Origin of the sequence: Streptomyces sp. NPDC046939, assembly GCF_040644575.1 — a bacterium.
Lineage (GTDB): Bacteria > Actinomycetota > Actinomycetes > Streptomycetales > Streptomycetaceae > Streptomyces.
Map to the genome: position 1 here is coordinate 1 of NZ_JBEYWV010000007.1, position 54996 is coordinate 54996.

General features: G+C 71.6%; 57 protein-coding genes and 2 pseudogenes (1 of these 59 only partly in view). 26 read left to right on the forward strand and 33 right to left on the reverse strand.

From position 1 onward, the window contains the following. The first annotated feature begins 152 nt into the window (after positions 1–152). Both ABZ877_RS09405 and ABZ877_RS09410 read left to right on the forward strand, forming a co-directional pair. On the forward strand, positions 153–1253 hold the full coding sequence (locus ABZ877_RS09405; protein ID WP_361066937.1) for an alkene reductase: 1101 nt from the start codon (positions 153–155) through the stop codon (positions 1251–1253). Continuing rightward, complete coding sequence (locus tag ABZ877_RS09410; protein ID WP_361066940.1) at positions 1250–1729, forward strand: MarR family transcriptional regulator; 480 nt, start codon at positions 1250–1252, stop codon at positions 1727–1729. Before ABZ877_RS09405 ends, ABZ877_RS09410 begins: the two co-directional genes overlap by 4 nt. A 70-nt stretch (positions 1730–1799) precedes the next feature. Here ABZ877_RS09410 and ABZ877_RS09415 read toward each other — a convergent pair whose 3' ends face one another. Together ABZ877_RS09415 and ABZ877_RS09420 are read right to left on the reverse strand one after the other, a co-directional pair. Then, positions 1800–3230 (reverse strand): non-reducing end alpha-L-arabinofuranosidase family hydrolase, encoded by a 1431-nt coding sequence (locus ABZ877_RS09415; RefSeq protein WP_361066943.1) that lies wholly within the window; start codon positions 3228–3230, stop codon positions 1800–1802. Positions 3231–3568: 338 nt separating this feature from the next. Beyond that, positions 3569–3967: a VOC family protein gene (locus ABZ877_RS09420; RefSeq protein WP_361066946.1), complete on the reverse strand. Its 399-nt coding sequence runs from the start codon at positions 3965–3967 to the stop codon at positions 3569–3571. A gap of 94 nt (positions 3968–4061) precedes the next feature. On the opposite strand from ABZ877_RS09420, the gene ABZ877_RS09425 reads away from it, so the two are divergent. Next, positions 4062–5051: a YafY family protein gene (locus ABZ877_RS09425; protein WP_361066949.1), complete on the forward strand. Its 990-nt coding sequence runs from the start codon at positions 4062–4064 to the stop codon at positions 5049–5051. Between the two features lie 24 nt (positions 5052–5075). Here ABZ877_RS09425 and ABZ877_RS09430 read toward each other — a convergent pair whose 3' ends face one another. Continuing rightward, positions 5076–5432, reverse strand: a complete 357-nt coding sequence (locus ABZ877_RS09430; RefSeq protein ID WP_361066952.1) for a helix-turn-helix domain-containing protein — start codon at positions 5430–5432, stop codon at positions 5076–5078. 145 nt (positions 5433–5577) lie between these two features. Here ABZ877_RS09430 and ABZ877_RS09435 point away from each other — a divergent pair, with 145 nt between their 5' ends. After that, a complete protein-coding gene (locus ABZ877_RS09435) occupies positions 5578–6609 on the forward strand; it encodes a zinc-binding alcohol dehydrogenase family protein (protein ID WP_361066955.1) in 1032 nt (343 codons plus the stop codon). Between the two features lie 18 nt (positions 6610–6627). Here the strand turns inward: ABZ877_RS09435 and ABZ877_RS09440 are convergent, their stop codons facing one another. The 5 genes from ABZ877_RS09440 to ABZ877_RS09460 form a co-directional block, all read right to left on the reverse strand. Next, positions 6628–7545 carry a hypothetical protein gene (locus ABZ877_RS09440; protein WP_361066958.1) on the reverse strand — a complete coding sequence of 306 codons (918 nt, stop codon included), beginning with the start codon at positions 7543–7545 and terminating at the stop codon, positions 6628–6630. 105 nt (positions 7546–7650) lie between these two features. After that, positions 7651–8841 carry a S1 family peptidase gene (locus ABZ877_RS09445; RefSeq protein ID WP_361066960.1) on the reverse strand — a complete coding sequence of 397 codons (1191 nt, stop codon included), beginning with the start codon at positions 8839–8841 and terminating at the stop codon, positions 7651–7653. A 184-nt stretch (positions 8842–9025) separates the two neighbouring features. After that, positions 9026–10006 (reverse strand): SDR family NAD(P)-dependent oxidoreductase, encoded by a 981-nt coding sequence (locus tag ABZ877_RS09450; RefSeq protein WP_361066963.1) that lies wholly within the window; start codon positions 10004–10006, stop codon positions 9026–9028. A gap of 164 nt (positions 10007–10170) precedes the next feature. Beyond that, entirely contained in the window at positions 10171–10449 is a 279-nt protein-coding gene (locus ABZ877_RS09455; protein ID WP_361066966.1) for a cyclic-phosphate processing receiver domain-containing protein, read from the reverse strand. Positions 10450–10469: 20 nt separating this feature from the next. Beyond that, complete coding sequence (locus ABZ877_RS09460) at positions 10470–10934, reverse strand: MarR family transcriptional regulator (RefSeq protein WP_361066969.1); 465 nt, start codon at positions 10932–10934, stop codon at positions 10470–10472. A 63-nt stretch (positions 10935–10997) separates the two neighbouring features. Between ABZ877_RS09460 and ABZ877_RS09465 the strand changes: the two genes are divergently transcribed. After that, entirely contained in the window at positions 10998–11366 is a 369-nt protein-coding gene (locus ABZ877_RS09465) for a VOC family protein (protein WP_361066971.1), read from the forward strand. A gap of 80 nt (positions 11367–11446) precedes the next feature. Here the strand turns inward: ABZ877_RS09465 and ABZ877_RS09470 are convergent, their stop codons facing one another. After that, positions 11447–12049 (reverse strand): hypothetical protein, encoded by a 603-nt coding sequence (locus ABZ877_RS09470; protein ID WP_361066974.1) that lies wholly within the window; start codon positions 12047–12049, stop codon positions 11447–11449. A gap of 300 nt (positions 12050–12349) precedes the next feature. On the opposite strand from ABZ877_RS09470, the gene ABZ877_RS09475 reads away from it, so the two are divergent. Next, a complete protein-coding gene (locus ABZ877_RS09475) occupies positions 12350–13489 on the forward strand; it encodes a type III polyketide synthase (RefSeq protein WP_361066976.1) in 1140 nt (379 codons plus the stop codon). Between the two features lie 62 nt (positions 13490–13551). Here ABZ877_RS09475 and ABZ877_RS09480 read toward each other — a convergent pair whose 3' ends face one another. The 4 genes from ABZ877_RS09480 to ABZ877_RS09495 form a co-directional block, all read right to left on the reverse strand. Further along, positions 13552–14505: a phosphotransferase gene (locus tag ABZ877_RS09480; RefSeq protein ID WP_361066979.1), complete on the reverse strand. Its 954-nt coding sequence runs from the start codon at positions 14503–14505 to the stop codon at positions 13552–13554. Between the two features lie 75 nt (positions 14506–14580). Next, positions 14581–15285, reverse strand: coding sequence for a phosphodiesterase (locus ABZ877_RS09485; RefSeq protein ID WP_361066982.1), 705 nt, complete (start codon positions 15283–15285; stop codon positions 14581–14583). Next, positions 15282–16451, reverse strand: a complete 1170-nt coding sequence (locus ABZ877_RS09490) for a zinc-dependent alcohol dehydrogenase (protein WP_361066985.1) — start codon at positions 16449–16451, stop codon at positions 15282–15284. The genes ABZ877_RS09485 and ABZ877_RS09490 overlap by 4 nt, the downstream gene beginning before the upstream one ends. Further along, positions 16448–16918 carry a hypothetical protein gene (locus ABZ877_RS09495; protein WP_361066988.1) on the reverse strand — a complete coding sequence of 157 codons (471 nt, stop codon included), beginning with the start codon at positions 16916–16918 and terminating at the stop codon, positions 16448–16450. Before ABZ877_RS09495 ends, ABZ877_RS09490 begins: the two co-directional genes overlap by 4 nt. Positions 16919–17114: 196 nt before the next feature. Between ABZ877_RS09495 and ABZ877_RS09500 the strand changes: the two genes are divergently transcribed. Together ABZ877_RS09500 and ABZ877_RS09505 are read left to right on the forward strand one after the other, a co-directional pair. Beyond that, positions 17115–18449, forward strand: coding sequence for an MFS transporter (locus ABZ877_RS09500; RefSeq protein ID WP_361066991.1), 1335 nt, complete (start codon positions 17115–17117; stop codon positions 18447–18449). 10 nt (positions 18450–18459) lie between these two features. Continuing rightward, positions 18460–18963: an FBP domain-containing protein gene (locus ABZ877_RS09505; RefSeq protein WP_361066992.1), complete on the forward strand. Its 504-nt coding sequence runs from the start codon at positions 18460–18462 to the stop codon at positions 18961–18963. Between the two features lie 41 nt (positions 18964–19004). On the opposite strand, the gene ABZ877_RS09510 is transcribed toward ABZ877_RS09505, so the two are convergent. After that, the gene (locus ABZ877_RS09510) at positions 19005–19613 is read right to left on the reverse strand and encodes a TetR/AcrR family transcriptional regulator (RefSeq protein WP_361066995.1); all 609 of its coding nucleotides are present in this window, start codon (positions 19611–19613) and stop codon (positions 19005–19007) included. A gap of 122 nt (positions 19614–19735) precedes the next feature. Between ABZ877_RS09510 and ABZ877_RS09515 the strand changes: the two genes are divergently transcribed. Next, positions 19736–20749, forward strand: a complete 1014-nt coding sequence (locus ABZ877_RS09515) for a zinc-binding dehydrogenase (RefSeq protein ID WP_361066998.1) — start codon at positions 19736–19738, stop codon at positions 20747–20749. Here the strand turns inward: ABZ877_RS09515 and ABZ877_RS09520 are convergent, their stop codons facing one another. Continuing rightward, positions 20750–21793 (reverse strand): class 1 isoprenoid biosynthesis enzyme, encoded by a 1044-nt coding sequence (locus ABZ877_RS09520; RefSeq protein ID WP_361067000.1) that lies wholly within the window; start codon positions 21791–21793, stop codon positions 20750–20752. A 133-nt stretch (positions 21794–21926) separates the two neighbouring features. Here ABZ877_RS09520 and ABZ877_RS09525 point away from each other — a divergent pair, with 133 nt between their 5' ends. The 4 genes from ABZ877_RS09525 (at position 21927) to ABZ877_RS09540 (ending at position 26142) form a co-directional block, all read left to right on the forward strand. Continuing rightward, positions 21927–22820, forward strand: coding sequence for an SMP-30/gluconolactonase/LRE family protein (locus ABZ877_RS09525; RefSeq protein ID WP_361067003.1), 894 nt, complete (start codon positions 21927–21929; stop codon positions 22818–22820). An 82-nt stretch (positions 22821–22902) separates the two neighbouring features. Next, positions 22903–24657 (forward strand): CotH kinase family protein, encoded by a 1755-nt coding sequence (locus tag ABZ877_RS09530; protein WP_361067006.1) that lies wholly within the window; start codon positions 22903–22905, stop codon positions 24655–24657. After that, entirely contained in the window at positions 24654–25607 is a 954-nt protein-coding gene (locus ABZ877_RS09535; RefSeq protein ID WP_361067009.1) for a hypothetical protein, read from the forward strand. Before ABZ877_RS09530 ends, ABZ877_RS09535 begins: the two co-directional genes overlap by 4 nt. A gap of 49 nt (positions 25608–25656) precedes the next feature. Beyond that, a complete protein-coding gene (locus ABZ877_RS09540) occupies positions 25657–26142 on the forward strand; it encodes a 3'-5' exonuclease (RefSeq protein ID WP_361067012.1) in 486 nt (161 codons plus the stop codon). Positions 26143–26157: 15 nt separating this feature from the next. Here ABZ877_RS09540 and ABZ877_RS09545 read toward each other — a convergent pair whose 3' ends face one another. From ABZ877_RS09545 to ABZ877_RS09560, 4 genes are all read right to left on the reverse strand, one after another. Next, a complete protein-coding gene (locus ABZ877_RS09545; protein WP_361067014.1) occupies positions 26158–26778 on the reverse strand; it encodes a hypothetical protein in 621 nt (206 codons plus the stop codon). An 85-nt stretch (positions 26779–26863) separates the two neighbouring features. Then, the gene (locus ABZ877_RS09550; RefSeq protein ID WP_361067017.1) at positions 26864–27679 is read right to left on the reverse strand and encodes a hypothetical protein; all 816 of its coding nucleotides are present in this window, start codon (positions 27677–27679) and stop codon (positions 26864–26866) included. After that, positions 27676–28047, reverse strand: a complete 372-nt coding sequence (locus ABZ877_RS09555) for a TraR/DksA C4-type zinc finger protein (protein ID WP_361067020.1) — start codon at positions 28045–28047, stop codon at positions 27676–27678. Before ABZ877_RS09555 ends, ABZ877_RS09550 begins: the two co-directional genes overlap by 4 nt. A 49-nt stretch (positions 28048–28096) precedes the next feature. Next, positions 28097–28423, reverse strand: coding sequence for a TraR/DksA C4-type zinc finger protein (locus tag ABZ877_RS09560; protein ID WP_361067023.1), 327 nt, complete (start codon positions 28421–28423; stop codon positions 28097–28099). A 314-nt stretch (positions 28424–28737) separates the two neighbouring features. Between ABZ877_RS09560 and ABZ877_RS09565 the strand changes: the two genes are divergently transcribed. The 4 genes from ABZ877_RS09565 to secD all read left to right on the forward strand — a co-directional run bounded on the left by ABZ877_RS09565 (position 28738) and on the right by secD (position 33408). Further along, positions 28738–29691, forward strand: a complete 954-nt coding sequence (locus ABZ877_RS09565) for a sensor histidine kinase (RefSeq protein WP_361067026.1) — start codon at positions 28738–28740, stop codon at positions 29689–29691. A gap of 284 nt (positions 29692–29975) precedes the next feature. Beyond that, on the forward strand, positions 29976–30656 hold the full coding sequence (locus ABZ877_RS09570; RefSeq protein WP_361067029.1) for a response regulator transcription factor: 681 nt from the start codon (positions 29976–29978) through the stop codon (positions 30654–30656). Between the two features lie 56 nt (positions 30657–30712). Beyond that, a complete protein-coding gene (locus ABZ877_RS09575; protein WP_361067032.1) occupies positions 30713–31114 on the forward strand; it encodes a hypothetical protein in 402 nt (133 codons plus the stop codon). Positions 31115–31188: 74 nt separating this feature from the next. After that, positions 31189–33408: a protein translocase subunit SecD gene (gene secD, locus ABZ877_RS09580; RefSeq protein WP_361067035.1), complete on the forward strand. Its 2220-nt coding sequence runs from the start codon at positions 31189–31191 to the stop codon at positions 33406–33408. A 53-nt stretch (positions 33409–33461) separates the two neighbouring features. Here the strand turns inward: secD and ABZ877_RS09585 are convergent, their stop codons facing one another. Next, positions 33462–34391 (reverse strand): aldo/keto reductase, encoded by a 930-nt coding sequence (locus tag ABZ877_RS09585; protein WP_361067038.1) that lies wholly within the window; start codon positions 34389–34391, stop codon positions 33462–33464. 154 nt (positions 34392–34545) lie between these two features. Here ABZ877_RS09585 and ABZ877_RS09590 point away from each other — a divergent pair, with 154 nt between their 5' ends. The 4 genes from ABZ877_RS09590 to ABZ877_RS09605 all read left to right on the forward strand — a co-directional run bounded on the left by ABZ877_RS09590 (position 34546) and on the right by ABZ877_RS09605 (position 39451). After that, positions 34546–37089 (forward strand): discoidin domain-containing protein, encoded by a 2544-nt coding sequence (locus tag ABZ877_RS09590; RefSeq protein ID WP_361067041.1) that lies wholly within the window; start codon positions 34546–34548, stop codon positions 37087–37089. A gap of 266 nt (positions 37090–37355) precedes the next feature. Beyond that, positions 37356–37721, forward strand: a complete 366-nt coding sequence (locus tag ABZ877_RS09595; RefSeq protein WP_361067044.1) for an STAS domain-containing protein — start codon at positions 37356–37358, stop codon at positions 37719–37721. Positions 37722–37795: 74 nt separating this feature from the next. Next, positions 37796–38173: an SRPBCC family protein gene (locus ABZ877_RS09600; protein WP_361067606.1), complete on the forward strand. Its 378-nt coding sequence runs from the start codon at positions 37796–37798 to the stop codon at positions 38171–38173. A gap of 75 nt (positions 38174–38248) precedes the next feature. Beyond that, positions 38249–39451: a metallophosphoesterase gene (locus ABZ877_RS09605; RefSeq protein WP_361067047.1), complete on the forward strand. Its 1203-nt coding sequence runs from the start codon at positions 38249–38251 to the stop codon at positions 39449–39451. Between the two features lie 51 nt (positions 39452–39502). On the opposite strand, the gene ABZ877_RS09610 is transcribed toward ABZ877_RS09605, so the two are convergent. Further along, positions 39503–40108 (reverse strand): TetR/AcrR family transcriptional regulator, encoded by a 606-nt coding sequence (locus ABZ877_RS09610; protein WP_361067050.1) that lies wholly within the window; start codon positions 40106–40108, stop codon positions 39503–39505. Positions 40109–40383: 275 nt separating this feature from the next. On the opposite strand from ABZ877_RS09610, the gene ABZ877_RS09615 reads away from it, so the two are divergent. Next, positions 40384–41559: an oxygenase MpaB family protein gene (locus ABZ877_RS09615; protein ID WP_361067053.1), complete on the forward strand. Its 1176-nt coding sequence runs from the start codon at positions 40384–40386 to the stop codon at positions 41557–41559. Here the strand turns inward: ABZ877_RS09615 and ABZ877_RS09620 are convergent. The 5 genes from ABZ877_RS09620 to ABZ877_RS09640 all read right to left on the reverse strand — a co-directional run bounded on the left by ABZ877_RS09620 (position 41556) and on the right by ABZ877_RS09640 (position 44657). Beyond that, a complete protein-coding gene (locus ABZ877_RS09620) occupies positions 41556–42059 on the reverse strand; it encodes a MarR family winged helix-turn-helix transcriptional regulator (protein WP_361067056.1) in 504 nt (167 codons plus the stop codon). The genes ABZ877_RS09615 and ABZ877_RS09620 overlap by 4 nt on opposite strands. Before the next feature lie 113 nt (positions 42060–42172). Beyond that, positions 42173–42688: a SigE family RNA polymerase sigma factor gene (locus ABZ877_RS09625; protein WP_361067059.1), complete on the reverse strand. Its 516-nt coding sequence runs from the start codon at positions 42686–42688 to the stop codon at positions 42173–42175. Between the two features lie 229 nt (positions 42689–42917). Beyond that, positions 42918–43352, reverse strand: coding sequence for a DUF4259 domain-containing protein (locus ABZ877_RS09630; RefSeq protein WP_361067609.1), 435 nt, complete (start codon positions 43350–43352; stop codon positions 42918–42920). A gap of 119 nt (positions 43353–43471) precedes the next feature. Beyond that, complete coding sequence (locus ABZ877_RS09635) at positions 43472–44050, reverse strand: dihydrofolate reductase family protein (protein ID WP_361067062.1); 579 nt, start codon at positions 44048–44050, stop codon at positions 43472–43474. 100 nt (positions 44051–44150) lie between these two features. Next, a complete protein-coding gene (locus ABZ877_RS09640; protein WP_361067065.1) occupies positions 44151–44657 on the reverse strand; it encodes a metallophosphoesterase in 507 nt (168 codons plus the stop codon). Positions 44658–44744: 87 nt separating this feature from the next. Here ABZ877_RS09640 and ABZ877_RS09645 point away from each other — a divergent pair, with 87 nt between their 5' ends. After that, positions 44745–45965: an FUSC family protein gene (locus ABZ877_RS09645; RefSeq protein ID WP_361067068.1), complete on the forward strand. Its 1221-nt coding sequence runs from the start codon at positions 44745–44747 to the stop codon at positions 45963–45965. 63 nt (positions 45966–46028) lie between these two features. Here ABZ877_RS09645 and ABZ877_RS09650 read toward each other — a convergent pair whose 3' ends face one another. Beyond that, positions 46029–46253, reverse strand: coding sequence for a hypothetical protein (locus ABZ877_RS09650; protein ID WP_361067071.1), 225 nt, complete (start codon positions 46251–46253; stop codon positions 46029–46031). A 164-nt stretch (positions 46254–46417) separates the two neighbouring features. Here ABZ877_RS09650 and ABZ877_RS09655 point away from each other — a divergent pair, with 164 nt between their 5' ends. Continuing rightward, positions 46418–47113: an alpha/beta hydrolase gene (locus tag ABZ877_RS09655; protein WP_361067074.1), complete on the forward strand. Its 696-nt coding sequence runs from the start codon at positions 46418–46420 to the stop codon at positions 47111–47113. Here ABZ877_RS09655 and ABZ877_RS09660 read toward each other — a convergent pair. From ABZ877_RS09660 to ABZ877_RS09675, 4 genes and pseudogenes are all read right to left on the reverse strand, one after another. Then, on the reverse strand, positions 47110–48159 hold the full coding sequence (locus ABZ877_RS09660; protein ID WP_361067077.1) for a glycosyltransferase family 4 protein: 1050 nt from the start codon (positions 48157–48159) through the stop codon (positions 47110–47112). The genes ABZ877_RS09655 and ABZ877_RS09660 overlap by 4 nt on opposite strands. A gap of 139 nt (positions 48160–48298) precedes the next feature. Next, positions 48299–49360 (reverse strand): DUF642 domain-containing protein, encoded by a 1062-nt coding sequence (locus tag ABZ877_RS09665; protein ID WP_361067080.1) that lies wholly within the window; start codon positions 49358–49360, stop codon positions 48299–48301. 230 nt (positions 49361–49590) lie between these two features. After that, a complete protein-coding gene (locus tag ABZ877_RS09670) occupies positions 49591–49917 on the reverse strand; it encodes a hypothetical protein (RefSeq protein WP_361067083.1) in 327 nt (108 codons plus the stop codon). A gap of 267 nt (positions 49918–50184) precedes the next feature. Continuing rightward, a pseudogene (locus ABZ877_RS09675) lies at positions 50185–51806 on the reverse strand (MFS transporter). Between ABZ877_RS09675 and ABZ877_RS09680 the strand changes: the two are divergent. After that, positions 51805–52265: pseudogene (locus ABZ877_RS09680) on the forward strand (helix-turn-helix transcriptional regulator). The pseudogenes ABZ877_RS09675 and ABZ877_RS09680 overlap by 2 nt on opposite strands. Before the next feature lie 38 nt (positions 52266–52303). Continuing rightward, complete coding sequence (locus ABZ877_RS09685; protein ID WP_361067611.1) at positions 52304–53164, forward strand: DUF72 domain-containing protein; 861 nt, start codon at positions 52304–52306, stop codon at positions 53162–53164. 15 nt (positions 53165–53179) lie between these two features. Here the strand turns inward: ABZ877_RS09685 and ABZ877_RS09690 are convergent, their stop codons facing one another. Together ABZ877_RS09690 and ABZ877_RS09695 are read right to left on the reverse strand one after the other, a co-directional pair. After that, positions 53180–54217 carry an NlpC/P60 family protein gene (locus ABZ877_RS09690; protein WP_361067086.1) on the reverse strand — a complete coding sequence of 346 codons (1038 nt, stop codon included), beginning with the start codon at positions 54215–54217 and terminating at the stop codon, positions 53180–53182. A gap of 244 nt (positions 54218–54461) precedes the next feature. Beyond that, a protein-coding gene (locus ABZ877_RS09695) for a PP2C family protein-serine/threonine phosphatase (protein WP_361067088.1) crosses the window boundary here: on the reverse strand, positions 54462–54996 show its 3' portion. 674 nt of this gene lie beyond the right edge of the window; 535 of the gene's 1209 nt are visible here — the last part of the coding sequence; its start codon lies beyond the right edge, outside the window; it ends in the stop codon at positions 54462–54464.

Sequence of the window (54996 nt, forward strand, 5' to 3'; positions counted from 1 at the left end):
GGCGCCACCCACCCCCTCACCCACGCCGCCACAGCCCAACAGGCCAGCGACGCCGGACACAGCCGCGGCAAGCTCGTCCTCACCGTCGACTGAGCGCCCCGCACCGCCGCCGTCCCGTACCCCGTCCCCATACGTCCTACAGAGGAGAACCCATGCCCGCCGACGACATCGCCGTCGACCTGAACGCCCTGTGGCAGCCCGCCCGCGCCGGGAGCATCGAGTTGCCGCACCGGCTCGCCATGGCACCGATGACCCGCAACCGGTCCACCCCGGAGGGCGTGCCGACCGAGCTGAACGCCGAGTACTACGCCCAGCGCGCCTCGCTGGCACTGATCGTCACCGAGGGCACCCAGCCCTCCCCCGACGGGCAGGGATACCTGCTCACACCCGGCATCCACTCCCCCGGGCAGGTGGCGGGATGGCGCAAGGTGACGGACGCCGTGCACGCCGCCGGCGGCCGGATCGTCGTCCAGTTGATGCACACCGGGCGGATAGCCCACCCGGACAACACCGCGCACGGACGGCAGCCGGTGGCGCCCTCCGCGGTCCGGCCCGCCGGAGTCATGTTCACCGCCGACGGACCGCGGGAGATGCCGGTGCCCCGCGCACTGTCCACCGACGAAGTCGGCGCCACCGTCGACGACTTCCGCCGCGCCGCCGCGTACGCCGTCGAGGCGGGCGCGGACGGCGTGGAGATCCACGGCGCCAACGGCTACCTCGTCCACCAGTTCCTGTCCGGCAACGCCAACGAACGCACCGACCGCTACGGCGGCTCCGTGGAGAACCGCATCCGCTTCGCCGTCGACGTGGCCACGGCGGTCGCCGACGAGATCGGCGCCGACCGCACCGGCATCCGCCTGTCCCCCGGCAACCCGTACAACGACATCCGCGAGGACGACGTCCACGAGCTGTACCCGGCGCTGGTACGCGCCCTCGCCCCGCTCGACCTGGCCTACCTGCACCTCATGCACATCGGTGACGAGGAGTTGCTGCGCACCTTGCGGTCGCTGTGGCCAGGCACGCTGCTCCTCAACCGCGCCGGTGCCGACCTCGGCGCACGGGCCGCGGACGTCGCGGAGGGCCTGGCCGATGTCGTCACCGTTGGCGCGTCCGCCCTGGCCAACCCCGACCTGGTCGACCGGATACGCTCGGGGGCGCCGCTGAACGACCCCGATCCGGCCACCTTCTACGGGGGCGGTGCGAGCGGCTACACCGACTACCCCGCCCTCCCGGGCGCGGAAGGAGCACGATGACAGACCCGGCGTCCCGGCTCCCCGGCACGGCGCGCGACGGCCGCCTCAGCTACGCCATCTTCCAGCTCGCCCGTGCCCATCGCGCCCACGCCTCCGCGATGCTCCGCGAGATGAACCTGCACCCGGGGCAGGAGCTGCTCCTCATGCAGCTCTTCGACCGCGACGGCCAGACCCAGTCCGAACTCCTGGACAGTGTGGGCCTGGACCACTCCACGGTCTCGAAGTCCCTGCGCCGCATGCAGGAGGCCGGGCTGCTCGCGCGTGAGCCGGCCGCGCACGACCGGCGGGTGATGATCGTCCACCTCACGGAGAAGGGCCGCGCGATGCGGGAGCCCATCGCGGAGATGTGGCGCAGCCTGGAGGAGATCTCGGTCCGCGATCTGACGCCGGAGCAGGCCGAGGCGTTCACCGAGACCGCGTACGCCATCGAGCGGTCGGTGAAGGACCGCGGCCGGGCCGCCCTGCCGAACGCGTAGGTCCGGCGGGGCGGCGCGACCTCCCGATGACAGCGGGAGAACCCGGCCGACGGGCGGCCGGGTTCCCGGATCAGCGTTGCAGAGTGAGCACACCCGGACGCCACGGCAGCTTGTCGTAGCTGCCGCCCGCCGACGGGGACTTGCCCTGGTAGAGGAACTGCAGGTTGCAGGGGTCGATGGTCATGGTCTGGTCGGGGTTGTTGCGGACCAGGTCACCGTGGCTGATGTCGTTGGTCCAGGTGGCACCACTGTTGGCCTTGCCCGCGAACGGGTTGCTCTCACTGGCGGCCTGGGGGGTCCATGAACCGTTCAGGCTGGAGGCCGTGAACGAGCGGAAGTAGCGCCCGTTCGCGCCCATCGCCTCGACGATCATCAGGTACTGGCTCTTGCCCTGTACCTTGTAGACCTGCACGCCCTCGAAGAGGTTGTTCGTCGTGTCGCTCATGACCGTCGTGTACGACGAGCCGAAGTTGCCCGGGAAGTTGCCGATCGGCATGCTCGCCCGGTAGATCTTGCCGTTGTCACCGGCGAAGAACAGATACATGTTCTGCCCGTCACCGATCAGGGTCTGGTCGATGGGCCCGGTGCTCGATCCGGAGATGCTGCCGGTGAACAGCGGCTGCGGCGCGGACCAGCCGTTGGGGTTGGTGGGGTCGCTCGACGTGCGGTAGATGAACGGCCACGCGCCCCACTGGTAGGCGAGGACCCAGATGTTCTTGGGCGCGAAGTAGAACAGCGTGGGCGCCACGGCTGCCTGCCCCATCCCGGTCTGCCCGGCCGAGGCCATGTCCGACCAGTTGGTGAACGGACCGAACGCCATCGAGCCGTACGAGCCCGACCCCGACACACTCGACCCGTAGACCAGGTGCTTGCCGTTGTAGACGACGTTGGTGAAGTCCTTCAGCGCGAGCCAGCCGTTCGACGGCTGCGCCAGCACACCTGTCGACGACCACCGGTAGGTGGAGGGCAGGGCACATGTGTTGTCGGGCGGGGTCGTCCCGGACAGACCGCTCCACTTCTGGTTGCTGCCGCCGTTGCACGTCCACAGCCCCACCGGTGTGCCGTTGGCCGTGGCGGCGTTCGTGACGTCCAGGCACAGCCCGGACTCCACGCCGACGATCGTGCCGTCGGAGTTCACCCGCCACCGCTGGTTCGTACCGCCGCTGCAGCCCCAGGTCTGCACGCGGGTGCCGGCCGTGGTGGCGTGGCCCGGGACGTCCAGGCACTTGTCGCCGAGCACCCTCAGTTCGCCGCTGTCCGTCAGCGTCCACTGCTGGTTGGCCTGGCCCGAGCAGTCCCAGACCTGCAGCGACGTGCCGTCGGTCCGGCTGCTGTCCGGCACGTCGAGACACCGGCCGGACCCGGCCCCGCGTAAGGCTCCGCTGCCGGCCGCCTGAGCCGGACCGCCGGTGACGAGCATCGCCGCCATCAGGGTCAGGATCCCGGCGGCCGCCGTGAGGGCGGCGGAGGTGTGCGTACGGCTGGATTGTCGTCTGCGCATGGAAACCTCGTGCTCCTTGAGTGAGGGGTGGATGACGGCGGACGGTGCGCGCGGCCGTGCCCCGATTGAGGCGGGCATGACATACCTGCCATCGCGGCACACTCACCGTCCGTTCGTCATGTCGAACAAGGGTCGACCTGCCGTGCACGCGGATCATTGAGGAGTCGGTGAGCGACGTCAATACCTCGCGCACACATCGCGTCGAACCTCGAAACTTTCGCCCGCCCGAGCACCGGAAGCGACTGGCTGAACCGGCGTCAAAGGTGACAGACCGACGCGCTCGCGGGGCCGGTCGACTCGACCGGCCCCGCGTATCTCATTGAAACTTGCGACAATCCTCAGCGGCCGAATTTCGCGCGGGCCGCCTCCGTGACAGGGGTGAAGAAGTTGACCAGGTTGCCGTCCGGGTCACGGAGCAGCAGGGACCGGTTGCCCCACGGCATCGTGGTGGGCCCGGCGACGAAGTCGGTGACGAAGCCGCTCAGGTCCTGGTGGACGCGGTCCACGTCGTCGACGAGGAACTCGGTGATCACGCTGTGGTTGTCCGCCGGGCGCGCGGAGTCCGGGGCGAACAGCGGCACGGTCCTGGTGCTCGCGACGGCGAGCGTCGCGCCCGCCGTCCGGAGTTCGGCGAAGTCGTCCGTGGCCCACTCCGCTCGCGCCCCCGTGGCCCGTTCGTAGAAGGCGACGAGGCGCGCGACGTCGCCGGTGATGACGCGGATCGAGACGAACTTCATGGGGATCTCCTTGGCCGTGCTGATGAGGTGCACTGCGGAGACTAGGAGGGATAGGGGACAGAACCGGTCCTGTATGAGCGATAGGTTTGCGCCCATGACCCGACCCACCGCCCGCGTGCTGACCCTCCTGGAGCTGTTGCAGTCGGGCGGCACGAGGACGGTGGCCGAACTGGCCGACCGGCTCGGTGTCGAAGGGCGCACCGTACGGCGGTACGTGCAACAGCTCATCGACCTGGACGTGCCGGTGGAGTCGGTGCGCGGCCGCTACGGCGGCTACCGGCTCGCTCCCGGGTACCGCCTGCCCCCGCTCATGCTCAGCGACGACGAGGCGCTGGCCGTGCTGCTCGGCCTGGTCGCCGGCGGCCGGACCGGGCTGTCGTCGGCGCAGCTCACGGCGAACGAGACGGCGTCGGCGAAGATCCGGCGCGTGCTGCCGAGGCACCTCGCACGCCGTCTCGACAGCCTCCTGGACTCCCTCGCCTTCACGGAGCGGCCCGGCGCGTTCGACGCCCCCGACACCGGGGTCCTGCTCGCGGTCGCCGACGCGGTGCGCCACCGCCGGCCGCTCGCGATCCGCTACACCGACCGCGGCGGGCGGAGCGGCGAGCGCACGCTCCACGCGTACGGGATCGTCGCGCACGGAGGCCGGTGGTACGTCACGGGCCGGGACCCCGGGATCGGTGAGGACCGCACCTTCCGGCTCGACCGCGTCGCGGACGCGCGGACCCTGCCCGGCTCGTTCGAGGCCCCCGACGATGCCGATCCGGCGCAGCGCGTGCTGTCCGGGTTCGCCACGGCCGCGTACCGGCATGAGGTGACGGTGCGGATCCACGGGACCGTCGAGCAGATCCGGGCTCGTCTGCCCGTCGCCCTCGCGAGCCTGGAGGAGGAGGATCCCGCGGCGGACCGGGATCCGGCGGCCGAGCGCTGGCTGCGCGTCGAGTTGCGGGCGGAGCGGCTCGACTGGCTGCCGCCGCTTATCGCCTCGCTCGACCGGCCGTTCGTCATCGAGCGCCCCGATGAACTGCGCGGCCTCGTCACCGCGTTCGCCGACCGCCTCGCGTCGCGCGCCCGCCGGGCCTGACCGCGCGACGCGCACCAGGGGTGCTCAGGATATTTCGTCCATGTGGTCCTCCACCCAGGTCCGCAACTGGGCCAGGGGCTGCGCCACGCTGCGGCCGAGCGGGGTCAGTTCGTACTCGACGTGCAGGGGCACAGCCGGGTAGACGGTCCTCTCCACGAAGCCGCGCTCCTCAAGTCGCCGCAGCGTGGCCGTGAGAACCTTGGGGCTGATGCCCTCAAGCCGCTTCTGCAGGGCGCCGAAGCGTTGCGGCCCCTCCTCCATGGCGCCGATGGCCAGCGCCGACCACTTGTTGGCGAGGAGGTCGAGCACGTCGCGGCAGGGGCACTGGGCGGCGTACACGTCGTGGTGGTCGTGCTGCTCGGTCGCGCAGAGCTTCGCCATGCCGCTGTCTCTTCTCCTGTGTGTGCCACTCGCCGGATCTTCATACTTCCCCGAGGGAAGTAACGGTCCTTGCAGGTTACTACCTCCCCGGAGTTACGTTACGGCCACGGCGGACAGCCGCCCGTAACGACCAGGAGGAACAGTCATGAGCCGGATCCCGCAGACCATGCCCGCCGTCGCGTACCGCAAGAGCCTGCCCGTGGACGACGCGGAGAGTCTGGTGGACGTGACCCTGCCGGTGCCGCAGCCAGGACGGCGCGACCTGCTGGTCCAGGTCGAGGCCGTCGCGGTCAACCCGGTCGACTACAAGGTCCGCCAGAACAACGACCCGGGCGGCGAGCCCAAGGTGCTCGGCTGGGACGCGGCGGGCACCGTCGTCGCCGTCGGCGACGAGGTCACCTCGTTCCAGGTGGGCGACGAGGTCTTCTACGCCGGTGCCCTCGACCGGCCCGGCGCCAACTCCCGCTACCACGCCGTGGACGAGCGCCTCGTCGGCCACAAGCCCGCCTCCCTCTCCTTCGCGGAGGCGGCGGCCCTGCCCCTGACCTCGCTCACCGCCTGGGAAGGTCTCTTCGAACACCTCGGCCTGCACACCGGCGCGCTCCAGCAGTCGGGCACGCTGCTCGTCACCGCCGCCGCGGGCGGCGTCGGCGCCATGGTCTCCCAACTGGCCCGCGCCCTGACCAGCCTCACGGTCATCGGCACGGCGTCCCGTCCGGAGACCGTCGAGTTCGCCCGGCGCATGGGCGCCGCGCACCTCGTGGACCACCGCAAGCCGCTCGCCCCGCAGGTGCGCGAGGTGGCCCCGGACGGCATCGACTTCGTCTTCGGCACCACCGCGACCGACAGCAACCTCCCCGCCTACGCCGACCTCGTCAAGCCCTTCGGGCAGATCGTGGCCATCGACGACTTCGGTTCCGTCGAGATCGGCCTGCTGAAGTCCAAGAGCATCGCCTTCCACTGGGAGTTCATGTTCACCCGCTCCCTGCACCAGACCGCCGACCAGGCAGAACAGGGCCGCATCCTCGACCAGGTCGCCCGGCTCACCGACGCCGGGATCCTCACCACCACCGCCACCACCGACCTCGGCACCGTCAACGCCGAACACCTGCGCGAGGCGCACCGGATCCTGGAGTCCGGCAAGGCCATCGGCAAGATCACCATGACCGGTTTCTGACGGACGCGCTTCCCCGGCTCACTCCCACTCCCATTCGAGCCCGTACACCCCGGGCGGGCACTTGGCGGGGATCAGGTGGGCGGAGTGGGAGGCGTCCAGTTCCACCCGGTGGCGCCGGCGCGGTTCGACGCCGAGTCGCTCGCGGTACGAGTAGTGGCAGCGCGCCGGAAGCGCCAGCGGGTGGAACCGCACATGCAGGAAGTAGGTTCTGAGCGGGTCCCGGATGCGGCGTTCGTGGGAGCGTGAGACGGCGGAGGTGGGGCCGGTCCTCAGGGTGTACTCGACGACCGCCGTCTCATTGCGGGCCAGCGGCCGGCCGAAGGAGATGTCAGCCACGACACTGCGCAGGTCCGGCAGGATCTTCCGGCCGGTCATCTCCCCGTTGCGGACGGCGATGTCCACGTCGTCGGCCGGGAGCGCGTCGAGGAAGTGCACGACGGTGACGTGCCGGGCCCCGTCCGTGACGGCCCGCACGACACTGGTCACGGCGGTCTCCCGGATGGAGCGCCGCGCGTCCAGGGTGACCGTCTCGTGGCTCATGAGGAGCTGCGTGTCCATGTTGAAGTGCGCGAAGGCGTCACCGAGTGCCTGCTCGACGTCCGACTGCTCACCGTAGACGCCGCGGGCGGCGGCCGGGTCGAGGGGCAGGGTGCGGCCCCGGGGCCGGTGCGGTCCCAGCAGCGACCGCAAGGTGCCGGGCCGGAGGCCGAGCAGCGGCTCCAGGGCGTCGACGGCCCGCAGCGACTTCAGGCGCTCGGGCTGGCTGCGTCCGCGCTGCCAATGGCTGAGCGTGGCCACACTCACGGTGATCCCCTGCTCCTGCAAGCGGCCGCATATCCGCTCCAGGGGCAGCCCGCGTCGGCGCAGCGCGTCCCGGAGGGTCACGGCGAAGTCGCTCTCCGGCCCACTGTGTACGTGGCTCACATCGCTCGGCATGGCTTCTTTTCTACGGGAACCCTGAATCATGAGGCATGGCCGTTCCACATGCCGGAGGGACCGCCCACCCCGGTCGGTGAACGGTCCCTGTGTGGGGGGCCGGAATCAGTTGGTGTTCAGCGTCAGGCCGTAGTAGCTGAGCGCGTCGTCGAGCGGCTGGAAGTAGGAGGAGCCGCGCGAGTTCACACCGCCGGTGCAGGACTGCCCCGTGGGGCCGCCGGAGGTCATGCCCTGGGCCTGGTTGCCGGAGATGTAGGCGCCTCCGCTGTCCCCGCCCTCGGTGCAGACCGTGGAGCTGCCGAGGCCGGTGACGACGGTGTCGGGGCCGCCGTTCTGGTCGGTGTACGTCACGCTGACGTTGTAGGAGCTGACCTTGCCGCAGGTCCAGCCGGTCGTCTGGCCGGACTTGCAGAGCGCCGCCCCCGAGGCGGCGCGCTGGCTGCCCCGGACGGCGACCGGGCTGCTGTTGCCCCACGTGCCCACGCTGGTGGCGATGGAGTTGCCCGCGTCGATGGCGGCGACGCCCATGTCCACACTGCGGGAGCCCAGCGCGAACCGCGTGTGGGTGGCCTTGGCGAAGCGCACGTTGTCGTACGAAAGGACGGGCAGGTCCTCCACGCAGTGACCGGCGGTGACCAGGTACTGCTTGCCGTTCCTGTCGTGGGCGCCGTAGCCGACGGAACAGATGTACCCGTTGAACGTCATCCGGCTGCCCGGGTAGATCACCGCCTGCGGGACGAGTTCCTCCTGCGCGCGGACGACCTTGACCGCGGAGCCGAACTTCCCGGCCTGGGCGAGGAACGCCTTGGCGGCGGCCCCGCTGCCGTTGTCGACCTTGACCGTCACGGTGTCCGACGCGAGGTCGACGCCCCACGAGGTCACACCGCTCGGCACCCGCTTCGTCGCGACCGCGTCGAGCTTCGCCTTGATCGCGTCCAGTTCGGCCTGACCGCGCTCGGGAACACGCGCGTCAAGGCCCGCCTTTTCCACCTTCTTCGCCTCTGCGGCGTTGTGCGCATTCACCGTCAATTTCCCGGCAGAGGTGAAGAAAGCGCCGTCGGTGGATATTCCGCCCTTGGCCAGTCCGGCCAGTCTGTCCTGCTGCGCCGCCTGCGCGTCCAGACGCCGTACGGCGGATTCCTCACTGACCCCGAGCGAGTCGGCGAGCGCCCGCACCATCGCGGGCTGATAACGCGGAGAAGCATCGCTGTCCTGCGCCTGCGCCCCGCTCACTGCGGAGACTGAGAGAAGAACACCGGCGGTGGCCACGAGGGCATACTTACGCGAAATGCGCACACTGATTCCTTCCAGTAGCAGGCAAGCCCACACGCCAAAAGAAAGGGGCCGCTTGCCTGGCGGCGAAAGTTGGGGGGTGTTCGCCACGCCCCGACTTTGACCGACGCCCTGTGAAGTCATCAAGGCCCAGGCCGACGACAGTTTTTTACAGAGAAACGCCGGAACTGTATAGGCGTGCCTCGTGTCACTTCCGGCTTGCGGCGATCGGTGCGGCGCCGGTCGCGGCCAGGGACACGTCCCACAGGCGCGCCGCCTCCTCGGGATCGACGGCGTACGCGCGGACGCCTCCGTCGTCCATGGGGGTGTCGTGCGACGAGAGGCGGGCGACATCGCAGTCCTCGAGGTAGAGACCGCCGCGCCCTTCGAGCAGCGTGGACGTGGCGGCCCACAGACCGGTGGCGGCTCCCTGGGAGGCGGTCTTGAAGTCCGCGCCGATGACGTTGCCGCGCTCGTCCACCCAGCCTCGGTCGATCTGTTCCTGGGCTGTCATCTCCCGCTGGAGCCCGGTGATGATCTTGCCGGGGTGGAGGGCGAAGGCACGGACTCCGTCGTCCTGCCCGAGGGTGTCGAGGTGCACGCTGAACAGCGCGTTGGCGGTCTTGGACTGGCCGTAGGCCAGCCACTTGTCGTAACCCGTGCGGAAGTGCGGGTCGTGCCATCGCATGGCGGTCAGCGTGTGTCCGGCGGAGCTGTTGACGACGACGCGTGCGCCGCCCGCTGCGGCCAACAGCGGGTAGAGCTCGCAGGTGAGGGTGAAGTGACCGAAGTGGTTGGCGACGAGCTGACTTTCCCAGTTCGGCCCGATGCGCCACTCCGGGACGGCCATGACTCCGGCGACGGCCATCAGGAGGTCGATGCGGCCGAGGGCGTCCTTCATGTGCGCGGCGGCCGAGCGGACACTGTCGAGGTCGGTCAGGTCCATGGGGACGACCTCGCAGTCCTCGACGTCGCGCAGCGCGGCGCGGGCGACGTCCGGGCGGCGGGCGGGCACGATCACCCGGGCACCCGCGGCCGTCAGGGCCCGGGTCGTCTCCAGGCCGAGCCCGGAGTAGCCCCCGGTGACAACGGCGGTCTTTCCGGAGAGGTCATGGCCGGCGACGACGTCCTCGGCGGTGGTGGCGGCGGAGAAGGGCGTGCCGAGCGGCTGTTGAGCGGTTGCAGTCATGCCGTCGAAGCTACGAGTTGGAGTGCGGTCCAAGGCAAGTCCCGCGCGTGTAGGACGACCCCGGGTGAGGCCGTGCCGTCGCTGGGCATCGGTGACGTGGCAGAGCGGATGGTTGCTGATCTGCGCCGAGCTGCGGGCATCCGGCAGCCCCGGCTCGCATCGCTCTACGTGGCCGTGGCCCGGCGGACGCGGTAGCCCCAGTGGGTCAGTGAGCCCTCCTCCAGGAGGGTCACCACGGGCATGATGCTCTCGTCCCCGCCGAGGTCGTGGTCGAGCCACAGTTCGGCGATGGGGACGTCGCGGTGTGCTTGGAAGAGGCGGACTCCCTCGCGGCTCGTGCGGGCGAGCTGTGTCGCGTGGGGCAGGGCTCTGAGGTCGTCGACGGCGAGGACGACCGGGGTCGGGACCGGGCCGGGTGCGCGCGTCGGGGGTTCGTTCCGCATGCGCCTGCTCCTTCTGCTTCCTACCGTTGCGCCCTGGCGTCATCCCCGCGCAAGGAACGGATCATGCTGCGCAGGGTGCGGAGCGCCACGGCCTGTTCGGCCTCGGTCATGCCCGTCAGCATTCTCTCCTCGACGGACCGCACCGCCACGGTCGCCTTCTCCAGGCTCCGCCGGCCGCGCGGGGTGAGCCGCGCGGGGAGCGCCTTGCCCACGGGCGGCGCCTCGGGCCGGGTCACGTAGCCGTCCCGTTCGAGGTTCTGGAGCAGGACGTTCATCGTCTGCCGTGTCACGAACGCGCCGCGCGCGAGCTCGGAGTTGGACAGGCCCGGCCGTTGTGCCAACAGCTCCAGGCAGGAGTAGTGCGTCACGCTCATCCCGAGCGGCCGCAGCACCTCCTCCATGGCTGTGCGCAAGGCGCTCGAAGCCTCTTTCAGCAGGTAGCCCAGGGACGTGTCCAGGTCGATGCCGGCACCGCGTTGACTCATGTCAGGATTCTGACATACCTTGCCTCGTGTCAGTAAACTGACACGTAAAGAAGGAGCAGCATCATGCCCGCGACCGGCCCCGACTTCATCTCGCTGCAAGTACGTGACCTCGACGCCTCGCAGGCGTTCTACGAGCGGTACCTCGGCCTCGTCCGCTCACCGGCGGGACCGCCGCACGCCGTGGTCTTCGACACGAAGCCGATCGCGTTCGCGCTCCGCGACATCGTCCCCGGCACCGATCTCGCCTCCGTCCCCCGGCCCGGGACCGGCGTCGCGATCTGGCTGCACGCCACCGACGTCCAGGCCATGCACGACGCGCTGGCCGCCGACGGTCACACGATCGTCTCCGCGCCGGTCGACGGCCCCTTCGGGCGGACGTTCACCTTCGCGGATCCCGACGGCTATCACGTCACGCTCCACGACCGCGCCTGACCCGCCCCGCGTCCATATCAGCCAGAACGCACCGGTGCGCGGCGCTCATCGCGCCGCGCACCGGGGCCGACAGCTGACCGTCAGCTCAGCTTGTTCACCGCGGTGACCGTCGTCTTCTTGAAGGCGGCGACCGGCGCGTCGGCGAAGCCACCCATCTGGCCCCACTGGACGACGGTGACGACGTTGCCCTTGCGCCCGACGGAGAACAGGTTGATGTCGGTGGCGCCCCACGTGGTCCTGGTGTTGATCCCGTAGACGTCGGCGCCGTCGCCGACGGACACCTTGCCGTAGGACTTCTCGGTGGCGCTCACGTCGGGGTCCTCGGCCAGCTCGCGCGGGCAGTCGGTCAGGTGCCGGCGCAGCAGCGCCGCGAAGTCCTTGGCGCGCTGGTCGCTGCGCTCGACCACGGTCACCTGCAGCGCCGCCGTGTCGTAGTCGGTGTGGAAGGCGCGGTACGAGGACGTCGACGGCAGGGCGTCGCCCACGCACATCGGCAGCGGGTCCGGCTGCCCGGCGGTGACCGGGCCCGCGAACCAGGCGGAGTCCGGGTGCGGCGGCAGTTCGGACGGTGCGAGGAAGCGCGGCTCGGTGGCCGCCGACGCCGGTGTCGTCGCCGCGACGGCGCCCGCCACGGCCGCCATCGCGGCCAGCGCCATCGTTCCCTTGCGTACAGATGCGTTCATGGTGGTGTTCCCCCGTGTCGGTCGGTACTCGCCGTAGGTCGGTCGGTACTCACCCCATATGACACTCGTCCCCCCGCGCCCGTTGCCCTCGTCCGTGTCACAGGACTGTCACCGTAAGAGATCGTCCTTCTTGCGCTGAGTGGCGCACCGCCGTCACTCGTTGCAGTAGAGAAGCCCGCCGTGTCACTCGGCCCGGAGCGTCCGCAGGAAAGAGATCCTGCGCGGGTGGGCCGCCCCGGGCGCGTGTCCCCGCCGCACGGCCATGGACCGCACGCCCGGACAAGGAGCGGAGGGTAAGCGATGGGGGTACGTATGCCGCACTCCACCACGCACACCGAGCAGGGGCGCAGGCCGCCGCCGCGAGGTCCTTCGCCCGCTCCGCGCATCACCGCGCTGCGGACGGCGTTCCCGCCGTACCACTATCCGCAGCACGAGATCATGTCCACGCTGGCGCCCACCTTGATGAGTTCCGCCAGGGGCAAGCTGATGTTGCGGAAGATCGAGGCGACGGCCGGGGTGGCCGCCCGTCATCTGGCGCTGCCGCTGGACAAGCTCGTCGAACTCGCCGTTCTCGACGACTTCACCGAGACGAATCAGGTGTGGCTGCGCACCGCCCTGGACCTGGGCGAAGAGGCGCTGACCAAGGCCCTGGACGCCGCCGGGATCGATCCCACCGAGGTCGACGCGATCATCAGTACCACCGTGACGGGGCTGGCCGTGCCGTCCCTCGAAGCCCGGCTGGCACACCGGGTGGGGCTGCGATCCGACGTCAGGCGTGTCCCGCTGTTCGGGCACGGCTGCGCCGGAGGGGCCGCGGGTCTCGCCCTGCTCCGCGACTACCTCTGCGCCCACCCCGACCAGATCGCCGTCCTGCTGGCGGTGGAGCTCTGCACGCTCGCCTATCAGCCGAACGACGGATCCATGGCGAACATCGTCGCCAGCAGTCTGTTCGGCGACGGCTCCGCGGCGGTCGTGGCCGTCGGCGCCCACCGGGCGGACAGCGGGCGGGGACCGGAACTCGTCGACAGCGCGAGCTGCCTGGTCCCCGACAGTGCGGACGCGCTCGGCTGGGAGATCGGCTCCTACGGCTTCCGCATCCGCCTGGCGGCCGAGGTGCCCGTACTCACCGAGGAACACCTCCCCCGTGCCGTGCGGTCCTTCCTCGCCCGGCACTCCCTGACCACCGACGAGGTCGGCAACTGGATCATCCACGGCGGCGGCCCGAAGGTGCTCGCCGCCGTGGAACGGGCCCTGGCCCTCCCCCCGGACGCCACCGTCCTCACCCGGGACTCCATGTCGCAGCGGGGCAACCTGTCGTCCGTGTCCGTCCTCCACGTACTGGACACCCTGATGGACACTCCCCCGCCGGCCGCCACGCCCGCTCTCGCCGTCGCCATGGGCCCGGGGTTTGCCGTCGAACTCGTGCTGCTCCGCTGGTGACCGGGGCCGGGCCAAGGCGGCGGCGACCAGGGGAACGGGCGGAGGCGACCGGTCGCCCCGGCTCAGCGCCACCTGTCCAGCAGAGCGGTGACATAGGCGTCCAGCCGCTCCGCGACGACGCGTGTCGTCAGCTCCGGTCTCCCGGCCTCCCGCCAGACCCGCGACACCTCCCGCACCTCCTCCGAGGAGGCCAACGCGTCCCGGACCAGCCAGTACAGCCGCTCACTCGCGGATGCCGCCAGGATTCCGCCCGCGTGCTCGTACGCCTCGGGGAACTTCAGGCCCCACTCCGGGCCGTGCAACAGCGCGAGGGTGACGGCGCAGTGCGCCACGTCGAGATCGGCGGGCCCCCAGGACGTCACCGCCCAGTCGACGACCCCGGTGATCCGGGCGTCCGCCGGCCCGGACGGCGGGACGTCGAACAGTACGTTGCCGGGCTGGAAGTCCCGGTGCAGGAAGCGGCCTTCGAAGGGCGGGGCGGGCGCGCGGATGACGTCGGTCGCCGCTTCCCATGTACGTGCGTCGGCGCCCGGCGGGGTCACGACACTGTCGGCGGTCGTCAACGCCACGTAGGGCGCGGGGAGTTGCGCGGGGCGCAGGGCGTGGATGGCCACGAGTTGCCGGGCCATCAGAGCGACACGTGTCTCCACTCCCTCGTCGGCGAACACCGTACGGCCCGGCAGATGTGTCATGAGAAGCGACGGATACTCGCAGTGCGCCGCGCCCGGATCGGCCGCGACCAGCTCGGGGGCGGGAACACCGGTCCCCGGCAGGAAAGCGAGGGCGGCGGCCTCCCTGTCCACCCAGTCCTCGGCATACTCCCCGCCGACGAGGGTCCGCAGCACCAGGGCACGGGTGCCGCCGTCCGGCCGACCGATCGTGAGCCTGCGCATCTCGGCGGTGATGCCGCCGTGCAACGTGTGCGCACCGACGATGCGTTCACCCACATCCAAATACCGGCTCACCCACGCATGTGTCAACGGCCGCACATCTGCCGCTCCCTCACCAGTGACCATGGGGCCACGCCATCACCCGGGCGGTGGCGCGCGCAAACGCATTTTCCCGTCAGGCAGCCGTGGAGGTCGTGCAGGCTAGGACGAGGCGCGGCCGCCGCGTGAACCGCTGTACGCCGCCTCGCGCAGGGCGCTCAGGCGGGGGGTGGGGTGGAAGTGCGGGAGGCGGTTGAGGTACGGGTCGTAGGAGAGGGTCGTCCGGGGCGGGGTCGGGGTCGCGGAGTCGAGGGTCAGGGTGGCGAACGGGGTCCAGGGCTCGTCCGGGGCGGCGGCGCACAGGGTGAAGCGGACGGGGGCCTGTGCGAGGGCGCGGCGCAGGGACGGCAGGGTGACGCCGACCGTGCCGTGCGCGTCGCGCGCGGGGAAGGCCGCCAGGACGCGGTCGCGGGCGCCGGTGCGGTAGGAGACGAGGGTGGAGTACGGGCCGGAGAGGGCGTCGGTGCGGGGCAGGGGCACATGGCGGACGTAGCGGCCCGGCAGGCTGGAGGTGAGGAGGAGGTCGAGGGGGAGATCCGGTCCTCCGGCGTCCGTGACGCGCAGGGCGAGGCCCAGGCCGTCCGGGAGGGGCGCGGGCAGGCCGAGCGCCCGTGACCAGCGGGCGGTCACCGGGTAGGAGGCGGGGCGGTCGAGCCAGGGGACGTCCCAGCGGCGGTCGCCCGCCGTCCCGAGCACGGTCAGCTCGCCCCGGCACAGCACGCCGTGCGGGTGCAGTGCGGGGGCGGACCGCAGCCGTGCCGTGCGCCGGGCGAGCGCGTGGACGGTGCCGAGTGGTGTTCCGGTCACGGGCGGATGACCGTACGGACGCAGCCGTCCGTCTTGTGCTTGAACATGTCGTACGCCTTCGGGGCCTCGTCGAGGGGGACGGTGTGCGTGGCGAGGTGGGACGTGGAGATGTCGCCCGCCGCGAGACGGTCCAGGAGCATCGGGATGTAGCGGTGGCCGTGCACCTGGGCGCCGCGGACGGTGAGCCCCTTGTTGATGACGGCGCCGAGCGGGAACTTGTCGACGGCGCCCGCGAAGACGCCCAGGACGAAGACCGTGCCCGCCTTGCCGCAGGCGTGGATGGCCTGGCGTACGGCGGTGGGCCGGTCGGTCTGCAGGCGGAGCTGTTGCTTGGCCTGGTCGTAGAGGTAACCGGGACCGTCGCTGTGGGCCTCCATGCCGACGGCCTCGATGCAGACGTCGGGGCCGCGTCCGCCGGTGCGTTCGCGCAGCTCGGCCGCGACGTCGGTGGCGGTGTAGTCGATGGTCTCGGCGCCGGTGTACCGCTCGGTCATGGCCAGGCGCTCGGGGATGCGGTCGACGGAGATGACCCGTTCGGCGCCGAGCAGGACCGCTGCCCGGGCCGCCATCTGGCCGACCGCCCCGCAGCCCCACACGGCGACCACGTCGCCGGGCTTGACGCCGCCGAGGTCGGCGCCCATCCAGCCGGTGGGCACGGAGTCGGAGACGAACAGGGCGCTGGTGTCGTCGATGCCCTCCGGGATGGTGAACGCGCCGTAGTCCGCGAAGGGGACGCGCACGTACTCGGCGTGGCTGCCGCGCAGGCCGCCCATGGCGTGCGAGTACCCGAAGATGCCGCCGGTCTCGTAGCCGAAGAGGGCCTGTCCGATCCCGGGGTTGGTGTTGGTGTTGTCGCACAGGGACCACAGGTCGTGGGTGCAGTACCAGCAGCGTCCGCAGCCGACGAACGAGCTGACGACCACGCGGTCGCCCACCTTGTGCCTGCGCACGCCGGGCCCGGTCTCGACGACCTCGCCGACGAACTCGTGGCCGATCACGTCACCGGCGCGCATCGCCGGGATGTAGCCGCCGATGAGGTGCAGGTCGGAGCCGCATGTCGTGCCCGCGATCAGCCGGACGATGATGTCCTGGTCGTTGCGCAGCTCGGGGTCCGGGACGTTCTCCACGGACAGCTTGTTCACGCCTTCCCAGCACAGGGCCTTCACAGCACTCCCTCCTCGCCCGCGCGGCGGGTGAACAGTTCCATCAGCTTGCCGCCCGGCGTCGGGTGGCTGGTGGGCGGCGCGTCGGGGCGCAGCACCTCTCCGGCTTCGAGCAGGGACTTCGCGTCGCGCAGCGCACGTCGCAGCTCCTGGCGCGGGTCCTGTCCGGCCAGCCGCGCGGGCATCGAGGTGGACGCGGCGGGGACGGGCTCCTTGAAGCGGGCGGCCAGCTCGGTGCCGCGGTCGCCGGGCGCGGGCGTGATCCGTACGTCGATGCGGTCGGCGAGATCGTCCAGCGGGGGCGGCGGTTTCACCTCCGAGCCCACGTCCGCCGCCGCCCGGTTGACGGTCACGGTCAGCCAGCGGTCCCCGGCCCGGTTCTCGTTCCGGCCGGCCTGGTCCGAGCGGGATCGGCGCACGGCCACCACCCCGGCCGCGACGGCCGGGGCCGCCCACCACAGCTTCTTCATGCGAAAGCTCTCCGTTTCGCCGTTGTCGTGGCGGTGCCCGTCGTCGGCGGCCACCGTGTTCCGGCGGACCGGGTTACCAGGCCAGATGCAACGAAACGGTCCTATCAGGGCATCACCACCTTCGGCGCCGACCGGGCCCCACCAAGAACCTCACGCGCCCGGGGCGCCCCGGTCCTCGTCGCCTACATTCGCAGGCATGGCCCCGGACGATCCGCGACACCAGCCCCCTCCGCACCGAGCACGCCCTCACCCGCCGACAGCCGCGAAGGCGTCCGTCCTGACCGCTCCCGGCATACCGCACCTCCTGGTCCTTGTGGTGCTCTGCTTCTCGGGCTTCGCCCTGTTGCTGCCCGTGACGCCGCAGTGGGCCGTGCACGGGGGCGCGGACGAGTTCGGCGCCGGGCTCGTCACCGCCGTCCTGATGGCCTCCACGGTCCTGGCCCAGCTGCTCGTCAAGTCGGCGCTGCGCACGCTGGGTTGGACCCGCACCCTGGCCCTCGGCGCCCTGCTCCTCGGGCTGCCCGCGCCGGTGCAGGCGGTCAGCGACAGCCTGTGGGCGATCCTCGTCACCACCGGCCTACGAGGTCTCGGCTTCGGCATCGTCACTGTGTGCGGGTCCACCGCCGTCGCGATGCTCGCCCCGCGCGAACGCCAGGGAGCGGCCATCGGTCTGTACGGTCTCGCCGTCGCCCTCCCCCAGATGCTGCTCACCCCGGCCGCTCCCGCCCTGACCGCGGCGTTCGCACCACCCACGATCATCGCGTGCGGCGCGCTGCCCGTCCTGGCGCTGCCCTTCACGCGCCCGCTGGGCCGAGCGGTCGACGCCCGTGCCGCGGCCCCCGACCCGGAACGGGTGCCCGGCGCCGGTGCCGCGTCCTCGGCCACCGTTCTGCGCCGTATTCGGCTGCCGCTGTGCACGCTGCTCCTCGTGACCTCGGCGGGCGGCGCCGTCCTGACGTTCACGCCCCAGTTCGCCGGGCGGGCGGCTCTGGCGGCGACAGCGCTGTTCGTGTTCACGGCCACCGCAGCGGCCGCCCGTTGGGGGTGCGGCGTCCTGGCGGACCGCTTCCCGCCCCGACCCCTGAGCTGCGCGCTCCTGGTGGCCGCCTGCGCGGGCCTCGCCCTGATCGCCGTCGCCGTCCGGTCCCAGCAGCCCCTCGCCGTGGCCCTGCTGACCGGGCTCGTCCTGCTCGGGGCGGCCTACGGCGGGTTGCAGAGCATCACCCTCGTCCAGGCGCTGGACCAGGCCGGACCGGAGAACCGGCACACCACCTCGGTCGCCTGGAACATCGGCTACGACGCCGGAACCGGCCTCGGCTCCCTCCTGCTCGGCCTCGCCGCCCAGTCAGCCACGTTCTCGACCGGTTTCGCCGCGCTGTCCGGCGCGCTCGCGCTCATGGCGCTCGGGGTCCTGTCGGCCGGGAGGCGGCGTTCGAAGGGCTCCGGGCAGGCTCCGTCCGACGCGCCGCGCCGGGGCGCACGCCACCACCGCCCCAAAAAGCACATGCATGATCCAAATGGTTCTTCGTAGATTTGTCGGCATGGAACCGCTCGACGAGAAACAGATCCGCTCCTCCTTCGTGAACTGCACCAAAGGAGAGGCGTCCCGCCTGAGGCTGCCGCTCGACTTCGCCGATCTTCCCTGGCCGGACCTGGACTTCCTCGGCTGGGTCGACCCCGGGGCCCCGCTCCGCGCCCATCTCGTCCGCCCCGGGGCCGACGGGCCGCTCGGCATCACCCTGCGCGTCCCCGCGACCGGACGCACCAGCGCCGCGAAGACCAGCCTGTGCCAGATCTGCCTCACCGGGCACGCCTCCATGGGCGTCTCGCTGCTCGCCGCCCCGCTCGCCGGGCCGCGCGGCCGCGACGGCAACACGGTCGGCCTGTACGTCTGCGCCGACCTGGCCTGCTCGCTCTATCTGCGGGGCAAGCGCCGGCCCCGGCTCCGCAGCGGCCGCTACCAGGAGTCGCTGCCCCTGGAGGAGCGCATCGAGCGGGCCCTCGGCAACCTCGACGCGTTCATCGCGAAGGTCCTCGCCGCCTGACGTCCGGGCGCGGGCGGGGGCCAGGGGCGGCCCGCCGCCGGTCAGGCAGTGTCAGGGTCCGTCGCGGCCCTGGGAGTCGCCCCGGTGAGCGTCAGCGCGACCAGCCGCGCCGCGAAGTCCTCGTCGAGAGGGGCGCCGCTGATGAGGGCGCGGGTGAACAGGGCGCCGCTGATGGCCTCGATGACGAGCCCGGGGTCCGTGCCGGGGAGGAGTTCGCCGCGCGCGATGCCCCGGCGGACCATGACGGCGCCGCGTTCGAGGCGCTCGCTCCAGTAGGGCAGCCGGTGGTCCGGCAGGGTCTCGTCGCGCTCCGCGCTCAGCCGGAGCAGCGCTTCGCCCTCCGCCGTCGCGAGGAGCCGCGCCAGGGTGCCGAAGTAGGCGGTGAGGTCGTCGTGGACGCGTCCGGTGTCGGGCACGGGCATGGCCGCGTCGAGCTGTTCGGTCAGCGCTTCCAGGATGAGGTTCTCGCGCGTTCCCCAGCGCCGGTAGACGGAGGTCTCGTGGACGCCCGCGGCGCGGGCGACCGCGCCGACGGTGGTTCCGGCGAGGCCGTGCTCCACGAGGACGTCCACGGTGGCGGCGAGGACGGCGGAGCGCATACGGGCTCCCCTGCGGCGCAGGGGCGGGGCGGTCTGGTCGGGCGGGGCCATGCCATCAGCGTAAAGCAGGTCCGCTTGCTTTGCGTGGGGGCCGGGCGTACGTTTCATCGCAAGGCGACTTGCGTTACACGGTCCACGCTTCCGGGTCGCCTTCGCGTCAAGGAGGACATGTCATGGAGCAGATGCTCGCCGCCCGGCTGCACATCCCCAGCCGCACCCTGCGGATCGAGGAAGTGGCCAAGCCCGTGCCCGGTCCCGGCCAGGTCCTGGTGGCGGTGGAGGCCGCGGGCGTCTGCCTGTCGGACGTCCACCTGATCGACGGCACGCTCACCCCGTTGCTGCTCAGCGGCGACACGGTCACCCTCGGCCACGAGGTGTCCGGCACGATCGCGCGGACGGGGCCGGGCGTCACCCGCTGGAAGCCGGGGCAGCGGGTCGTGCTGTACGCCGGTGAGGTCCGCGACGGCGTCACCTTCACCCGGGGCGTGGACTACGACGGCGGCTGGGCCGAGTTCGCGCTCTCCTCCGAGGACGCGCTCACCGAACTGCCGGACGGCATCCCCTTCGACCAGGGCGCGATCATCCCCGACGCCGTCTCGACGCCCTGGGGCGCGATCACCGTCACCGGTGCCGTGCAGCCCGCCGAGGCCGTCGGTGTCTGGGGTGTCGGAGGACTCGGCGTCCACGCCGTCCAACTGCTGCGGGCCGTCGGCGCGTGCCCCGTCGTCGCGGTGGACCCGAGCCCCGTCGCCCGCGAGCGCGCCCTCGCCCACGGCTCGGACCTCGCGCTCGACTCGGCCGACCCCGCGCTGCGGGAACGGATCGGCGAGGTGACCGGCGGCGCCGGGCTCGCCGCCGCCTTCGACTTCGCGGGTGTCCCGGCCGTCCGGGAGCAGGCGCTCTCGGTGCTCGCGCCCAAGGGCCGGCTGGTCCTCGTCGGCCTGACGGACAAGCCGCTGGCGGTCACGGACGGCACCCGGTTCAGCTATCTCCAGCAGCAGATCCTCGGCCACTACGGCTCCGACATGCCGGTGGCGCTGCCGCAGTTGCTGCGGCTGATTCAGGGCGGTCGCCTCGACTTCTCCGCGTCGATCAGCGGTGAACTCCCGTTGGCCGACGCCGCCGAGGCGGTGGAGCGCCTTGAGAACAAGACGGGTGACCCGATCCGCCTGATCCTGCGTCCGTGATCACGACGCGGACCCGCGACCGTCGTCGTACGCGGTGACGTGTGACGGCAGGTGGCGGGTCTCCGCCGCGACGCGGTCCCGCAGCGCGGCGGTGAAGGGACCTGCGGGAGCGAGCCGGTCGAGCAGGGCGTGGGCCTCCCGGCGCAACCGGGCCACGTACGCGTGGTAGGCGCTCAGGGTCGTCGGCTCGAGCATCATCGCGCGCAGCCGGTGGCGGCCGGCCGCCGAGGCCGGGGACCGCGTCAGCAGGGCACACGCCTCGCGGCGGCGGGCCTCCGGGGCGGAGTGCAGCAGATGCACCAGCAGGTACGTGGCCGTCTTGTTGCGCAGGTCCTCGCAGTCCTCGCCGCGCAGATCGTCCTCGTCGTTGCGGAACTGCGCCAGCACGCCGAGAAGATGACCGAACCGACCCCACCCCTCGATCACCGCCCGGCCCTCCGGACTCTCGTCCTGCCCGGCGGCGAGGCGGGCGGCCATGGTGCAGGCCATCGCGTAGACGGACCCGCTCTTGTCCCGGTACACGGCGAGGACCGCGTCCGGTGTCAGGGCGGACGGTTCGCCGAGGAGGTCGCCGAGTTGGCCGTTGCTCGCCGCGGTCCAGGCCGCGAGGTAGTCCCGACGGAGACCGCGGCGCAGCCGCGCGGGGGCGTCCAGCGCCGACAGGGCGCGCAGCGGCAGCGCCCAGCCGCACTCCAGAGCGGCCGTCAGGGCGACGCCGCTCGGCAGCCCGTACATGCGGGGACAGGAGTCCGTGTCCGTCACGTCGTCGAAGGTGTTGGCGGCGCGCCACCACAGCGCGTGCACGGCGGCGACCGGCACGGCGGGTTCGGCGGTCCCGGTGCGGGCGGCGTGCACGAGGAGCGGCAGCGAGAGCTCGTGCGGCGAGGGTCTGCCCCGGGTGACGAGTTGCCGCAGGGCGGAGCCCAGGGCCGCGTGGCGCGGGCGGTAGTCGCTCAGGAGTTCGTCCAGATAGGCGTGGACCTGACCACTGGCGCGGGCCACCATCGTCTCCGCCTCCGCCGAGAGCTCTGGGCTGGAATGCACGCTGCGTCCTCAAGGTACGGGGTCGGTCGTGTGTGGTACTTGCCCAGGGTGCGTCCGTGGGTACTGTCCCGCACGCCCATGTGTGGCCGGGGTGTCCTGCCCGACCTGGCCCGAGGGAACGAAGGGGAGACGTATGTCCCAGCCCACCACCGTGCTCTCAGGATTCGCCTTCACCGAGTCGCCGCGCTGGCGTGACGGCCGCCTGTGGTTCTCGGACTTCTACCAGGACCGGGTGTTCTCCGCCGCCGGGGACGGCACGGACGTACGTGTCGAGGCAGTCGTGCCCGGGCAGCCGTCGGGTCTCGGCTGGCTGCCCGACGGCCGCCTGCTCATCGTGTCCATGCGCGATGCCAGGATCCTGCGGCGCGAGCCCGGCGGTGTGCTGACGGTCCACGCCGACCTCGGCGGCCGGGTGCGCGGGTACGCGAACGACATGGTGGTCGACGCGGACGGCCGCGCCTGGGTGGGGAGCTTCGGCTTCGACCTGATGGGCGGCGCACCGCTCGCCCCCGCCACCCTCCACCGCGTCGATCCCGACGGCGCCGTCACCGAGGCCGCGACCGACCTGTGGTTCCCCAACGGCATGGTCATCACCCCCGACCGGACGCTCCTCGTCAACGAGACGTTCGGCAACCGGATCACCGCCTTCGACATCGACGGGGACGGGGACCTCGTGAACCGGCGCGTCTGGGCGCGGTTCGGGGACGTCCCGACCGAGCGCGCGTTCGCCGGGGTGCTGCCTCAGCTCGTCGTGAGCCCCGACGGGGCGTGCCTGGACGCCGAGGGTGCCCTGTGGATCGCGGACGCGACCGGGGCGCGGCTGCTGCGGGTGGTCGAGGGCGGCACGCTCACGCAGGAGATCCGTCCCGGCAGCAATGTGTACGCGTGTGCGCTCGGCGGCGCGGACGGCAGGACCCTGTTCGCGTGCACGGCTCCCGACTTCTTCGAGGAGGCGCGGCGCCGCGTCCGGGAGGCCGCGATCATGGCCGTGCCGGTCACCGTGCCCGCACCTGACGCCGGAAGCTGATCCCTGTGCCGCCCGGCCGATTCTCGGTCTGGCGGTCATGAGGCCCCGGGCGTAGAGACGGAGGTGCACCCGAGGAGGCCGTGTGGACAGGACCATGACCAAGGGCACGTTCCGGGACGCGTTCAAGAACCGGAGCGTCGCGCTCTCCGCTCTGCCGCCCGGCGCGGCCCGGGACCTCGCGGGGCGCGCCAACGCGGCGGCCGGTCCGGTCGACGCCGCGCTGCGGACGAAGGCCGAGTTCGGCGCCTTGTACGACCTGCTGATCGCCGAGCAGCGGGGCGCGCCGGGCGCCCCGGCGGACGAGAGCCTCGTATGTCTCGGTCCGGACGGCCGGCCCACCGCGACCGGGCGGATCGTCGGGGAGCTGCTCGACGCGGCGCAGGACAAAACGGAGTTCTTCGCTCAGGACATGTATCAGGTCAAGGTCACCGGGTGGCCGCCCGGCGTCCTGACGGCCGACGAGGTGATGGTGGCACCGTCCGGCGCCCGGCTGGCCCTGGCCAGGAGCGGAGCCGCGGCGGACGACACGCTGCTCGTCACGCCGTCGTTCTCCATGGTCAACAGCGGCAACATGACGGCGCGTGCGCCCAAGCGCTCCTGGAAGATCGACCTGGAGGTCGGAGAGAGCGAGGACCGGCTCTTCGGCATGGAGCGGATCAACCTCAAGGCGATGTACAACGACCCCTCGCAGATGCGCGAGGCCGTCGCCTGGCGGCTCCTTGAGCGCGCGGGCATACCCGCGGCCCGTCACACGTATGCCACGTTCTCGATCAACGACCGCTACATGGGGCTGTACTCGGTCATCGAACAGGTCGACAAGAGGTTCCTGAAGGACCACTTCGGCAAGAACGCCGAGGGCAACCTCTACAAGGCGTACTGCGGTGACGTCGGGTGCGCGACGCTGGAGCACCGCGTCGGCACGGACGGCACCGATGGCGGCCGGCAGTACTTCACCGCGAGCGCCCTGCCGGACGACCGCACGTACCGCCTCAAGACGAACGAGGACGACGCGTCCGCCAACACCTACGACGACCTCGCCACCCTTGTCCGGGCCGTCAACGGGGTCGGACTCGCGGGCGACGAGAAACGCTTCGCGACCGACACCTTCCGCGAGACCGTCGAGGAAGTCCTGAACGTACCGGCCTTCCTGCGCTGGGCGGGCGCCAACGTCCTCCTGGGCAGCTGGGACAACTACTTCGCGACGCCGTCGAACTACTACCTCTACAACTCCGGCCGGCTCGGCGACGCGGCCGGGTTCATGTCCCGCCCGTACTTCACGTTCATCCCCTGGGACTACGACAACAGCTCGGGCATCGACTTCTTCTCGACACCCTGGCAGTACACGGACCTGCTCGACTGGCCCGCGATGACCCGCTCCTACTGCCGGATCACCCACGCGCCGCACGAGGTCTCCCACGTGCCGCTGCTCACCAACCTGCTGCGGCACCACGACTTCTGCCAGTACTACCTCGACCACCTGGAGTACCTCCTCGACACGGAGTTCGCGCCCGAGAAGGTCGCCGCGCTGCTCGGCGCGGAGGGCTCCGGGCGGGCCGACGGGCTGTGGCAGCTCGTCGCGTCCGCCGCGTACGGCGAGTCCGTCAGCCCACACGGCCAGCCGTACACGGGGCGGCAGTTCACCAACGACGAGGTGTACCGCGCCGGGTACCGCCAGTGGGAGCTGAGCCGCGGCTCGCAGCACACGTACGGGATCTACCACTACACCCGCATGCGCTACGACCGCGCACGCGAGCAGCTCGCCGAGCTGCGCAAGACCTACCCCGACGGGGCCTCCGGCGCCCTCTTCCCGACCGCGATGGAGGCACTGCCCTCATGACCGCGACCGCCGCCAAGAAGGCCGCGCGCGAGCTGCGCCTGGTCAAAGAGGCCAAGATCAAGGACCTGATCGGGGACATCGCGGGCGACCGGCTGGAGGCGAGCGGGGTCGTCTACCGCGACGGTGTCTTCCTCATCGTCTGCGACAACCTCCCGTTCCTCATCCGGGTCAGCAGCGAGCTGTCGCCGAAGGCACCGGAGAACGGCGTCATCGGCGCGGGCAGGAAGGGCGGGCCCCCGAAGAAGTCCGCGGCGAAGAAGTCGGCCGTGAAGAAGTCCGCGGCCGCGACGACCAACCCCGGCTACGAGGACATCGCCCACGACACCCACCAGGACCACCTGTTCACGCTGAGCGAGGCCGAACCGTTCAAGCCCAGGAAGTTCCGGGCCCGCGTGCAGGAGTTCGACGCGAAGCTGCGTCCGCTCGGCTCCACGCCCCTCGACTTCGACCTGACGACCGCCAACAAGGGCATGGAGGGCCTGGAGTGGGTCGAGAGCTCCGGCAACGGCTACCTCCTCGCGCTGTGCGAGGGCAACCAGTGCGCGGGCGGCAAGAAGGGCCGGACGCCGGGCGGCGGTCGCATCCAGGTGTTCCGGCGCGGCGGCAAGCGCTGGATCAACACCGCGACGATCCGGCTGCCGAAGTCGCTGCCGTTCGAGGACTACAGCAGCGTGTCCGTGCGGGGCGACCGGATCGCCGTCCTCTCCCAGGCGTCGTCGGCGTTGTGGGTGGGCCGCCTCTCCACGCGGAAGTGGCGGGTCGACGAGGGCACCGTGTACCGCCTCCCGACCGGCCCCAAGGGGCGCAAGCTCTACGGCACCCCGGAAGGCGTGTCCTGGGTCTCCACCGACTACGTGGTGATCGTGTCGGACCGCGCGAAGAAGGGGGCCGCGAACGACCGGTTCCGGGCGAAGGACCAGTCGGTGCACCTGTTCCTGATCCCGGCCTAACGAGCCGGACCACAGAGCCGCTCCGCCGAGGTGTCCGACGGTAATTCAGGTGCTCGGCGCGGCCCTCCGTTCCCGGCACCGGATCCTGGTCCGCGCCGTCCGGTCGTCGGTCAGCGCGTTCTGCACCGAACTGACCGGGCTGACGGAGGAGGAGGTGGGGCGGGGTGTCGGCTTCGCCGAGGCGTGCCGGATGCTCGGCGCGGAGTTCGACGCCGGGCAGCGTCCGTGGGCCAGTTGGGGTGACTACGACCGGAAGCAGTTCCTGCGGCAATGCCGGGCCGGCGGAGTGGCGTACCCGTTCGGCGACCCGCCCGAGCGCACGCACACGAACGCCAAGGCCGTCTTCACCGAGGCCCATGGGCTGCGGAAGAGGCCGGGCATGGATCGCGCCCTGCAGATCGCCGGGCTGCCGCTCGAAGGCCGCCACCATCGCGGCGAGGACGACGCGTACAACATCGCCGCACTCGTCCTGGACCTGGTCGGCCGTGGGGCATGGCCGGACACGGCACCGCTCCCCCGGCACGCGTCGGGGTGATCCGCGCGCCACGGTTCAGCGGGGTGTCGTCCACTCGGGGGCGGTGCGGGCCCACGCGGCGTCCCAGCGGGCGAGGTGGTACCGCTCCAGCCTGCGGTCGACGTACGCGTAGACGGCCAGGGCGAGCAGCGGGACGGCGACGGCGGTGACGACCACGCGGCCCATGGCTCGGTCACGGATCTGCTCGGCGGTGAGGGGCGCGTCGGTGATGTCTCCTTCGGCGTCGACCCAGACGCGGACGGTGCTGCCCGCGGCGAGTGCGGGCTGGACGTCCGTCTTCGCCGTACGGACGTCGCCCTGGGGGTCGGTGTAGCGGACGGTGACCGGGAAGCGGGCTTCCTTCGCCTCGTCCGACCCGGGTTCGGGGTGCCGGGGAGCGTCGTGCACCAGTTCGGCAGGGGTGTCGTGCCCGGTGGCGGTCTGCTGCCGGGCCGTTTCGGTGAGGCGGCGCTGGACCGTGTCACCGACCAGCAGCATCGCGGCCGGGGTGGCGGCCAGGACCGTCAGGAACAGGCCGAGGGCGATCCACGCCTGCGCGAGATCCGTGCGGCGGCGCAAGGGGTTGCGCCGCCATCGCCACAGCAGGACCCTCGGGAGTTCTTCAGGAGGGTGGGCCGGTTGTATGTCGCGGTCCACTGTGTGTTTCTCCCTTCGTGTGAGTACGTGCCCGCATGTGGGTCGTGCGCGCATGTGGGTGTTCGTATGTATGGGGGCCGCGCCCTCACCGGCCCGGACGGTGATGCGCGGGTGCGGCGGCGGACGGGTGGGCATGAGCCGCTTGCAGGAGCTTCGCGGCACCGCGGACCGCGGCCGTGTGCGGGGCGGGCACGAGCCGTACGGGCGCCCGCAGCCGGCCGGTGAGGTGCCAGGCGATGTCGGGCCGCAGAGCGCCCCCGCCGGCGAGCAGCGCGCCCCGCTCGACGGCGTCGCGCGTCTGGAAGGTGTGGTCCTCGTCCAGCATCCCGCTCACCATGGTGGCGACCGCCTCGACGAGGGGCTCGGGCGGGGCGAGGCTGTCCAGGTCGCTGGTGCCGAGGGCAGTGCGGCGTGCGTCGGTCACCGCGCCGTCGGCAAGGAGTGTGACCTCGGTGAGGTGGGCGCCGATGTCCACGACGAGAAGGGGCTCGGTGAGATCGGCGTCGGCGGCAGCGGCCACGGCCCGCGCGGTGGGGACGGTCAGGACGGTGCGCGGCCGCAGGATCTCGACCGCGCTGCGGGCCTCGGCCCGGTAGGCGGGGCCGCCGAGGACCGGCGTCGTCAGGATGAGCAGGGGTCGGCCGAGGCGGGGCAGGCGCGGGCGGAGCAGCCTGTCGAGCATCCGGGCGGTGCCGGGGGTGTCGACGATGGTGCCGCGCTGGATGGGGTAGGTCGCGCCGTCGCCCGGGAAGGTGACCGTGGGCACGTCGAGGATCATGCTCCGCCCGGACGTCCAGGCGCGGGTGCGGGCGCTGCCCAGGTCGAGGGCGACGCCGGAGCACCGTCGGCACCAGGGCCAGGACCGGTGCCGTACGAGCGTGGGGTCGGGGGCGGTCGTCACCGGCCGGCCTCCCTGACCTGCTGGCAGCGGGCGCAGTAGCGGGCCTGCGGCACGATCATCAGCCGTTCGCGGGCGACGGGCCCGCGGCACAGGTGGCAGACGCCGTAGCGGCCCTGGTCCATGCGGACGAGGGCGGCCTCGACGTCGGCGAGGACCATCCGCGCGGAGGCGGCGAGCTTGACGCGCACCTCCAACTGGGCGGGCGCCGAACGGGCCCGTGCCGCGTCGGCACGGGACGTGGCGGCGGTCGAGAGCTGCTGGAGCTGCTCCTGGCGGAAGAGGCGTTGCTCGTGCAGGTTCGCGCGCAGCGCGGCGAGGTCCTCGGTCGACAGGGTCGTGGTGCGGTCGTCGATGATCTGCTGGGTCATCAGGTCACCCCTCGGGCAGGGCGGAAGAAGAACGGCGGACGGGCGGACGTCAGACGGCTTTGCGCTGGCAGGGGACGCAGAACGGGGTGTAGGGCAGGATCTCCAGGCGTTCGACGGGGACGGGCTTGGCGCAGCTTCGGCAGATGCCGTACGTGCCGTCCTGGATCCGGGCGAAGGCCGCGTCGATCTCGGTGAGGACGCGCTTGATGACGTCCTTCTGCGCGGACATCACGCCCTCCCCCTCGCCGGCCCCGGCCTCGTCGATCGCCTGGAGCTGGGTGAGGCGCGAGGCGCGTTCGTGTGCGAGGCGCTGGCGGGCCTCGTGCGGCGTCAGCCCCGCGGGGCGGGCGGCGGGCTGGGACGTGTCGAGGGACATGGTCGGTCTTCCTCCGGGGTCGGTGTGGGCGTCCGCGTCGGCGAGGCGGTCACGGTCACGGTGGTTCCACCATGGCCGCGATCCCGTACGAAACCCATCGGGCGCGATACCCATCTGCGGCCGGGCCGGGACCCATCACGGTGCGGTCGGGCCGGGCCGCGGAAATGGGCATTGGACCCCATCGACCGTGCAGCGGTGAGCAGGCAGGCTTGACGGCAGGCCGGTCAAGACCAGTGGACGCGGTGCACACGCGCAGTGTGCGGTGACCGAGAGTAGGGACAAGGCCGTGTCTCTCTACGAAAGGCGTCACCCCGGTGTCCTTGTTCTGGCGGATCTTCGCGCTCAACGCGGTCGTGCTGGGCAGCGCGACCGCGCTGCTGCTGTGGGCCCCGGTGACCGTGTCCGTGCCGGTGGTGCTGACCGAGGCGGTCATCCTCGTGGGCGGTCTCGCCGTCATGCTGGTCGCCAACGCGGCTCTGCTGCGGATAGGGCTGTCCCCGCTGGACCGGCTCACGCGGCTGATGGCGACCGTCGATCTGCTGCACCCCGGGCAACGGCTGCCGGAACGGGGCCGCGGCGAGACCGCCGAACTGATCCGCACCTTCAACGCCATGCTGGAACGCCTCGAACACGAACGGGCGTCCAGCAGCGCCCGCGCCCTGTTCGCGCAGGAGGCGGAGCGGCGCCGGATCGCCCAGGAGCTCCACGACGAGGTGGGCCAGAGCATGACCGCGATCCTCCTCGCGCTGAAGCGGGCCGCCGACGACGCGGGCGAACCGCTGCGCGGGGAGCTGCGCCAAGCGCAGGAGATCACCCGGGAGAGCCTGGACGAGGTGCGGCGGCTGGTGCGCCGGCTGCGGCCGGGGGTCCTGGACGATCTCGGTCTCGTCAGCGCCCTCACCTCGCTGACCAGCGAGTTCGCCACCCACGTGGGGCTGCGCGTGGTGCGTCGCTTCGAGAACGGGCTGCCCGGGCTCGACGAGCAGACCGAGCTGGTGCTGTACCGCGTCGCCCAGGAGGCGCTGACGAACGCGGCCCGGCACGCCGAGGCGGGCCAGGTCGAGGTCAGCCTGCGCCGGGCCGGGGACGCGGTGGAGCTGGCGGTCGTCGACGACGGCCGCGGCACCGGGGCCGCCCGGGAGGGAGCGGGCATGCGCGGCATGCGGGAGCGGGCCCTGCTGATCGGGGCCGCCCTGGACGTCACCTCACAGCCGCAGGGCGGCACGACGGTCCGACTGACCGTGCCCCTCCTCAAGGAACAGCCGTGACCACGTCCCCGGGGACTGCCGTGCCCACGCCGTCGCGACCAGCCGCGCCCACGCCCCCAGCGACCACCATGACCACGCCATCGCAACCAGCCGCGCCCACGCCCCCAGCGACCACCATGACCACGCCATCGCAACCAGCCGCGCCCACGCCCCCAGCGACCACCCTGCCCACCCCGTCGCAACCAGCCGCGCCCACATCCCCAGCGACCACCGTGCCCACGCCGTCGCAACCAGCCGCGCCCACGTCCCCAGGGACCGCCGTGCCCACGTCTCAGGAAGCAGTCATGACCACGTCGCACACCTCCGCGCCCCGCACCCCCACGATCCGCATCCTCCTCGCCGACGACCACGCGCTGGTACGCCGCGGAGTGCGGCTCATCCTCGACCAGGAGCCCGATCTCGAGGTCGTCGCCGAGGCCGGGGACGGCGCGGAGGCCGTCGAAGTGGCCCGCACGCACGACGTGGACCTGGCCGTGATGGACATCGCCATGCCCCGGATGACCGGCCTGCAGGCCACCCGTGAACTGCTGGCGCTGAAGCCGTCCTTGCGCGTGCTGATGCTGACGATGCACGACAACGAGCAGTACTTCTTCCAGGCGCTCAAGGCTGGTGCCAGCGGCTACGTGCTGAAGTCCGTGGCCGACCGCGATCTGGTGGCCGCCTGCCGGGCCGCCATGCGCGACGAGCCCTTCCTGTATCCCGGCGCGGTCACCGCGCTCATCCGCAACTACCTCGACCGGGTCCGCAACGGCGAGGAGCCTCCCGAGCAGGTGCTGACCGCGCGTGAGGAGGAGGTCCTCAAGCTCGTGGCGGAGGGCCACTCCTCCAAGGAGATCGCCGAACTGCTCTTCATCAGCATCAAGACCGTCCACCGCCACCGGGAGAACCTGCTGCACAAGCTCGGTCTGCGGGACCGCCTCGAACTGACCCGTTATGCGATCCGCGTCGGCCTGATCGAGGCCTGAGGTCCGGGGTGGGACGTTCGAGACAAAACGGCTGAACGGCTGAAGGGGGAGGGCGGATGGTCCGCTCCGCGCTGTCCGCGCGGGGCCCGCGCGGCGCGGGCTCCGCTCTCGTGTGGACCCTTCTGCTCGCCGTCCTCGTCCCGCTGCTCGGCCCGTCCGCGCCGGGCGAGGCTCATCCCCGTACGTGGGGCGCGGCGGCGTCGGTCCCGACGGCGCGCGGTGAGACGTTCGCGGACTCCGCGGACCCGGCCGGGTCCGCCGCGGCCGTGCGCAACCAGCGGGACGCCACAGGCGAGCGTCACGCCCCGCCGCTCTCCGCTCCGGGCACGTCCCCCGACCCGGGGACCGGCCCGAGCCACCGCGCGCGGGCCTCGGTCGCGGCGGTGCAGCCACCCGCGTCCCTCCGGCCGGCACACCGTCACGGGGTCAGGGCACCACCCGCGCCCTCCGGCACCTGAACCCCTTCTCCCGCTCTTCTTCCTTCTCGACCGCGGCCCCTGCCTTGGCCGCGGTGTGCCCGCCGGAGGCCCCTGTGACCCGATCCCGACGGATCAGAGGGCTGATCGCCCTCGCCGCCGTAGCCCTGTCCCTGTTCGTCGCGCTCACCGTGCCCGTCCACCTCGGACTCGATCTGCGGGGCGGTACGCAGATCGTGTTGGAGACGCGCCCCGCCGACGGTGCCGACGACGGCGGGGACGCGACGGACCGCACCGTGGAGGTGCTGCGCGGCCGTATCGACGCGCTCGGCGTCACCGAACCCACCATCGCCCGTTCCGGCAGCGACCGGATCGTCGTCGAACTGCCGGGGCTGCAGGATCCCCGTGAGGCGGCGGAGGTCCTCGGCCGCACCGCGCAGCTCTCGTTCCACCAGGTGCTCGGCGCCGCTGACGGGGACCGGACGGCTGGGCCCGAGCGGCGGGGCGAGCGGGTGCTCGCCGACGAGTCGGGGCAGCTCCTGCGTCTGCAAAAGCCGTCCCTGACGGGTGAGCATGTCGCCGAGGCGGCCGCCCGTTTCGACCAGCAGGGCGGCGCCGGATGGCACGTCACCGTCGACTTCGAGGGGGCGGGGAAGGCGGGCTGGGCCCGGCTGACCGGTGAGGCCGCCTGCCACGCGGCCGGGGACCCGGCCCGCCGGGTCGCCATCGCCCTGGACGACAAGATCATCTCTTCGCCGCAGGTCGACCCGTCCGTCGCCTGCCGAACCGGCATCACCGGCGGCTCCACCCAGATCACCGGCTCGTTCGACGACCGCGAGGCCAAGGATCTGGCCCTGCTCATCAACGGCGGCGCGCTGCCCGTGCCGGTCGAGACCGTCGAGCAGCGGACCGTGGGCCCCACCCTGGGCGCCGACGCCATCAGGGCCAGCGCCTGGGCGGCCGTCATCGGCACCGCGCTGACCTCGCTGTTCATCATCGCCGTCTACCGGATCATGGGCCTTCTCGCCACCGTGGCCCTGGCCTGCTACGGCCTCGTCTCCTACGCCGCCCTCGCGGCGCTCGGCGCCACCCTCACCCTGCCCGGCCTCGCCGGTTTCGTGCTGGCCATCGGCATGGCGGTCGACGCCAACGTGCTGGTCTTCGAGCGCGCCCGCGAGGAGTACCTCGCCGGTCACCGCTCCACGCCACGCTCGTCGCTGACCACCGGCTTCAAGAAGGCGTTCAGCGCGGTCGCCGACTCCAACATCACCACGCTCATCGCCGCCGGCCTGCTGTTCTTCCTCGCCTCCGGTCCCGTACGGGGCTTCGGTGTCACTCTGGGGATCGGCGTCCTGGCCTCCATGCTCAGCGCGCTCGTCATCACCCGCGCCCTCGCCGACCTCGCCGTCGCCCGGCCCGCTCTGCGCCGCCGCCCCCATCTGACGGGCATCGCCCACACCGGCGCCGTCCGCGCTCGGATCGGCCGCGCGAACCCGGACCTGATGCGCCACCCGCGGCGTTGGCTGGCCGTCTCCGGCGTCGTCCTCGTCCTGGCCGCCTCCGGCATCGCCGTGCGCGGGCTCGACTACGGCGTCGAGTTCACCGGCGGCCGCCTCATCGAGTACTCCACCGCCTCCCCCGTCGACCCGGACCGGGCCCGCTCGGCACTCGCCGACGCGGGGTTCCCGCAGGCCGTCGTGCAGACCTCGGGCGAGAACCGCCTCACCGTGCGCACCCAGCAGTTGAGCGACGCCCAGGCGGCGGCCATCACCGACACCGTCACCGGTCTGACCGACCGGGCCGACAAGGTGCGTGACGAGGCCATCGGGCCCAGTCTCGGCAAGGAGCTGCGCAACGGCGCCCTCGTCGCGCTCGCCGTCGCGCTCGGCGCGCAGCTCATCTACCTCGCCGCCCGCTTCCGCTGGCTCCTCGGGACCTCGGCGGTCGCCGCGCTCGCCCATGACGCCGTGATCCTCGTCGGTGTCTTCGCCTGGCTGGGCAAGCCGATCGACGGTGTCTTCCTGGCCGCGCTGCTGACCGTCATCGGCTACTCGGTCAACGACTCCGTCGTCGTCTTCGACCGGGTCAGGGAGCTCGCCCGGCGTGACCGGAAGTCCCCCTTCGACCGCGTCGCCAATCAGGCGCTGCTGCAGACCGTGCCCCGTACAGTCAACACCGGCATGGGCGCCGCGTTCATCCTCACGGCGTTGGCCGTCCTCGGGGGCGACACCCTGACGGACTTCGCGCTCGCCCTGCTCATCGGCCTGGCGGTGGGCACGTACTCCTCGATGTTCACCGCCACGCCGCTGGCGATCGTGTTGCGGCGCCGGGGCTGACCGGCGCTGTCCGGCGCCCCGTCACGGAGTCGTCCGTGACGGGGCGTCCCGCATCAGGGCAGCACGTGTCCGGCCGCCCGGAAGAGGCGGTACCACTCCTCCCGGGTGAGCGGCAGGTCCGACCCGGCGGCGGACTCGGCGACCCGGCCCGGGTTGGTGGTCCCGAGCACCACCTGCATGTTCGCCGGGTGGCGGGTGATCCACGCGACGGCGATGCCGGTCGGCGTCACCTCGTACTTCTCCGCCAACTCGTCCAGGGCGTCGTTCAGTTCGGCGTAGTTCTCCCGGTCCCCGAGGAAGACCCCGTCGAAGAAGCCCTTCTGGAACGGCGACCATGCCTGCAGCGTGATGCCGTGCACGCGCGCGTAGTCGAGGATGCCGTTGTCGCGGTCCACGGACTGGTCGAGTCCGCCCATGTTCGCGGCGATCCCGGAGGCGATCATCGGGCAGTGGGTGATGCTCAGCTGCACCTGGTTGGCGACCAGCGGCCTGCGGACCGCCGTCTTGAGCACCTCGATCTGTCCCGGCGTGTGGTTGGAGACGCCGAAGTTCACGACCTTGCCCGCCGCGTGCAGCTCGTCGAAGGCGGCGGCCACCTCCTCCGGCTCGACGAGGGTGTCGGGGCGGTGCAGCAGGAGGACGTCGAGGTAGTCGGTGCGCAGGGCGGCGAGGGACTCCTCGACCGTGCGCACGATGTGTTCCTTGGAGAAGTCGAAGAAGCCGGGCCGGATGCCGACCTTGCTCTGGATCACGATCGACTCGCGCTCCGCGCCGGTCAGCTTCACCGCCTGGCCGAAGCGCTCCTCGCACGCGTGGCGCGAGGGGCCGTAGATGTCGGCGTGGTCGAACGTGTTGATCCCGGCCTCCCGGGCGCTGTGGTACAGCCCGCGGACGGTCTCGTCGTCGAGGTCGGCGATGCGCATCAGGCCCAGGATGACGTTCGAGGCCCGCAGTTCGGTCTGGGGGAAGGAGATCGTTTTCACGGTGCCATCCTGACGAACGGGGCGGGGTGGCGCCAGTGGCGTCCGCCGTGAGAACAGCCCGGGAGGTGCGGGAAATCCCTTTACACCTCACCACCCCATCGGCATGGTCATGCCCTCATCTGCGCGCCTTTCGCGCGCACCACAGGGGGACTTCATGCCGACTCGCCCGCTCAAGCCGTTCCCGCACGGCCGGCTCAGATCCACCGGCCTCATCGCCCTCGCGCTCGCCGCCGTCCTCGCCGCCCTGCTGCCGCTGACCGGAGGCGGTCCGGCCACCGCGGCCGGTTCCCCGGGGCCCGGCGGCGCCCCTGACCCGCGCCATCCCCTGGCGGCGCCCCACGAGCCGGTCGTCCCGGCCGACGCCATGGAACCCACCGCACCCGTGCTCCCGAGGGACGGCTGGACCGTCTCCGCGAGCGACGAGGAGACCGCGTCCGAGGACGGGCGCGCCGCCAACGTCCTCGACGGCAGCACCGCCACCCTCTGGCACAGCAGATGGAGCGGCACCCCCGCCCCCCTGCCTCACACCATCACGGTCGACCTGCACCGTACGGCCGTCGTATCCGCCCTCGTCTACCAGCCGCGCACGAACAGCCCCAACGGCAGGGTGGGTTCCTACGCCATCCATCTGAGCGCCGACGGTACGAGCTGGGGCCCCGCCGTCGCCTCCGGCACCCTGGGCGACGACGCCACCGCCAAGACCCTGAGCTTCGCCGCGCAAGGCGCCCGCTACGTACGGCTCACCGCGACGAGCGAGGCAGGCAACCGCGGCCCCTGGACGTCGGCGGCCGAGATCAACCTCCTCGGCGACCCCGGCTCCCCCGCCTCCGTGGTCGACCTGGCGCGTACGGGCTGGACCGCGACGGCGAGCGACCAGGAGACGAGCGCCTCGACGGACGTGGCCGCCAACGTCCTCGACAGCGACCCGAACACCATGTGGCACAGCCGCTACTCCGGCACCGCGCAGCCCTTGCCGCACAGCCTCACCATCGACATGAAGAGCGCGCGGAACGTCTCGGCCCTCACCTACCAGCCGCGCAGATCCGGCGCGAACGGCCGCGTCGGCGCCTACACCGTCACCACCAGCACCGACGGCACCACCTTCGGAACACCCGTCGCGAGCGGCACCTGGAAGGACGACGACACCGTCAAGGGCGCCACCTTCACCCGCACCGTCAGCGCCCGCTACGTACGCCTGACGGCCACCACGGAGGCGGGCGGACGCGGCCCCTGGTCCTCGGCGGCGGAGATCCGCCTCAGCGGCCCCGCGAACCCGGCGACCGCCGGCTCCTGGAGCCGGATCACCGGCTTCCCGCTGGTCCCCGTGGCCACGGCGCTCCTGCCGAACAACAAGCTGCTGGCCTGGTCCGCGTACGGGGTCGACCGCTTCGGGGGGAGCAACGGCTACACCCAGACCGCGATCATGGACCTCACCACCGGGGCCGTCACACAGCGGCGCGTCGACAACACCAGGCACGACATGTTCTGCCCCGGCATCGCGGTCCTGAAGGACGGCCGGGTCCTGGTCACCGGCGGCAGCAACGCCGAACGCGCCAGCATCTACGATCCGGCCACCGACACCTGGTCGGCCACCACCGACATGAACATCGCCCGCGGCTACCAGGCCATGACGCTGCTCTCCGACGGCGACGCGTTCGTCCTCGGCGGCTCCTGGAGCGGCGGCCAGGGCGGCAAGGACGGCGAGGTCTGGTCGGCGGCCACCGGCACCTGGCGCAGACTGCCCGGCGTACCGGTGACCGGCACCATGACCGCCGACCCCGCCGGCCCCTACCGCGCCGACAACCACCAATGGCTGCACGCCACTTCGAACGGGCGGGTCCTCCAGCTCGGTCCCAGCAAGCAGATGAACTGGATCTCCACCCAGGGAAACGGCTCCGTCACCGCCGCCGGGACGCGCGCCGACAGCGCCGACGCCATGAACGGCAACGCCGTCGCGTACGACATCGGCAAACTCCTCACCCTGGGCGGCGCGACCGCCTACGAGAACACGACCGCCACCCGGCGCGCCTACACGGTCGACCTCACCGGAGGCGGCCAACCGCACGCGGCGCGCACCGGCGACATGGACTTCGCCCGCGCCTTCGCCAACAGCGTGGTCATGCCGGACGGCAAGGTCGCGGTGTTCGGCGGCCAGTCCTACCCGGTGCCCTTCAGCGACGCGACCTCCTCGCTCACACCGGAGATCTGGGACCCGGCGACAGGGCAGTTCACCCGCATGGCGAGCATGGCGGTCCCGCGGAACTACCACAGCGTGGCCAACCTCCTGCCCGACGGGCGCATCTTCTCCGGAGGCGGCGGCCTGTGCGGCGACTGCGCCACCAACCACGCCGACGGCGCCGTCTTCACCCCGCCCTACCTGCTCAACCCCGACGGCACCGAGCGCACCCGCCCGGCCATCACGGGCACCGTCCCGGCCCATCTCGACAACGGGGCGGCGGTCCCGGTGACCACGGACTCGGCGGTCACCTCGTTCGCCCTGGTCCGCGCGGGCGCGGCGACCCACTCCACCGACAACGACCAGCGCCGCGTCCCCCTCACCTTCACCCGGAACAGTGCGACGTCCTACACCCTCACCGTCCCCGCCGACCCCGGAGTGGCGCTCCCGGGCAGCTACCTGCTGTTCGCGCTCGACTCGGCCGGGGTGCCGAGCAAGGCCCGGACGGTGAGCGTGGGCTGAGCCGGTACGCAGCCCGGCCCTCTGGCGGCGGACAGCGGAATGGGCGGCTTCCGGACTCCACCTGGGAAGCCGCCCACTCCCGGGGCACGAGCGGGCCCGATGACGGGGGATGCACCGGCCCGCTCCGTCTCCGGGTGCCCCCATGCCGGCGGCACACACCTCCGGAGCCGGACCGGATCGAACTCGGGCCGAACGGCCCCGCCCGTCACGGGAATCGGGGCCTGATGTCCCTGCAAGGACGGTGCCGCGCAGGGTTGGCTTGGGCCATGACGCTGACCCACGGCGGCACCGCCTCCGTCCTCACCGAGCGCTCCGTCGGCGACACCCATGTGGTCGCCCTGCACGGGGAGATCGATGTGGCGACGGTGCCCCGCATCACGGCGTGCCTCGACGCGCTGACCACCGCTCCCTGCCCCGACATCGTCCTCGACCTGCGTGAGGTGACCTTCGTCGACTGCGCGGGCCTGGGCGCCCTGTGCCGGGCGCAGACACGGACGGACGCGGTCGGCGGACGCCTGCGTCTGGTCACCGACGAGGGAGGCGTGCTGCGCGTACTACGTATGACGGATCTGAGCACGGCCTTCGAAATCACCCCGGTCCTGCCGTGGGACGTGCCCGCACGCGCGCGATGACGCCCGTACACCGCTCCCCCGGCACCGCACCGCTGGCGCGTGCGGAGCCGTACATCCAGGCTGGCGGGGTGGAACTGACCTTGCGCGCGCGTGGCGCGGCGGACCCGGACACGGTGTGGCAGCGCTATCTGCACCCCGCGCTCTGGCCGGGCTGGGCGCCGCAGATCCGGTCCGTGGAGACCGGCGACGAGCTGCGCGCCGGGATGCGGGGGCGCCTGCGTCCCGTGGTGGGACCGGCGGTCGCGTTCGTCATCACGTCCGTCGATGTCGAGGCCCGTACGTGGAGCTGGCGAGTGGCGGCGGGGCCGTTCCGCATGAGGCTGTGGCACGCGGTCCGACCGCACGGGGTGTCGGGCGCGGCGACGGAACTGACGGTCGAGGGCCCGCTCCCCGTGGTCCTGGCCTACGCACCGCTCGCACGGTACGCGCTGCGCCGCCTCGTACGTCCGTGAACTCCCCGCCTCGTCGGCCTCGCTGACGGGCGGATACAGTGCGCGCGAGACCGCGGCTGCTCCAGGAGGGGAAGCGTGACCGACACCAGCGAGACCCAGCCCGCCGACCCTGCCACCGCCCGGCACAGCCCCCTGCGCCAGGTGCTGCGCTTCCTGCCTCTCTTCGCCCCGATCCTGCTGTGGAGCGTGCCGTGCGGTGTCCTCCTGTACGCGGGCCAGCACTGGCCGACGCCCATCACCCTGGCCGGAACGGCGCTGTTCGCCCTCGGGCTGGTCGCCATGCCGCTCGCCATGGTGCACGGCCATGGGCGGCGGCAGCGGGACGGGGCGGCGATCGTCGGGGACACGCTCCTCGGCGCGAGCTGGATCCTGTTCACCTGGTCGGTCATCCTCGGGGTCCTGTTGCGGCTCGCGCTGCTCGCGGCCGGTGTCGGTGAGGGCCAGGACCGGGCCCGCATCGTCACCTGGGCGGTGCTCGGCGTGACCGCCGTGCTGCTCCTCTGGGGGTACGTCGAGGCGCGCAGGGTGCCGCGCGTCCGCAGCCTCGACGTCCACCTTCCGCGCCTGGGCGCCGGACTGGACGGCACCCGTGTCGTCCTCGTCACCGACACGCACTACGGGCCGCTCGACCGCGCCCGCTGGTCGGCGCGGGTCTGCGAGAAGGTCAACGCCCTGGAGGCCGACCTGGTCTGCCACACCGGCGACATCGCGGACGGCACGGCCGAACGCCGCCGCGCGCAGGCCGCCCCGCTCAGCACCGTACGGGCCACCAAGGCCCGCGTGTACGTCACCGGCAACCACGAGTACTACAGCGAGGCGCAGGGCTGGGTCGACCTGATGGACCGGCTCGGCTGGGAGCCGCTGCGCAACCGCCACCTGCTGCTCGAACGCGGGGGCGACACCCTCGTGGTCGCGGGCGTGGACGACGTCACGGCCGAGTCCTCCGGCGTGGCCGGCCACCGCGCCGACCTCGCCGAGGCGCTGCACGGCGCCGACCCCGAGCTGCCGGTGCTGCTCCTCGCGCACCAGCCCAAGTTCGTCGACCGCGCGGCCGAGGGCGGCGTCGATCTCCAGCTCTCGGGCCACACCCACGGCGGCCAGATCTGGCCCTTCCACCACCTCGTCCGCCTCGACCAGCCCGCCCTCGCCGGCCTCACCCGCCACGGCGCCCGCACCCTCCTCTACACCAGCCGCGGCACCGGTTTCTGGGGCCCGCCGTTCCGCGTCTTCGCCCCGAGCGAGATCACGCTGCTGGTGCTGCGCTCCCCGCAGCGCTGACGCGGATCGTGCCCTCGGCGCTATGAGTGGTGAGTGGCGCGCGGCGCCTGGTCAGGCCGGTGCCGTACGGATGTAGTTCAGCGTCAGTTGGGTCAGCTCGGCCAGGAAGCGGTCCCGTGGGATCGGCGGGCGGTCCAGGAGGTAGCGGACCGTGAGGTGCTCGACCGTGCGGACCAGTATCCAGGCGGCCTCGGACAGGGGGACGTCCGTGCGGAGTTCCTCGCGGCGGGTGGTGAGGTAGGCGAGGACCAGTTCGCCGATGCGGTCCTCGAAGACGCGCAGGGCACGGCCGTCGTCCAGGCGGGGGCCGTGCTCGACGGCGGCGCGGAGGAACGGGGGCTCCACGTCGAGGCCGTCGAGCAGGGCGGCGAGGGTGGCGCGGACGATCACCGGCGCGGGCTGCTCGAACTGGCCCGTCATCCGAGCCGTGATCCCGGCCACCAACTGGTCGCTGTAGCGCGCAAGCACGGCGGAGACGATCGCGTCCTTGTGCGGGAAGTACTGGTACAGCGAGCCCGGGCTGAGACCGGCCGCCGTCGCTATGCGGGTGGTCGACGCGCCCTCGTACCCGTGCTCGGCGAGGACCCGCTCGCCCGCTTCGAGGATGCGCCGCACCGTCGCCCGCGACCGCTCCTGACGCGGGGTCCTGCGCGCCACAACGCGAGTGCGGGGCGTGCGACGGGGGCCCGGTCCGGGCGATGACATGGGCATCAGAAGACGAGTTGAACGCGAATGTGAGAGGCCGTCAGCATCGACTCATGGTCGCACACGAGCACCTGTCACGAGAGCCCTCGACCGAGCCGATTCCCGCGCGCACGCTCCCGTCACCGCCGCCCGATCAACCGCCGTCCGATCAACCGCCGCCGGTGGCCCCGCCGTCCCCACCCGCGTACCCCCAGCGCTTCCGCGCGACCGAACGCCGCAACCGTCGCGTGGGGCGGCCACTGCGGGTGCTGCGGGTCAGCCGCGGCCCCGTCGACGAAGCGCTCCTCGCCACGATCGGTACGCGGCTGACAGCACGCGACGAGACGGGCGCGGCCCTGGCGCGGGCGCTGCGCCGCACCGGCACCATGGACCCCGGCCGGGTCACGATGCGGCAGTTCCGGCGTGCGCTCGTGGACGGCGTCGACTCCGTGCCCGACCCGCCCACGGCGTTGCGGGACTTCTTCGCCGCGGTCGAGACGGTGCCGGACTGGGTGGACTTCGACCTGATCGACGAGGGCGGGCGGGTGGCGCGCAGGTTCGGGCGCAACGCCGCCGACGTGCTGTTGCAGCTCGCGCTCATCGGCTCGTACCGGTTCGACGGGCCGCCGCGGCTGCTGGTCGAGACGGGCGGGCTGCTCGGGGACTCCGCGCTGCGCAGGATCGCCGAGACGCAGAAGTGGGCGACGACGGTCACCGCGCCAGGCGCCCTGCGCCGCTCGAGCGAGGGGTTCCGCCTGACGGTGCAGGTCCGTCTCATGCACGCCCTGGTCAACCACGAGTACGAGCACAACGGCCGGTGGGACAGCGAACGCTGGGGCCTCCCCGTCAACCAGTCCGACCTCGCCTCCACCCTGGGCCTCTTCAACGCCGTCCAGCTGTTCGGGGTCCGCCTCCTCGGCGTGCGCGTCAGCCGCGCGGAGTCCCGGGCCTTCATGCACCTGTGGAAGTATGTCGGCCATCTCCTGGGCGTGGACGCCGACTGGCTCTGCGACCTGGAGTCCGAACAACACCGCCTGAACTACCACCTCCTGCTGACCCAGAGCTACGGCGGCCCGGCCGGCCCGGCCCTGGCCGGCGCGCTCGTCGAAGCCCAACGCCATCTGCACTTCCGCCACTTCGCCCGCGTGCGCCGCGCCTACGCGCGCGCCCGCCTGCTGAGCATGCTGCGCTGGTTCCTCGGCCGCCAGGGCATGCGTGACCTGCGCCTGCCGCCCACGCTCCCCTGGGCCGTGCCGCCCGTCCTGGCCGCCAACCTCGTGCGCCACCGGATAGTCGGCCGCACCGAGAAAGGCCGCGCGTACCTGGAGCGCCAGGGCGATCGCTTCGTCGAACGGCACCTGCGACGCCACTTCCACGACGACACCCCGAGCATCGCGGCGCTCGACGGATCACCCCCCGACTAGGTGAGGGTGCCGCCGGTGTTCCGGATCATCCGCCGGAGCACCTTGAGGGCGGTGACGTAGTCGGCGTCGTCGATGCCCTCGTGGATACGGGCGCGGATGTCCGGGGCGTGCTTCTTGAGGCCGGCGCGGGCCTCGTCCCCCGCCTCGGTGATCCACAGGTGTCCCGTGGCGTCCCGGGTGAGCCAGCCGCGCTCGATCAGCACCTCCGCCTCGGCCGCGAGGTCGTCCTCGTCCCTGAGGTAGCCGCTCATGGCCTGCTCCAGTTCCGGGATCGTCATGCCGTGGCCGTCGGGTGAGATGTCGTTCTTGGAGAGGTTGCGGAGCAGCCAGAACTGAGGCTGGGTGAAGCCGAGTTCGGCCTGCCTGGCGCGGGTGAAGGCGATGAGGGCTTCGTAGGCCACTCCGGTCCAGTAGGCGGCGGGTTGGGCGGCGAGGGCGGCGTCGGTCTCGGTCTCGATGTCGGTGTCGGTGTCGGTGTCGGAGATGTGCTGTGCCGTCATGGGTGGTGCCCCCGATGAGTCGGTGAATCGGTGAGTCGATGAGCGGATCACTGATGCGGGGACCGTAAGACCTCAAGTTTGGTCGAGGTCAAGAGTCGGCGATGTCGGCAGCGTCACGGGCTCGTGCGGCCCGTCTCCGCCAACTCCTTGCGGAGCCGGGCGAGCGCCCGGTGCAGGGTGCTCTTGACGGTGCCGATCTCGGTGCCGAGGGCGAGGGCCGTCTCCTGGGTCGACATCTGCTCCCAGTACCGGAGTACGACGACCGCGCGCTGCCTGGGCGTGAGCACCTTCAGGACGTCCAGCAGCAGAGCCCGGTCGTCCAGTTGCTCCGCCGGGTCCTCGCCCGGGGTGTCCGGAAGGTGCTCGGTGGGAATCTCCTGGAGGTTCCGCGCCCGCCACCGCTCGGTCCGGGCGTTGAACATGACGCGGCGCACGTAGGCGTCCGCGAGCCGCTTGTCGCTGATGTGCTCCCAGCGCCGGTACATGCGCAGCAGCGCGGTCTGGAGCAGGTCCTGGGCGTCGAGCGGGTCGGCGACCAGGCGCCGGGCGCTGCGCAGCAGGACGGCGTGGTGCGTACGGACGTACTCGTCGAACTCCGTGACCTGGTCGGCGTACTGCCCTGTGTTCACGTATTCCCCCCGTTGTCCTACCTGACTGCACTCGTTCGCGCGGGGCCACGCTCACCGCTCGGTTGGCTCCGGGCGGCGAGCGAGGCCCGCCGATACGAGTTCAGCGGCCGGGGGATTGTTCAGCAGCCACCTCGCGCCACTCTGAACAAAACGAAACGGCCTGGTGGTTGGCCGCAAGCCGCCTTGCAGGTGCTGTGGGCCGCTTCCGGGGGCCCGCGCGCCGGGCGCGCTACTCGGCGGCCGTGCTCTCCCGGGCCGCCGTGGGGGCCGACGGCAGGAGCACGCCCCGCAGGCGGCGAATGCCCGCACGCCACGGATCTCCGTCCGACTCCGCCCACAGCTCCAGCAGTTCGGACGGCTCGGTCACGACCCGGTCGAGGGCGCGCTGAGCGAGGTCACGGAGGGCGGTGAGGTCGGGAAGCGGCTCTTTCGGGCCATAGGCCGGATCCGCAGGCGCGCCGCCCGGGCACTGTGCCGCGACGAGGGCGGCTGCTGCCACGGCGATCTCGGCCTCCGGCGCTTCCAGGTAGCCCTCGGTGCCGACCGCTTCCGCGAGGGCGGCCCGAACGATGCCTTTTCTGTCACCGGCAGTGGCGTCATCCAGCTCGTTGCAGAAATCCGCCGCAGCGTCATTGTCGAAGCTACCGACGTCCCATGTACCCATTGTCTTCCCCGTCTCCGGTTGTCCGGATCCCGATTGCGATCCGTTGTTGGCCATGGACGGGGCATCCTGGCAGACGCCACTGACAACGACGTCCGGCCCAGCAGGGGTCCGACCTCCGGCTAGCCCTTGGCGGGCGGGGGGCCGTCCAGGATGGTGGGGGCGTACTCGAGGAGTTGGAGGCGGCCGTCGAAGGTGCGGCTCTCGATGAGGTCGAGGCGGATGTCGGGGTAGTCGTCGAAGATCCGCTGCCTGCCGGTGGCGCCGGTGATGACGGGGAACAGTACGACGCGGTAGCGGTCGACGAGGCCGGCCGCGATCAGTGACCGGCACAGTGTGAGGCTGCCGAGGGTGCGCAGGGGCCGGTCGGAGTTCTTCTTCAGGTCGCGTACCGCCTCCACGGCGTCGCCCCGGATGAGTTCCGTGTTCTGCCAGGCCAAGGGGGCTTCCAGGGTCGAGGAGAAGACCACCTTGGGCATGGTGGCCAGCTCGGCGAAGCCGGGGTCGTCGGGCATCTCGGCGGCGAAACCGGACATCACCCGGTAGGTGGTGGCGCCCATCAGGCTGACGTGTCGCTTCTCTTCGTCGCTGTCCAGCCAGGCCAGGTACTCGGGGCCCTCCATGCCCCAGAACCCTGGCCAGCCCTCCGCGGAGGCGTAACCGTCGAGCGAGATGATGAAGTCCACCATGAGGTCTGCCATCGGGCTTTCCTTCCGTGCGTGGGCGCGTGTCATGGTGGTGACCGGCGCCGTCTCGCAAACTCATCGGCCTCCGGGCGGTCGCTGTGAGGGCTGGGCGCGCTTACACGGTGCGGCGCGGCAGGTTGTGCAGGGTCACCTCGGTCAGCTCGCGCCCGTCGGCCACGACTGTCATGTACGTGCAGAACGGCTGACGGCGCCGGTCGGTCGGCGAGCCGGGGTTCAGCAGCCGCAGCCCGCCCGGTGCCGTCGTGTCCCAGGGGATGTGGCTGTGCCCGAACACCAGGACGTCGAGGTCGGGGAAGCGCGCGGCGCAGCGGCGTTCCCGTCCCTGGGCCGCGCCCGTCTCGTGGACGACGCCGAAGCGCAGGCCCCCGAGTTCCGCCCGGGCCACTTCGGGCAGCCGCGCCCGCAGCTCGGGGCCGTCGTTGTTGCCGTAGACACCGATCAGCCGCCGGGAGCGGGACTCCAGCAGATCGAGGGTCGCGGCGTCCACCCAGTCCCCGGCGTGGACGACCACGTCGGCGCGGTCCATCTGCCGCACCAGTTCCTCGGGCAGCACCTTCGCTCGCTTCGGCAGATGGGTGTCCGACATCAGCAGCAGACGCATGTGATCCACTATCGCGCATCGCCTTGTCGCACGTCAGCACCGTGCGCCCCGGGTGTCTGTGATCGTTTCCGGGGGAAGAGGCACCCCGTGCGTGAAGCAACAGATCCACTTCTCAACCTCGTCAAGCGTGGCAAGGAACCCGCCGTGGCGCAGACGGTGCGCTCCACCGCCGCGGCCGTCATCTCCTATGTCGTCGCCCTCAGACTCAGCAGCGAACCCGTCCCCCTCACCGCCCCGCTGACCGCCCTCCTCGTCGTCCAGGTCACCCTCTACGCGACCATCCGTACCGGCATCAGCCGGGTGAACGCCGTCGTGGCGGGCGTGCTCATCGCCATCGGTTTCAGTGCCCTGGTCGGACTGACCTGGTGGAGCCTCGGCCTGATCATTCTGGCGGCACTCACCGTCGGGCGGTTCGTCAAAGCGGGTGATTTCCTGGTCGAGGTCGCGATCAGCGCGATGCTCGTCCTCGGCGTCACCCAGGCGGCGGGCGCGGCCTGGGACAGAATCCTCGAAACGCTGATCGGCGCGGTCGTCGGTCTGCTCTTCAACACCGTCTTCGTCCCTCCGGTGTGGGTGTCGTCGGCGAGCGAGTCGCTGCTCGACCTGTCCCGTCGCATGTGCCGGCTGACGAGCAGCATGCAGGAGCAGCTCTCGCGGCCCGTCTCGGTCGAGGAGGCGGCGACGAGGCTGCATGAGGCGCGGCGTCTCGACAACGACATCGCCGACGTCGACGCCGCGCTGCGGCAGGCCGAGGACAGTCTCCGGCTCAACCCGCGCGTCAAGGAGGGGCTGCTCTCGCGGGTCGTTCTGCGCACCGGGCTCGACACGCTTGAGATCTGCTCGGTCGTCCTGCGGGTGTCCTCCCGGACCCTCACCGACCTGGCGAAGGCGCGTGCGGGCGAGCCGCTGTTCCCTCCGCGGATCGCCGCCGCGCTCCAGGAGATGTACACGCACATCGGGGGCGCGTTCCAGGCCTTCGCCGTGCTCATCACCTCGCAGGTCAGCGCCAACGCGGAGGACGCCGAGTCCCGGCTCACCGAGGAACTCGCCGCCGGGCGCAAGAGCCGCGACCACGTCGCCGCGATACTCCTCGACCTCGTACGGGTGGATCCCGGGCAGTGGCAGTTGCACGGCGCCCTGCTGGCGGAGGCCGACCGGATCCTGGACGAGATGGATGTGGAGAAGCGGTCCGCGCGTCTGGTGGAGGAGCTGGATCTGCGCGCCCGCGAGATGCAGGACAAGTATCCGCGCCTGACCGCGCTGCGACGCCGCCTGCGCGGCGCGTCCCGCCGCCTGCGCCACCGCTGAGAGCCACCGGGAGGCACGTCATGCCCGCTGCTGTCCCGGCAGAGGCGTACGGCCCGCGTGGCGTCAGTCCCGGACGCGGTGCAGTTTGATCTCCCGGTTCACGAAGAGGTGCACGTAGCCGCAGCGCGAGCAGATCAGCCCCGTCGCGGTCTCGTCCGCCCAGGCCAGATTGAAGAACTCACCGCCCGTGCTGTTGAGTTTCACCCCGCGTTCGCGGAAGAGGTCGCTCTTGCACACATGGCAGGAGAGCCACATCTCCCCCAGTGACGCACGCACCGCTTTGGCCATGGTGACCACCCCTTCCGACCCGGATACAGCTTGATCATCGTAGTGCGGATCAAGGCGCACGCGGCGCGTACGTCGTCCTGGCACGGTAGCCGGGCGCCTCCGTGCCGCTCTGCTCACAGCCGACAACGGCTCGTTCGCCTGGGGGCAGCGGTCAGAATCGGTTCATGCAGCCGACTTTCGTGCTCGTGCACAGCCCGTCCGTGGGGCCCGCCACCTGGCGCCCGGTCGCCGAACATCTGACGGCGGCGGGCCGCCAGGTGTGTGTGCCGTCCTTGGTGCGCGTCGGGGCCGGTGAGCCGCCGTTCTGGCCGCGTGTCGTGGATGCCGTCCGTGAGGAGGTGCGGCGGGTTCCGGCCGGTACTCCGCTGGTGCTGGTGGCGCACAGCAACGCGGGGTTGTTCCTCCCGCTGATCCGGACCGGCCTCGACCGTCCGGTGGCCGGCTCCGTGTTCGTGGACGCCGCACTGCCCGCCGAGGCCGGGCCGACTCCGGTCGCCCCACCGGAGTTGCTGGCGTTCCTGCGCCCGCTGGCCGTGCACGGCCGGTTGCCGCGCTGGACCGACTGGTGGGACGAGGCGGACATCGCCCCGATGTTCGACGATCCGGCGACGCGGCGGACGGTCGTCGAGGAGCAGCCCACTCTTCCGCTCTCGTACTACGAGCAGCGCGTCCCGGTCCCCGAGGGCTGGGACGACCATCCTTGCTCGTACCTGCTCTTCGGCCCTCCTTACGACGATGTCGCCGAGCGGGCGCGCGAACGCGGCTGGCGCGTGGCCCACCTGCCGGGCGCACACCTGCACCAGATCGTCGACCCCGCGGGGACGGCCCGGCATCTCGTCGAGCTCAGCGCGCCGCTCTAGCCGCGGCCCGCGCGGTGGCCGGTGTGCGGCAGGGACTCGATCGCGTCGCACCATACGTCGAGGTCGGTGGTGGTGCTCAGGGTCCGCGAGCGGGCCTTGGCGCGCTGGGAGGCGTGGCGCCAGTTGCGCGGGTTCTGCAGGTGTCTCAGTGCGTGGATCCAGGCGTTCAGGTCGTCGCGGTAGGCGAAGATTCCGGCTTCGCCGAGTGATTCGACCAGGCCGGGGGTGGGGTGGGCGATGACGGGGATGCCGGAGGCGAAGGCTTCCACGGCGACCCGCCCCCAGGACTCGTAGATGCTGGGCATGAGCACGACGCGCGTACGGGCGTAGACGTGTTCGCGCATCCGATGGCCGGGCACGCCGTCGACGACGTCGCAGTTGGCCAGTGCGGTGGGCGGTTCGAGCTGCTGGCCGTAGGCGCCGCGGACGCCCAGGAAGTGCCACTTCGGTGACCAGGCGGCGACCTGCCAGAACATCTCGCTGCCCTTGTCGGGGTTGAGGTTGACCAGGGTCGCGCTCTTGCCGGGGGTGGTGGCGTAGTCGGACGCGGTGACCGGGGGGCGTACGACGATGGAGTGCCGGGGCAGCAGGGTGGCCGGGTAGCGGGCGAAGTGGACTTCTCCTTCGCGGCGGATCCATTCGCTGTTGTAGACGACGAGGTCGGCGCCGGCCGCGTTGTGGAAGGTGGCGGCGAAGTTGTCGTGGCAGATCACGACGACCGGGATGGCGTGGCTGCGGGCGAGACCGGCGACGACGGGGACGTTCTCGTAGTGGGAGAGCAGGACGTCGGCCTTCCGCGCCGCGGCGGCGAAGTCCGCGCCGTCCTGGAACGGGACGACGCGAATGCCCTCGAAGTCGTACGCCTTCTTGATTCTCCCGGGGTGCGACAGCCAGATCGTCACCCGGTGTCCGCGCTCGGCCAGCGGCCGGAGCATGGAGTGCAGCATCCACTCCGAGCCCGCGTTGTGCGCGGGCGGATAGCCGAACACGCGGCCCACCAGGGACAGGCTGCGCGGCGGGCGCGGGGAATGGCGGGAGCGGAACATGCGGGCACTCCGTTTCTGACGTTCTGGGACGTGGGGTGGTGCGAGCGGGGCACGGCGTGGCGGTGCTTCTCACCGGAGGTGCGGGCGGGTCCTCCCGCCGTGTCACGGGCGGCACGGCGGGAGGACCCTGGTGACGGGGTCAGCCGGTGACGTGGATCCTCGACGAGGACCCGCTCCGGCCGCCGATCCGGAAGGTGAGGGACGTGTCGCCCGGCGTGGCGTTGCCGTCGGCGGACACCGGCAGCCACAGGGTCGAGGTGGTCCCCTTGCCTGCGAGTCCCAGGTCGACCTTGTCGAAGGTGAGCGTCTGCCCGTCCTCCGACAGCGTCCCCGCGTACTGGTTCTGGTGGCCGCCCGAGGTCAGGACCGTGAGCCGGTAGTCGGGTTCACCGACGAAGTGCAGGCCCCGTCCGCCGGGCAGGGTCACCTTGACCGTCTGCGGGGGCGTGTGGTCCCCCGAGGCGGTCACCCGCACGCCCGGGTAGCCGGGGCTGCCGCCGCGCCTGAGCGTCACGTCTCCGCCGGGTGACAGCGAGATGGGTGCCGAGTCCTCGACGACGGAGACACCGGTGATGTCCGCGCCGGTCAGTCCCTCGTGCCTGTTGGAGCCGTTGGCGGGCCCGGTCCAGTCCGCCAGGCGGATGGTGGTGACGTCGGACTCGGCCTTGAACTTGAGGGTGTGCTGCTTCCAGCCCGGCTCGTTGTTGATGTTGTTCGCCTGCTTGCCGCCCCTCGGCGCCTCGAACTGCCTGTGCGCGATCTCCTGTTGCGTGTCCGCGTTGATCGCGGAGACCTGGGCGGCCACCTTCGCGATACCGGTGCCGCTGAACATGTCGTACCCGAGCCAGAACGACAGGGTGTAGGTGGTGCCCGGCGCCGTCCTGATGTCCTGCTCGACGTAGCCCTGCGCACCGAAGCCGTTGAGGTCGACGACACCGGCGTCGCGCGGGGCCTTCGGCGGCAGGACGAAGCCCGAGTACTTCCTGCGGTAGAGGGAGATCGGGTTGTTGGCGGAGCCCTCGAGGACCCCGGTCCGCCACTTGTTCAGCTTCGTGCCGCGGTCCGGCGCGAAGTCGATGTAGGCCGCGTTCCCGTTCTCGGCCCAGCCCGCCTTCGCCTCCCAGTCCAGGAACCAGGGGTCCTGGACGAGCCCCTCCTGCGCGGTGTCGTCGGCCGTGGTCAGCGTCGTACTGTCCTGCATGACATTGCTCCTCTCAAGGCAATGGGTTCTTCTTTCGGAATTCCCCGGACCCATGGCGAGCAGAAGCGGACGGCATTTTGTTTGTGCAATGTGGAGTGCCGCGGATCGCGCCGCGAAGGAATTGCGGAACAGCTCTGTGCAGGCGGCGCGCGGGGACAGCGAGAAGGGCCGCCGGTGAAGTGGCGGCCCTTCGTCACTCAGTGGTCAGGCGCGTCGGGCGTGGAGATCGGTCAGTAGGGACGCGGGGGGACGTAGACGCTGCTGTTGAGGCTGCCGACGTAGTGCGTCGTGCCGCTCAGCGTCGCGGACCAGGCCGCGCCCTTGCAGTTCGACGAGCTGTGGATGTAGATCGGGTAGCCCACTTCGTTGGTCAGCTTGCCGCCGCCCGAGTCGGAGCCGGTGAGTTCGGACAGGTTGTAGCAGCCCGACAGGCCCCAGTGCTGCTTGCCGTCGACCTCTACGTAGCCGCCGCCGTCCGCGTGGGCGGGTGCCGTCACTGCCAGCATGGCGGTGGCGGCGAGGGAGGCGAGGCCGAAGGTCAGAGTGCGCTTGTTCATGGTGAAGCCTTCCGCTTGTCGTGACCTCGAAAGCGACCACCATTCCTTTGCCGCACTTGCCGTACTTGCCGTACTCGCCGTACGGAAAGGGAATGGCGGTTACGCATTTCGAGAGACGCGAGAAGTTCGCGCCGAGTCGTGCATACCCGGCGGAATTCCGGCCCTCACCCGTATTGTCCTCGGCGGCCTGCTATTGGCCCGGTTGGTTTTCGTTTCTCGGGAGGGGGTATCGGGGGCTGCGGCGCGGGCGTGAGGCAGGCGCCGTGTTCATAGGTGTGAGTGAAGGTGTGTGTGCATGCGTGAGGCAATGCAGGGTCGGCGTGTCGAGTCGCTGGGCAGGACCGGTGTGGCCGGGGTCAAGCCGCAGTGGCAGAACCTGTTCCAGGCGCCGGTGTACGACAATGACTTCGGCGGTGAGATGGACATGGAGCCGGAGCGGATCGCGGTCCCCCAGCGCCGACGCGGCCGCCGCCGCCCGGCCTGACCCCTCCTGAACGCCCCCGGCCCGCGCAGGACCACGTAGACCAGCAACGCGGCCATGACCCCGGCCCCGGCCCACATGGATTGCTGCCAGCCGTCCACGAAGGACCGCTGTGCCGCGGCGATCAGGTCCTGCGCGTGTGTACCGGCCTGAGGCGCGACCTCGACGGCGTTGGCGATGCCCGCGCGGGCGGTGTCCGCGGCCGCGTCCGGAACGCCGTGGAGCGTGTCGTCCATGGCGTCGCGGTACCCGGCCGACAGCAGGGCTCCGAGCACGGCGACGCCGAGGGCGGTGCCGAACTCGCGGGTGACGTCGTTGAGCGCGGAGGCCACACCCTGCTGGGCGCGGGGCAGCGAGCCGGTGATCGCCTCGGTGGAGGGTGTCATCGACAGGCCCATGCCGATGCCCATGGCGAGCATGCCGCCGGGGATGGACAGGTAGCCGCCGCTGACGGAGACGAACAGGGCCATCAGCGCGAGGCCGAGGGCGGCCACGGCGACGCCCACGCTCATGGTGGAGCGGGCACCGATTTTGGCGGCCGGCTTCGGGGCCAGGCCGGACGTCAGCATCATCATGACCGCCATCGGCATCATCGCCACGGTGGACAGCAGCCCCGACCAGCCGAGGACGGCCTGGAAGGAACAGCCGTAGGTCCAGCAAGGAGGCGTCGCGGCGGCGCAACTCCCATGCCACGAAACCACCCGCGGCGAGGACACCGACGGCCAGGGCGATCAGGGTCACGGGCGCGGTCCATCCGCGCTCGGGTCCTTCCTGCAGCACGAAGATCAGGCCGGTCACGGCGACGGCCGAAAGCAGGGCGCCCGTCGCGTCGAAGGGATGGTCCGCTCGCTCACGGGAGTCGGGCACTGACCTCAGGGTCATCGCCAGGGCCACGACGACCAGGACGACGGGCAGGAGGAACAGCCAGCGCCAGTCGGCGACGTCGACTAGGAGCGCGGAGAGGAATATGCCGAGGATGCCGCCGCCGCCCGCGACGCCGGTCCACACGCCGATCGCCTTGCCGCGCTGCTCCTCGGGGAACGTGGAGGTGATGACCGCGAGCGTGATCGGCATGATCGTCGCGGCGCCGACCCCCGCGGCCACGCGCGCGGCGATCATCACCCCCGCGGAGGGGGCCACTCCCGCCACGATGTTCGCGGCGCCGAAGAGAGTCAGTCCGGCGATCAGCATGGGCTTGCGGCCCAGCCGGTCGCCGATCGCGCCCAGCGGCAGCAGCAGCGCGGCGAGGGCCAGGGTGTAGCTGTTGACGATTCACCGCCATGAGCGCGATGGACACGGCGATCAGGATCGTACGCAACTCCCGGGCGTCCGGCGTTCTTTCACGGTGCGCGTCCTCGGCACCGCCGCCCGGCAGGGTCGCCGCGCGGGCGGGCTGCTCGTCACTCATCGATGGCGACCTGGACAGCCTCGTACGCAAACGCATCCGCGCCCTGCGCGTCGCCCAGGGCTGGTCCCTGGAGGAGCTGGCCACCCGCGCCCACCTCAGCCAGTCCTCGCTGAGCCGCATCGAGAACGGTCAGCGGCGGCTCGCCCTCGACCAGCTCGTCACCCTGGCCCGCGCCCTGGACACCACCCTGGACCAGCTCGTGGAGACCGCCACGGACGATGTCGTCGTCAGCCCCACCATCGACGCCACCCACCACCTGATGCGGTGGCCGGTCAAGGGCGATCCCGGGATGAGCGTCGTGCGTCAGCGGATGACCGAGCCGCCGCCGGACAACCCGGCCCGGATGCGCGCCTGCCGCACGCGATCGGCGCCGAGGGCGGGCCGTGCGAGATCATCGGCATCTTCGACCGCGACGCCCGCCGGGGCCACCAGCGCGAGACGGAACCGTCCCCGGAGTGAGCAGGCACGGATTCGCGCACTCCGGGTACGAGGCCGCCATGGGCGACATACTCGTGGGCACGTGTTCGTGGACGGATCCGGCGCTGGTGCGCAGCGGTTGGTATCCGAAGGGGCAGCGCGACGCCGAGGGGCGGCTGCGGTACTACGCGGAGAGGTTCCCGGTCGTCGAGGCCGACGCGTCGTACTACGCCCTGCCGCAGGAACGGGTCAGCCGGTTGTGGGCCGAACGCACCCCGGACGGCTTCACCTTCGACGTGAAGGCGTTCTCGCTGCTGACCGGGCACCCCACGCGCACGGCGGTGATGCCGGACGGGCTGCCGCCCGACGCCGGGGACGACGGGGTGCTCGACGCGGTGTGGGCGCGGTTCGCCGAGGCCGTCGCGCCGTTGCGGGACACCGGCCGGCTCGGCAGTGTGCTGTTCCAGTTCCCGCCGTGGTTCCGGCCCGGCCCGCGCGCCGAGCAGATGCTTGCGCGGACCGCGCGGCGCACCGAGGGCTGGCCCGTGGCCGTGGAGTTCCGGCATCCGGACTGGTGGCGCCCGGGGCAGGCGGAGGCGACGTGCGCGCGCCTCGCGGACCTCGGGATGGCCGCTGTCGCCGTCGACATGGCCCAGGGTCTGCCGGCCTCCATCCCCCCGGTCACCCCCGTAGGCGATCCGCGCCTCGCGGTCGTGCGGTTCCACGGGCGCAACACGTCCTGGGGGCGCGGGAGCAAGGAGGACCGCTTCCGGCACACGTATGACGACGACGAACTGTCCGGGTGGCTGCCGCGGTTGCGGGAGCTCGCCGGACAGGTCGAGCGGGTGCACGTGCTGTTCAACAACTGCTGCGGCGACGCCTCGGTGCGGGCCGCCGAGCGGATGAGCGAACTCCTGCGGGAGGCCCGGTCGTCCGTGTGACCTCGCGCGGCCCGGTCAGCCGTTGACGCGGACGCCGAACTGGAAGCTGCCGATGGTGCTCATCGACTCGTAGCGCACCGAGGTCCCCGGGTACGGCGCGTGCAGCACCTGGCCGTTGCCCGCGTAGAGGCCGACGTGCTCGGTGTTGTTGAAGAAGACGAGGTCGCCGGGCTTGAGCTGGCTCATGCCGATGTGCGGGCCCTCGTTGACCTGCGTGTAGGTGACCCGCGATATGTGGGCCCCGGCCTGCGCGTAGGCCCACTGCGTGAGGCCCGAGCAGTCGTACGAGTTGGGGCCCGTGCCGCCGCGGACGTACGGCTTGCCTATCTGCGTGGCGGCGGCGTTCAGGGCGGCGGCGCCGATGCCGGAGGCGGCCACCTCCTTCTCCTTGCCGAGTTCGACCCGGGCCGTGGCGGAGCGGCTGGCACGCTGCTCCTCCTCGGCCATCTGCCGGCGCTCGGCGGTGGTGAGGGTGTTGAGGAGCTTCTGGGCCTTGCTGAGCTTGCCCTGGATCTCGGTCTTCTTCTTCCCGAGTTCGGTGCGGGTCTCGGCGAGGTCCGCGAGCTTCTCCGCGGCCTCCGCGCGCTCCTGGGCCAGCTCGCGCTGTTTGGCCTGCACCTTCTTGAGCGACTCCACCTGCTGCTCGGAGAGGGAGTCGAGGGTGGACGCCTTGTCGAGGTAGTCGTCCGGGTCGGCGGAGAGGAAGAGCTGGACCGAGGCGTCGATGCCGCCGGAGCGGTACTGCTCGCTGGCCATCGCGCCGAGGCCCGTGCGGAGTTCGTTCAGCTCGCCCTGCTCGCGCGCGACCTTGTCCTGGAGCCGGCTGATCTCCTTCTCCAGCTTCTGCTGCTTCTCCTTGGCACCGTCGTACTGGTTGGTGGCCCGCTCGGCCTCCGCGTAGTACTTGTCGACCTGCGCCTTGACCTCGCTCTTGCTGGGCTTGGGGGCCGCGTTCGCGCCCTGTGCGGACAGGGCCACGGCGGCGGTGGCGGTCGCGGTCAGCACGGTCACACGTGCGCGGTTGGGCTGTCGGGGTCGACGGTGGGACGCCACGGAGGCCAGCTCCTTCTTTCCTGCCGCCCACGGACCAGCCCATGGGCGGTGGGCTCCCCCGTCACACACCTCGTGTGAGTGATCTTGAGGAGGTCCGAGGCCGACCTTAGTGACCTTCCTGTGACCGTTTCAAAGTTTGAGCTGAAAAATATCGGCCATTTCTGCACTTGGTCCGCACAACTCACGTACGGCAACGGTCACCTGACGCAGCGTTGAGCGCACACCCCCTCTTCGGCCGGTCGTCTCAGATGTCGGCTCCCGCGTCGGAGTCCCGGCGGCCGGAGCGGCTGCCCCGCCAGTCGAGGACCATGACGGTGGCGTCGTCCGGCAGCCCCTCACTGCACACGTCGTGCACCGCGTCGATCAGCGCCCGCACGGCCTCGCGCGGGTGTTCGTCCGCCGTGACCAGGAGGATGCCGGGCAGATCGACGTCGGCGCTCTCCCGCTCACGCATCCCGTCCGTCAGCAGGACGAGGCGGTCACCGGACTGGAAGCGGAACGGCTGCACCTCGTACTCCACCGGCGCGGGGACGCCGAACGGCAGGTTCACCTTGAGCGGCACCTCCTCGACCCGGCCGTCGCGCAGCAGCAGCGGCCAGGGATGACCGGCGTTGACGATCCGGCACTCCCCCGTGTCGAGCGCCACGTCGAACAACTGGCCGGTCGTCATGCCGCGCGCGTGCTCGGCGAGCGCGTCGTGCGCGGCGCACGCCTGTGCCAGCACGTCGCCCTCCGCGCGCCGGGACTGCCGCAGCGCGTTGACGGTGAGGGTGGCGAGG

Bases quoted from the DNA above. Each gene is read 5' to 3' on its own strand.
- ABZ877_RS09670 (WP_361067083.1), bottom strand. From the start codon at position 49,917: ATGAACAAGCGCACTCTGACCTTCGGCCTCGCCTCCCTCGCCGCCACC.
- ABZ877_RS09425 (WP_361066949.1), top strand. From the start codon at position 4,062: ATGACCCGACCCACCGCCCGCGTGCTGACCCTCCTGGAGCTGTTGCAG.
- ABZ877_RS09560 (WP_361067023.1), bottom strand. From the start codon at position 28,423: ATGTCCCTCGACACGTCCCAGCCCGCCGCCCGCCCCGCGGGGCTGACG.
- ABZ877_RS09640 (WP_361067065.1), bottom strand. From the start codon at position 44,657: ATGCGTCTGCTGCTGATGTCGGACACCCATCTGCCGAAGCGAGCGAAG.
- ABZ877_RS09450 (WP_361066963.1), bottom strand. From the start codon at position 10,006: ATGACTGCAACCGCTCAACAGCCGCTCGGCACGCCCTTCTCCGCCGCC.
- ABZ877_RS09500 (WP_361066991.1), top strand. From the start codon at position 17,115: ATGGCCCCGGACGATCCGCGACACCAGCCCCCTCCGCACCGAGCACGC.
- ABZ877_RS09465 (WP_361066971.1), top strand. From the start codon at position 10,998: ATGCCCGCGACCGGCCCCGACTTCATCTCGCTGCAAGTACGTGACCTC.
- ABZ877_RS09420 (WP_361066946.1), bottom strand. From the start codon at position 3,967: ATGAAGTTCGTCTCGATCCGCGTCATCACCGGCGACGTCGCGCGCCTC.
- ABZ877_RS09475 (WP_361066976.1), top strand. From the start codon at position 12,350: ATGGGGGTACGTATGCCGCACTCCACCACGCACACCGAGCAGGGGCGC.
- ABZ877_RS09455 (WP_361066966.1), bottom strand. From the start codon at position 10,449: ATGCGGAACGAACCCCCGACGCGCGCACCCGGCCCGGTCCCGACCCCG.
- ABZ877_RS09480 (WP_361066979.1), bottom strand. From the start codon at position 14,505: ATGGTCACTGGTGAGGGAGCGGCAGATGTGCGGCCGTTGACACATGCG.
- ABZ877_RS09495 (WP_361066988.1), bottom strand. From the start codon at position 16,918: ATGAAGAAGCTGTGGTGGGCGGCCCCGGCCGTCGCGGCCGGGGTGGTG.
- ABZ877_RS09635 (WP_361067062.1), bottom strand. From the start codon at position 44,050: ATGGCAGACCTCATGGTGGACTTCATCATCTCGCTCGACGGTTACGCC.
- ABZ877_RS09660 (WP_361067077.1), bottom strand. From the start codon at position 48,159: ATGTTCCGCTCCCGCCATTCCCCGCGCCCGCCGCGCAGCCTGTCCCTG.
- ABZ877_RS09470 (WP_361066974.1), bottom strand. From the start codon at position 12,049: ATGAACGCATCTGTACGCAAGGGAACGATGGCGCTGGCCGCGATGGCG.
- ABZ877_RS09650 (WP_361067071.1), bottom strand. From the start codon at position 46,253: ATGGCCAAAGCGGTGCGTGCGTCACTGGGGGAGATGTGGCTCTCCTGC.
- ABZ877_RS09685 (WP_361067611.1), top strand. From the start codon at position 52,304: ATGGGCGACATACTCGTGGGCACGTGTTCGTGGACGGATCCGGCGCTG.
- ABZ877_RS09525 (WP_361067003.1), top strand. From the start codon at position 21,927: ATGTCCCAGCCCACCACCGTGCTCTCAGGATTCGCCTTCACCGAGTCG.
- ABZ877_RS09440 (WP_361066958.1), bottom strand. From the start codon at position 7,545: ATGCCGAGCGATGTGAGCCACGTACACAGTGGGCCGGAGAGCGACTTC.
- ABZ877_RS09575 (WP_361067032.1), top strand. From the start codon at position 30,713: ATGGTCCGCTCCGCGCTGTCCGCGCGGGGCCCGCGCGGCGCGGGCTCC.
- ABZ877_RS09665 (WP_361067080.1), bottom strand. From the start codon at position 49,360: ATGCAGGACAGTACGACGCTGACCACGGCCGACGACACCGCGCAGGAG.
- ABZ877_RS09655 (WP_361067074.1), top strand. From the start codon at position 46,418: ATGCAGCCGACTTTCGTGCTCGTGCACAGCCCGTCCGTGGGGCCCGCC.
- ABZ877_RS09595 (WP_361067044.1), top strand. From the start codon at position 37,356: ATGACGCTGACCCACGGCGGCACCGCCTCCGTCCTCACCGAGCGCTCC.
- ABZ877_RS09435 (WP_361066955.1), top strand. From the start codon at position 5,578: ATGAGCCGGATCCCGCAGACCATGCCCGCCGTCGCGTACCGCAAGAGC.
- ABZ877_RS09405 (WP_361066937.1), top strand. From the start codon at position 153: ATGCCCGCCGACGACATCGCCGTCGACCTGAACGCCCTGTGGCAGCCC.
- ABZ877_RS09630 (WP_361067609.1), bottom strand. From the start codon at position 43,352: ATGGGTACATGGGACGTCGGTAGCTTCGACAATGACGCTGCGGCGGAT.
- ABZ877_RS09410 (WP_361066940.1), top strand. From the start codon at position 1,250: ATGACAGACCCGGCGTCCCGGCTCCCCGGCACGGCGCGCGACGGCCGC.
- ABZ877_RS09535 (WP_361067009.1), top strand. From the start codon at position 24,654: ATGACCGCGACCGCCGCCAAGAAGGCCGCGCGCGAGCTGCGCCTGGTC.
- ABZ877_RS09460 (WP_361066969.1), bottom strand. From the start codon at position 10,934: ATGAGTCAACGCGGTGCCGGCATCGACCTGGACACGTCCCTGGGCTAC.
- ABZ877_RS09430 (WP_361066952.1), bottom strand. From the start codon at position 5,432: ATGGCGAAGCTCTGCGCGACCGAGCAGCACGACCACCACGACGTGTAC.
- ABZ877_RS09620 (WP_361067056.1), bottom strand. From the start codon at position 42,059: ATGACGGCACAGCACATCTCCGACACCGACACCGACACCGACATCGAG.
- ABZ877_RS09510 (WP_361066995.1), bottom strand. From the start codon at position 19,613: ATGGCCCCGCCCGACCAGACCGCCCCGCCCCTGCGCCGCAGGGGAGCC.
- ABZ877_RS09515 (WP_361066998.1), top strand. From the start codon at position 19,736: ATGGAGCAGATGCTCGCCGCCCGGCTGCACATCCCCAGCCGCACCCTG.
- ABZ877_RS09415 (WP_361066943.1), bottom strand. From the start codon at position 3,230: ATGCGCAGACGACAATCCAGCCGTACGCACACCTCCGCCGCCCTCACG.
- ABZ877_RS09555 (WP_361067020.1), bottom strand. From the start codon at position 28,047: ATGACCCAGCAGATCATCGACGACCGCACCACGACCCTGTCGACCGAG.
- ABZ877_RS09590 (WP_361067041.1), top strand. From the start codon at position 34,546: ATGCCGACTCGCCCGCTCAAGCCGTTCCCGCACGGCCGGCTCAGATCC.
- ABZ877_RS09505 (WP_361066992.1), top strand. From the start codon at position 18,460: ATGGAACCGCTCGACGAGAAACAGATCCGCTCCTCCTTCGTGAACTGC.
- ABZ877_RS09570 (WP_361067029.1), top strand. From the start codon at position 29,976: ATGACCACGTCGCACACCTCCGCGCCCCGCACCCCCACGATCCGCATC.